The organism is Oscillospiraceae bacterium (assembly GCA_034925865.1).
Lineage (GTDB): Bacteria > Bacillota > Clostridia > Oscillospirales > SIG627 > SIG704.
The window spans coordinates 1-57,671 of the sequence record JAYFRN010000014.1; the positions used below are offsets into that span (position 1 = coordinate 1).

Annotated in this window: 53 protein-coding genes and 2 tRNA genes (1 of these 55 running past the window's edge); 27 read left to right on the forward strand and 28 right to left on the reverse strand. The window is 44.0% G+C overall.

What is annotated here, in order from left to right; translation table 11 throughout:
• The first annotated feature begins 318 nt into the window (after positions 1-318).
• Both VB118_06725 and VB118_06730 read left to right on the forward strand, forming a co-directional pair.
• On the forward strand, positions 319-1,017 hold the full coding sequence (locus tag VB118_06725) for a DUF421 domain-containing protein (protein ID MEA4832293.1): 699 nt from the start codon (positions 319-321) through the stop codon (positions 1,015-1,017).
• A 26-nt stretch (positions 1,018-1,043) separates the two neighbouring features.
• Positions 1,044-1,424 carry a DUF4363 family protein gene (locus tag VB118_06730; protein MEA4832294.1) on the forward strand — a complete coding sequence of 127 codons (381 nt, stop codon included), beginning with the start codon at positions 1,044-1,046 and terminating at the stop codon, positions 1,422-1,424.
• Here the strand turns inward: VB118_06730 and VB118_06735 are convergent.
• Positions 1,419-1,610 (reverse strand): hypothetical protein, encoded by a 192-nt coding sequence (locus tag VB118_06735; GenBank protein MEA4832295.1) that lies wholly within the window; start codon positions 1,608-1,610, stop codon positions 1,419-1,421. The genes VB118_06730 and VB118_06735 overlap by 6 nt on opposite strands.
• Positions 1,611-1,910: 300 nt before the next feature.
• Between VB118_06735 and VB118_06740 the strand changes: the two genes are divergently transcribed.
• A complete protein-coding gene (locus VB118_06740) occupies positions 1,911-3,206 on the forward strand; it encodes a hypothetical protein (GenBank protein ID MEA4832296.1) in 1,296 nt (431 codons plus the stop codon).
• Positions 3,207-3,471: 265 nt separating this feature from the next.
• Here VB118_06740 and VB118_06745 read toward each other — a convergent pair whose 3' ends face one another.
• The 15 genes from VB118_06745 to VB118_06815 all read right to left on the reverse strand — a co-directional run bounded on the left by VB118_06745 (position 3,472) and on the right by VB118_06815 (position 18,198).
• A complete protein-coding gene (locus VB118_06745) occupies positions 3,472-4,608 on the reverse strand; it encodes a hypothetical protein (protein MEA4832297.1) in 1,137 nt (378 codons plus the stop codon).
• 547 nt (positions 4,609-5,155) lie between these two features.
• On the reverse strand, positions 5,156-6,247 hold the full coding sequence (locus VB118_06750) for a hypothetical protein (GenBank protein MEA4832298.1): 1,092 nt from the start codon (positions 6,245-6,247) through the stop codon (positions 5,156-5,158).
• Positions 6,222-6,698, reverse strand: a complete 477-nt coding sequence (locus tag VB118_06755; GenBank protein MEA4832299.1) for a hypothetical protein — start codon at positions 6,696-6,698, stop codon at positions 6,222-6,224. The genes VB118_06750 and VB118_06755 overlap by 26 nt, the downstream gene beginning before the upstream one ends.
• Positions 6,699-6,985: 287 nt before the next feature.
• Entirely contained in the window at positions 6,986-8,959 is a 1,974-nt protein-coding gene (locus VB118_06760; protein MEA4832300.1) for a hypothetical protein, read from the reverse strand.
• Positions 8,956-9,819: an ATP-binding cassette domain-containing protein gene (locus tag VB118_06765; protein MEA4832301.1), complete on the reverse strand. Its 864-nt coding sequence runs from the start codon at positions 9,817-9,819 to the stop codon at positions 8,956-8,958. The genes VB118_06760 and VB118_06765 overlap by 4 nt, the downstream gene beginning before the upstream one ends.
• 115 nt (positions 9,820-9,934) lie before the next feature.
• On the reverse strand, positions 9,935-10,987 hold the full coding sequence (locus tag VB118_06770; protein MEA4832302.1) for a hypothetical protein: 1,053 nt from the start codon (positions 10,985-10,987) through the stop codon (positions 9,935-9,937).
• Between the two features lie 115 nt (positions 10,988-11,102).
• Positions 11,103-11,930 carry a hypothetical protein gene (locus tag VB118_06775; GenBank protein MEA4832303.1) on the reverse strand — a complete coding sequence of 276 codons (828 nt, stop codon included), beginning with the start codon at positions 11,928-11,930 and terminating at the stop codon, positions 11,103-11,105.
• Positions 11,893-12,213 (reverse strand): hypothetical protein, encoded by a 321-nt coding sequence (locus tag VB118_06780; protein MEA4832304.1) that lies wholly within the window; start codon positions 12,211-12,213, stop codon positions 11,893-11,895. Before VB118_06780 ends, VB118_06775 begins: the two co-directional genes overlap by 38 nt.
• A gap of 189 nt (positions 12,214-12,402) precedes the next feature.
• Positions 12,403-12,813: a hypothetical protein gene (locus tag VB118_06785; GenBank protein ID MEA4832305.1), complete on the reverse strand. Its 411-nt coding sequence runs from the start codon at positions 12,811-12,813 to the stop codon at positions 12,403-12,405.
• Positions 12,814-13,034: 221 nt separating this feature from the next.
• Positions 13,035-14,141 (reverse strand): hypothetical protein, encoded by a 1,107-nt coding sequence (locus VB118_06790; GenBank protein ID MEA4832306.1) that lies wholly within the window; start codon positions 14,139-14,141, stop codon positions 13,035-13,037.
• A gap of 49 nt (positions 14,142-14,190) precedes the next feature.
• Positions 14,191-15,294 (reverse strand): hypothetical protein, encoded by a 1,104-nt coding sequence (locus VB118_06795; protein MEA4832307.1) that lies wholly within the window; start codon positions 15,292-15,294, stop codon positions 14,191-14,193.
• A gap of 170 nt (positions 15,295-15,464) precedes the next feature.
• Complete coding sequence (locus tag VB118_06800; protein ID MEA4832308.1) at positions 15,465-15,875, reverse strand: hypothetical protein; 411 nt, start codon at positions 15,873-15,875, stop codon at positions 15,465-15,467.
• A 408-nt stretch (positions 15,876-16,283) separates the two neighbouring features.
• A complete protein-coding gene (locus VB118_06805; GenBank protein ID MEA4832309.1) occupies positions 16,284-17,234 on the reverse strand; it encodes a hypothetical protein in 951 nt (316 codons plus the stop codon).
• A 68-nt stretch (positions 17,235-17,302) separates the two neighbouring features.
• Complete coding sequence (locus tag VB118_06810) at positions 17,303-17,938, reverse strand: hypothetical protein (GenBank protein MEA4832310.1); 636 nt, start codon at positions 17,936-17,938, stop codon at positions 17,303-17,305.
• The gene (locus tag VB118_06815) at positions 17,935-18,198 is read right to left on the reverse strand and encodes a hypothetical protein (GenBank protein ID MEA4832311.1); all 264 of its coding nucleotides are present in this window, start codon (positions 18,196-18,198) and stop codon (positions 17,935-17,937) included. Before VB118_06815 ends, VB118_06810 begins: the two co-directional genes overlap by 4 nt.
• Positions 18,199-18,419: 221 nt before the next feature.
• On the opposite strand from VB118_06815, the gene VB118_06820 reads away from it, so the two are divergent.
• The 3 genes from VB118_06820 (at position 18,420) to VB118_06830 (ending at position 20,658) form a co-directional block, all read left to right on the forward strand.
• Positions 18,420-19,115 (forward strand): alpha/beta hydrolase, encoded by a 696-nt coding sequence (locus VB118_06820; GenBank protein MEA4832312.1) that lies wholly within the window; start codon positions 18,420-18,422, stop codon positions 19,113-19,115.
• 147 nt (positions 19,116-19,262) lie between these two features.
• Positions 19,263-19,904 (forward strand): CatB-related O-acetyltransferase, encoded by a 642-nt coding sequence (locus VB118_06825; protein ID MEA4832313.1) that lies wholly within the window; start codon positions 19,263-19,265, stop codon positions 19,902-19,904.
• Positions 19,905-20,028: 124 nt separating this feature from the next.
• Positions 20,029-20,658 carry a CatB-related O-acetyltransferase gene (locus VB118_06830; GenBank protein ID MEA4832314.1) on the forward strand — a complete coding sequence of 210 codons (630 nt, stop codon included), beginning with the start codon at positions 20,029-20,031 and terminating at the stop codon, positions 20,656-20,658.
• Between the two features lie 197 nt (positions 20,659-20,855).
• On the opposite strand, the gene ppdK is transcribed toward VB118_06830, so the two are convergent.
• The 7 genes from ppdK to pheS all read right to left on the reverse strand — a co-directional run bounded on the left by ppdK (position 20,856) and on the right by pheS (position 30,270).
• Entirely contained in the window at positions 20,856-23,486 is a 2,631-nt protein-coding gene (ppdK, locus tag VB118_06835; GenBank protein MEA4832315.1) for a pyruvate, phosphate dikinase, read from the reverse strand.
• Positions 23,487-24,047: 561 nt separating this feature from the next.
• The gene (locus VB118_06840) at positions 24,048-24,743 is read right to left on the reverse strand and encodes a DUF4956 domain-containing protein (protein ID MEA4832316.1); all 696 of its coding nucleotides are present in this window, start codon (positions 24,741-24,743) and stop codon (positions 24,048-24,050) included.
• The gene (locus VB118_06845; protein MEA4832317.1) at positions 24,736-25,494 is read right to left on the reverse strand and encodes a polyphosphate polymerase domain-containing protein; all 759 of its coding nucleotides are present in this window, start codon (positions 25,492-25,494) and stop codon (positions 24,736-24,738) included. Before VB118_06845 ends, VB118_06840 begins: the two co-directional genes overlap by 8 nt.
• Before the next feature lie 218 nt (positions 25,495-25,712).
• Positions 25,713-26,153: a GNAT family N-acetyltransferase gene (locus VB118_06850; protein ID MEA4832318.1), complete on the reverse strand. Its 441-nt coding sequence runs from the start codon at positions 26,151-26,153 to the stop codon at positions 25,713-25,715.
• A complete protein-coding gene (gene pyrE, locus VB118_06855; GenBank protein MEA4832319.1) occupies positions 26,150-26,686 on the reverse strand; it encodes an orotate phosphoribosyltransferase in 537 nt (178 codons plus the stop codon). Before pyrE ends, VB118_06850 begins: the two co-directional genes overlap by 4 nt.
• A 117-nt stretch (positions 26,687-26,803) precedes the next feature.
• On the reverse strand, positions 26,804-29,212 hold the full coding sequence (pheT, locus tag VB118_06860) for a phenylalanine--tRNA ligase subunit beta (protein ID MEA4832320.1): 2,409 nt from the start codon (positions 29,210-29,212) through the stop codon (positions 26,804-26,806).
• 29 nt (positions 29,213-29,241) lie between these two features.
• Positions 29,242-30,270 carry a phenylalanine--tRNA ligase subunit alpha gene (gene pheS / locus VB118_06865; GenBank protein MEA4832321.1) on the reverse strand — a complete coding sequence of 343 codons (1,029 nt, stop codon included), beginning with the start codon at positions 30,268-30,270 and terminating at the stop codon, positions 29,242-29,244.
• Positions 30,271-30,812: 542 nt separating this feature from the next.
• Between pheS and VB118_06870 the strand changes: the two genes are divergently transcribed.
• The 3 genes from VB118_06870 to VB118_06880 all read left to right on the forward strand — a co-directional run bounded on the left by VB118_06870 (position 30,813) and on the right by VB118_06880 (position 33,397).
• Positions 30,813-31,370 (forward strand): RNA polymerase sigma factor, encoded by a 558-nt coding sequence (locus VB118_06870; protein MEA4832322.1) that lies wholly within the window; start codon positions 30,813-30,815, stop codon positions 31,368-31,370.
• A complete protein-coding gene (locus VB118_06875; protein MEA4832323.1) occupies positions 31,367-31,939 on the forward strand; it encodes a hypothetical protein in 573 nt (190 codons plus the stop codon). Before VB118_06870 ends, VB118_06875 begins: the two co-directional genes overlap by 4 nt.
• Positions 31,940-32,128: 189 nt before the next feature.
• Positions 32,129-33,397 (forward strand): serpin family protein, encoded by a 1,269-nt coding sequence (locus VB118_06880; GenBank protein ID MEA4832324.1) that lies wholly within the window; start codon positions 32,129-32,131, stop codon positions 33,395-33,397.
• A gap of 178 nt (positions 33,398-33,575) precedes the next feature.
• Here VB118_06880 and VB118_06885 read toward each other — a convergent pair.
• Together VB118_06885 and VB118_06890 are read right to left on the reverse strand one after the other, a co-directional pair.
• Positions 33,576-33,652: transfer RNA gene (locus VB118_06885), tRNA-Val, on the reverse strand.
• A 40-nt stretch (positions 33,653-33,692) separates the two neighbouring features.
• Positions 33,693-33,776: transfer RNA gene (locus tag VB118_06890), tRNA-Leu, on the reverse strand.
• Between the two features lie 254 nt (positions 33,777-34,030).
• Between VB118_06890 and VB118_06895 the strand changes: the two genes are divergently transcribed.
• Positions 34,031-34,705 carry a hemolysin III family protein gene (locus VB118_06895; GenBank protein MEA4832325.1) on the forward strand — a complete coding sequence of 225 codons (675 nt, stop codon included), beginning with the start codon at positions 34,031-34,033 and terminating at the stop codon, positions 34,703-34,705.
• Positions 34,706-34,707: 2 nt separating this feature from the next.
• Here VB118_06895 and ybaK read toward each other — a convergent pair whose 3' ends face one another.
• Positions 34,708-35,193 carry a Cys-tRNA(Pro) deacylase gene (gene ybaK / locus VB118_06900; GenBank protein ID MEA4832326.1) on the reverse strand — a complete coding sequence of 162 codons (486 nt, stop codon included), beginning with the start codon at positions 35,191-35,193 and terminating at the stop codon, positions 34,708-34,710.
• Between the two features lie 225 nt (positions 35,194-35,418).
• Entirely contained in the window at positions 35,419-36,276 is an 858-nt protein-coding gene (locus VB118_06905) for a DUF4405 domain-containing protein (GenBank protein ID MEA4832327.1), read from the reverse strand.
• A 270-nt stretch (positions 36,277-36,546) separates the two neighbouring features.
• On the opposite strand from VB118_06905, the gene VB118_06910 reads away from it, so the two are divergent.
• The 14 genes from VB118_06910 to VB118_06975 all read left to right on the forward strand — a co-directional run bounded on the left by VB118_06910 (position 36,547) and on the right by VB118_06975 (position 52,312).
• Complete coding sequence (locus VB118_06910; protein ID MEA4832328.1) at positions 36,547-36,993, forward strand: Rrf2 family transcriptional regulator; 447 nt, start codon at positions 36,547-36,549, stop codon at positions 36,991-36,993.
• 42 nt (positions 36,994-37,035) lie between these two features.
• Complete coding sequence (locus VB118_06915) at positions 37,036-37,689, forward strand: cytochrome c biogenesis CcdA family protein (protein ID MEA4832329.1); 654 nt, start codon at positions 37,036-37,038, stop codon at positions 37,687-37,689.
• 69 nt (positions 37,690-37,758) lie between these two features.
• Entirely contained in the window at positions 37,759-38,343 is a 585-nt protein-coding gene (locus tag VB118_06920; GenBank protein ID MEA4832330.1) for a TlpA disulfide reductase family protein, read from the forward strand.
• Between the two features lie 424 nt (positions 38,344-38,767).
• Positions 38,768-40,150 (forward strand): family 10 glycosylhydrolase, encoded by a 1,383-nt coding sequence (locus VB118_06925; protein ID MEA4832331.1) that lies wholly within the window; start codon positions 38,768-38,770, stop codon positions 40,148-40,150.
• Between the two features lie 161 nt (positions 40,151-40,311).
• Positions 40,312-41,103: a P-loop NTPase gene (locus VB118_06930; GenBank protein ID MEA4832332.1), complete on the forward strand. Its 792-nt coding sequence runs from the start codon at positions 40,312-40,314 to the stop codon at positions 41,101-41,103.
• 21 nt (positions 41,104-41,124) lie between these two features.
• The gene (locus VB118_06935) at positions 41,125-41,541 is read left to right on the forward strand and encodes a methylglyoxal synthase (GenBank protein MEA4832333.1); all 417 of its coding nucleotides are present in this window, start codon (positions 41,125-41,127) and stop codon (positions 41,539-41,541) included.
• Between the two features lie 440 nt (positions 41,542-41,981).
• Positions 41,982-43,265: a histidine--tRNA ligase gene (hisS, locus tag VB118_06940; protein MEA4832334.1), complete on the forward strand. Its 1,284-nt coding sequence runs from the start codon at positions 41,982-41,984 to the stop codon at positions 43,263-43,265.
• A gap of 37 nt (positions 43,266-43,302) precedes the next feature.
• Positions 43,303-45,084: an aspartate--tRNA ligase gene (gene aspS / locus VB118_06945; protein ID MEA4832335.1), complete on the forward strand. Its 1,782-nt coding sequence runs from the start codon at positions 43,303-43,305 to the stop codon at positions 45,082-45,084.
• 386 nt (positions 45,085-45,470) lie between these two features.
• The gene (locus VB118_06950; GenBank protein ID MEA4832336.1) at positions 45,471-46,583 is read left to right on the forward strand and encodes an ATP-binding cassette domain-containing protein; all 1,113 of its coding nucleotides are present in this window, start codon (positions 45,471-45,473) and stop codon (positions 46,581-46,583) included.
• A complete protein-coding gene (locus VB118_06955) occupies positions 46,583-47,293 on the forward strand; it encodes an ABC transporter permease (GenBank protein ID MEA4832337.1) in 711 nt (236 codons plus the stop codon). Before VB118_06950 ends, VB118_06955 begins: the two co-directional genes overlap by 1 nt.
• A gap of 58 nt (positions 47,294-47,351) precedes the next feature.
• Positions 47,352-48,863, forward strand: coding sequence for a Gldg family protein (locus VB118_06960; GenBank protein MEA4832338.1), 1,512 nt, complete (start codon positions 47,352-47,354; stop codon positions 48,861-48,863).
• Positions 48,860-50,437, forward strand: a complete 1,578-nt coding sequence (locus tag VB118_06965) for a DUF4340 domain-containing protein (protein ID MEA4832339.1) — start codon at positions 48,860-48,862, stop codon at positions 50,435-50,437. Before VB118_06960 ends, VB118_06965 begins: the two co-directional genes overlap by 4 nt.
• Positions 50,438-50,601: 164 nt before the next feature.
• Complete coding sequence (locus VB118_06970) at positions 50,602-51,597, forward strand: hypothetical protein (protein MEA4832340.1); 996 nt, start codon at positions 50,602-50,604, stop codon at positions 51,595-51,597.
• Positions 51,598-51,751: 154 nt separating this feature from the next.
• Positions 51,752-52,312: a prolyl-tRNA synthetase associated domain-containing protein gene (locus VB118_06975; GenBank protein ID MEA4832341.1), complete on the forward strand. Its 561-nt coding sequence runs from the start codon at positions 51,752-51,754 to the stop codon at positions 52,310-52,312.
• A 168-nt stretch (positions 52,313-52,480) separates the two neighbouring features.
• Here VB118_06975 and VB118_06980 read toward each other — a convergent pair whose 3' ends face one another.
• Positions 52,481-53,632 carry a glycerate kinase gene (locus tag VB118_06980; GenBank protein MEA4832342.1) on the reverse strand — a complete coding sequence of 384 codons (1,152 nt, stop codon included), beginning with the start codon at positions 53,630-53,632 and terminating at the stop codon, positions 52,481-52,483.
• Between the two features lie 65 nt (positions 53,633-53,697).
• On the opposite strand from VB118_06980, the gene VB118_06985 reads away from it, so the two are divergent.
• The 3 genes from VB118_06985 to VB118_06995 all read left to right on the forward strand — a co-directional run.
• Positions 53,698-54,945, forward strand: coding sequence for an L-rhamnose isomerase (locus VB118_06985; protein MEA4832343.1), 1,248 nt, complete (start codon positions 53,698-53,700; stop codon positions 54,943-54,945).
• Positions 54,946-55,445: 500 nt separating this feature from the next.
• On the forward strand, positions 55,446-56,519 hold the full coding sequence (locus VB118_06990) for an SGNH/GDSL hydrolase family protein (protein ID MEA4832344.1): 1,074 nt from the start codon (positions 55,446-55,448) through the stop codon (positions 56,517-56,519).
• Positions 56,520-56,651: 132 nt separating this feature from the next.
• A protein-coding gene (locus VB118_06995) for a M20 family metallopeptidase (GenBank protein MEA4832345.1) crosses the window boundary here: on the forward strand, positions 56,652-57,671 show its 5' portion. It continues 153 nt past the right edge of the window; 1,020 of the gene's 1,173 nt are visible here — the first part of the coding sequence; its start codon is at positions 56,652-56,654; its stop codon lies beyond the right edge, outside the window.

Below are 57,671 nucleotides of genomic sequence, written 5' to 3' on the forward strand. Positions count from 1 at the left end.
TGTATCACTTCTGCTCCGCTTTGTCAAGCACTTTTTTAAGATTCTTTTCATCTTTTTTCGTGCCTATCAGCCCCTTGCTTCCGTGCGCCGCTCCGTTTTCGGCGGCTTTTGTATTGTAACATGCACGTATGCTTTTGTCAATATTAAAATTGATTTTATTTGCACAATTAACGCGCTATTATTATCCGCATTGTTGTACATATTATACATGGTTGTATATATTCATGCAGCATAGTACTACTTGTTGTATATGAATAACTGCTATTTTCACGGCAATAATACATATACTAATCAATCGACCTTATCGGAGGAATATTAATGACCACAATTCTGATAAGACTCGTCCTATCATACTTCATAACTCTTGCCGCAATGCGAGCAATGGGTAAACGTCAGATAGGACAAATGCAGACAGGCGAGCTTGTTATCGCCTTCTTCCTTTCAGAGCTTGCCGCCGCTCCGATAATCGACAGCTCTATCCCGATTATGTTTGGAATTCTACCCGCGCTGGCTCTTATTTCTCTTGAAGTCATATTTTCTTATCTTTCGGTCAAAATCCCTCTGTTTAAAGTCCTGTTTGATGTAAAGCCTTCTTTGCTGATATCAAAAGGTAAAATGTCAATAGACGAGCTCCAGAAAGCTCGCATGACTTCCGACGAACTTTTAAGCCGCCTCCGCCTGTGCGGAGTATTTAATCCGGCCGATGTATATTATGCCATTCTCGAACCAAACGGCGAACTCAGCGTTTTACTGCGAAGCTCAAAACTACCTCCTGTTTTCTCAGATTTTCCCCGCGAAGCAAGAATTTCAATACCTTCAGAAGAGCCCGGAATCGCTCATGCCATAATCGAGGACGGAAAGCCAAACAAAAAAGCTCTTTCCGAGCTTAGCATGGATTTAAATGATTTAAATAAATTATTAGAAGAGCGCGGTCTTCCTCCTCCGGATGATATATTTCTTCTTACCTCCGATGAAAACAGCACGCTTTATTTTACACAACGAAAACAACGTAAATAATACTGAAATTTACTATATGAGATTATATGAAAAATTTTATCTTTTCTCTATCGCTTGCGATAATACTTTGTTCTCTTGTGGCTCTGAACGCCGCTTCTATACGCTCCGCCTGCAGCGAGCTACTCGATGCCTCACGCTCTCTCCCTTCCGATCTTTCCGAATTTCAAGAAAAGAGCTCTGACGAATGCTTTAATAATATTGAAGATCTTTTAGAAAATTACAAATTTCTTTTCAATATCTCAATTTCAGAATCAACGCTGCTTTGTGTGCGTATATCTTTTAAAAAATGCCGCGAATATTATAAATCGGATGATTTTCCGCAATACATCGCCGAACGCGCCGCATTAATAGAAAATCTTATGGTTATATACGAATCAGATAATATTTCAATTAAAAACATTCTATGATCGCTTTTCGGTATCATCAATTTTATCTTCGCTTTTGCCTGTTTCGCCTCTTTTACCTTTTCGCTCTCTGATTTTATCGCATATGTTCACCACAAAATTAAACAGGCACAAAAGTACGCAGCTTATCCCCACCGAAGCAAAAAAGCACATCAGAATTTCTCCGAGTAAAACCATTTTTTCATTCATCCCTCTAATCTCCTCTTCTCCGTTTGGCGAGTCCGGTTCAAAAGCTTTCCGTATTATATTATATGCCGCCTTCAATATTATTGTCCCGCGATAAAAACAGCATTTAATGTTGTTTTATAATAGAAAGCCCATATGTCAAAGACTTCGATGATTATTTAAGTTGTCACTTGATAACGCAGCTCTGATATATGTGTTAAACTGACTGAAATATTAATATCAAAAACCCATCGGCTTTGCGCTTGCCAATATTATATGTAAGGTATATAATTATGGAAAATATGCTTTTTCGGAGGTTTTTATATGCTTTTCACAGGGTATTCCCGTTTGGACATCACCCCTCCGCTCGGAATCGGTCTGAACGGTTATTTTCATTACAGATTTTCGGACGGTGTGCTCGATCCGCTGTACGCAAACGCGCTTGCCGTTTCTGACGGCAACGGTCGCGCCGTCATAATCAGCGTCGATATAGTGGGAATTCCGCTTCTGATTGTGAAAGAAGCCGTCCGTCGCATCAGCGAACGCTGCCGCATTCCGGAAAATGCCGTGATTGTCGCATGTACACACATACATACCGGGCCGAGCATCGTCGGAGGCGATTCGGATTCAACATATAATGAAATCCTCCTCCGCAAGCTCGGTGACGCTGCCTTCATGGCTCTGTCCGCGCTGCTTCAGACCACTGTCTCCGTTTCACATTCCGAAGCTCGTAATGTATCCTTCATACGCCGGTTCCGCATGAAGGACGGAACCGTGCGAACCAATCCCGGCATCGACAATCCCGATGTTGCCGGAAAGCTCGGCGAAGAAGACAATGAGGTTCAGTCCGTGCTTCTCACCCGAACAGGCGGCAGAAATCTTCTTCTTGTTCATTTTCAGGTACATCCTGACGTAATCGGAGGAAATAAATATTCTGCCGATTTTCCCGGCTTCGTCCGTAAAACCGTCGAAAGCGTCCTTCCGGACACCGACTGCATATATTTCAACGGCGCTCAGGGCGACACCAACCATATAAATCCCAATCCGCCCGAGGGCCGGCCATGGGGAGGATACGAGCATGCAAAGAGCATGGGACGCGCCATTGCCCTTTCCGCCCTCGCCTCTCTGGACAAATCAAAGCAAGCCTCCGATGCTCCGGTCAGATTTTCGCGGATCGACACTCCGGTTCCGGTCCGCCGCTTCTCCGCGTCCGAAATTTCCGAAGCAGAGGCCGTTTGCGCAAATAGCCAAGCCGGAAATGTAAGGTCCTCCAGCATGGAAGAACTCGGACGCGTGGCCTGCGCACGAAAAATACTGAAATATTCTAAGTTCGCTTTCATTGAACTCCCGATTTTCGCAATCGCCTTTTCTGATGTGTTATTTGTTTCAATGCCGGGCGAACCCTTCACCGAAATAGGTCGTCAGATTAAAAACTCTTTCGGTTCATTCATCGCAACGCTCCCGCTTTGCTGCGCTAACGGTTATCAAGGCTATTTGCCCACCCGGGATGCCTTTGAGGGAGATGGCGGAGGATATGAAGCTCTTTCCTGTGTGTTTGAGCCCGGCGTGGCGGAAAAGCTTATCGAAAGCGGCATAAAGCTTAAGTCAAAGCTTTCCTGACAGTGGAACGGTCGGGCAAGAAAGAGGAACGGTTGCTTTTTGAAAAAAGCTCCGCAAAAACTTCAATATATAATATCTTCAGAAAGTTTTAGCAGGTATAAACCGATCAAAGCTCTATAGAATCAAGGGCTTTGAAATTCAATATAAATTGCTTGCCATTATTATTAACTTGGCATTTAAATGCAGAGTTAATAAAAGAGCCTTACGAAATGATTTAATTTAACCATTCGCAAAGCTCTTTTTTATTTCATTGCAGAGTTAATAATCAGTTAATTTTCTTTTTCTTTCCAATAATAACGCAGCAGGACAATACAGCCAATACGGCCAATACGGCAACGCCGCTTTCTCCGGTAACGGGAGACTCCTTAGTTCCGTCATCTTCTTCATCTGTGATGTTATCATCCGTTTCCTTTACTATGTCAAGGACGTTGGATTTTATAATTCTGTCGCCTTCGCCTCCAAAGCCCTGGTCAGAGACATATATTGTATTGTTGATCACAACAACACCGGAATAATTGCTGCTCTGACTGTCTTTAGCAAGCTCAGTTACTTCAGAAAGATCGGATTTGTTGAGAACCTTGACCACGGAGTTTGTTTTGTTATAAGTGGAAACAAGAACATAATCTTCAAAAAGCTCGACACCGTATGCTTCGGAGAGCGCGCATTTTGAAATAACGCTCTTTCCGTCTGCGGATATTTTGACAAGATGATCACCTTTGCTGCCGGTGCCGTCAACCTTTGCTCCGACGTAAATCGTTCCGTCGGAATCTATATCAAGGTAATTGGCTTCCGCGCTTTCTGTTCCGATAAGCTTTTTAAAATCAAGAACGCCATTATCAGCAAAAGAGGAATTCATAACAGGCGCCTTCGGATCGGTCACATCATAGCATTCTATTGCATTCGGTCCGTAGTTGAGAACTACATAAACATAATACTTGCCGTCCCGCTTTGTGACAGATACGCCGTTTATACCAAACACAGCTTCTCTTGTTATCTTGACGTCTGCAATCTCTTTAAATTCGGTATCAAGAACGACGATGTTTGCATATAAATCCTTGCCCGCGGAAGCGACCTCGCCTACATATATGTATCCTCTGTCATCGCAGGAGATTCCTTTAGGATAACCGTTGTCATCGTTGACATAGGAAGCAACTATCTTTCCTGCGGCAATGTCATACTTTTTCAATGAACGCGTGTTCTGCAAAAGACCGCAGTAGGCAAATTTTCCGTCGGGGGAAACCGTAAAGCCTCTCATTTCGTAAGTCCCAATGTCCGCATTCTTGAACACAACCAGATCGGAAAACGTGGCGCTTTTCATAACATCGTCATAAGAGCCCGCGGAAACAACGGTAAATGACATGGTCAACAGCACAGCAACCAGTAAGCAAACCATTTTTTTCATTACATTTTCCTTCATATTTGTCATTGTTAACAAGGTTATACACCCGAAAGCAATTCTTGTCTATACTGTTTCAAATGTTTTTTATTTTCTAAAATCAATACTATAAATAGTAAATATTTTTATTTGCGCCACAGTCTCATCGTCAGTGAATTGATTTTATATAAACAAAGCAGCTATAACAGCCAAAACACCGTTGATATACTTCCATATCCATACTTAATAAGCAGAAAACTTTTCTGAATATTTCCGTTATATGAGCTTTACACTGTCATTTTACATATAGGGCATTTTTCATTTAGATACCACCATAATTAGTCGTAAAATCTCTTTCCACATGCGCTTGATTCGTTCATGCCCACGAACTAACAGGTAGATTCATTTCGTGACCGTACGCTAACCGTGAAATATCCGCATATTCATGCTTAAACAATCAAGTTTTGTATGTGCTGGGCGAACAAGCAAAAGGCAGAGATTTTAACCATCTTCTCTGCCTTGCATATGTATTGTACCTTTTATAATATCATAATATTATAATATTTTTCTGAATTTAGTTTTGAGAAAAATAACTATATGATGATACATTGCTTCCTGATGTGAATACACCAATACTTTGAGTTCCAAAACAATAATTATATGCTGTTCGATGTAACGCATTGCGGGAAAAAACGCCCGCACCGCTATCACCATGTTTACATGTATAGCTCGCTAATATAAGATTATATATAGTTTTATTATAATCGGCAAGATAGACACTTTGATTAATAGCTAGAATACCTCCTTCTGAAATGTCCGAATACGCCCCATGCATTTCTATCAAAGCCCCGGTAACATAAACATTTATATAAGAATAAGTAGATTGACCTCCAAAAAAACTATTTGTACTCGGAAGTACCAGGCCGCTTTGTGGACTCATTTCTGCATTAAGTCTATCTCCGTTGTTGCCAAAAACATAAGAATGTTGAGATCCAATTATTCCCCCATTTGCCGCCGCAAAGAAATGAGTATCAGAGCTATCATAAGCAGCATGACCGGCTGTCAGAAATTCCCGGTCTGAATATCTCGGACCCGCTGTATAAGCATAACCACCTTTAATTATTCTTAAACCAGGATAAAGATAAGTTTCAAATAATGACGTTTCAAAAGAGCTTTCGGAATATTTTGCCATATAATTTCCTTCAGGTGGACAATTATCATTAGCATAACCGGGAGTTGTTTCGAAAGACATACCTTTTGGAAGCACAGAAATGTTAACATATCGCAAATCAATATATTGTGCTACGAGTTTTTCAATTTTATCATTATAACTATAAAGTACAATATCAATCATATTAGTTACGTCGTTAGCATCGAGTACAGCAATATTGTACTCTTTCATATATGGTACGAGCGAGAGTCGTACATTTTCAAGATAAGACAATGATTTATCAACAATGTTATATGTGACTTTTTGATCGTTGATTGTTTTACAGATGGAATTAATATTGCTTTTGTCAACATCAGTAACATTAACCACAAGATTGCCAGTTTCGTCCAAGTAAATTCCGCCAAAAACATCATCCGGTATTTCAGATATCAATTTGCCTGCTGCTGTAGGTGAAAAAGTATGTACCCCTTTATTTCGAAAAATATAGTCCTTCATTATTACCAGCTTTTAAAACTGTGAAAGTACTATTATCAGCTCCAAAATTAAGAGTAAGTGTGTCAGTAAGCAATTTTAATTGTTTACCTTTAAAATCGCTTCTTACAAAATAATAATAACGAAAATCCTGTAATTTCAGTTTAATATTCTCGAAGAAGCTTTTGGATGCATTAAAATCATATCCTTTACCCAAGGAAGCCATATCTTGATATGTGTTTCCATCAAATATAATATAACCTCTTGCTATTGTTGGTTTAAAGAATGATTTATAGATTTGGACGAAAATTAAAATTGGCATACTCTCTTCACTGTTTTGTTTGTAAACCACTGTGTCGATTGTTATATTTTCAGGAACATGATAATAGACCGAAACTGCCAAGAATAAGAGCAAAGCAGCACTGATAGAATAAATAAGTAATCGCTTCTTGTGCGTAATAATTATCCCCCCCAAAAATTATAATGACCGTGCTTTCTCTAGTAAAAGCAAAGCAACTGTACTTACATTTCGTTTATTACATCAATACATATGCTGTATATGATATATAAACAAAAAACTAATAATAAACCATTGTCATATCCCCTCCTCATATAAGCATCGCCATGTTCAAGTACAATACATTAATGAATTGCTTGCTATAATATATTATGCTCCTAATCTCATTTAATGTCAATAGTATTTTAATGCTATATTTTGATATATAAAGCAGTAGACAAAAGCCATTATTCAATAGACTTTATTTATTTGATTCCCGCGTTCATAATAAAATTTATATATAACAATACTGGCGGCAACGCAGATATAAATACCGTAAGTATCGTACTCTTTGTCAGACGTGATATCAAGCATACCACTATGGCATATAGTACTGATATAATATATACCGCGGCAAAAACAAGCATCGCGCATTGAATAATGCTTATGTCCATATAAGGCAAGTATGGCAGTTGCAGACTTGCCATCGGGAATCCGCCTCCGGGGAAGTCGTACCTTATCGCATTTAGAAATATTGTGAAAAAGATAAATATCAATGAAAAAGCAGTTGAAAGGATAATAGTTGCCTTAATTTTAGTTGAATATATACATCCCCGCCCGTTTTTTGCAGAGGTTAATATTGTTTCAAAACCGCTCTCGCGTTCGGCGGAAAACACTCGCGCAAAGCAAAATACCATCATCATAAATAACAATATATCAAATCCGTTTAAAAACAGAGAAAGCCAGCCGGTGTCATACAAAAAGCATACATCGATACCACGAGCTTCCATTTCTTTAATATATACGTATTTCGTTTGGACCTTTGCTTCAAGGACCGAACTTTTATATTCAGCAACATAACACGAATCTATATATTTGTTAAACTCCGTACTGGATATAACGCCTTTATTTAAGTCGGATCTCATTTGATCTTTCATATCCATTATACATTTCATATTCCAGAGTTCTTTGGGAATGAAGCTCTCTTTTTCATCTGTCAGCTCGCCCTGTAATACCGACATATAATCCTTATACGTTTTATCGTCAAGTGTTTTGCTATAATCGGTCGAAAAAGCAAAAATGATGATTTTCAATGACAGAAATAAAAGAAAAATATAAACAGCTTTATTCTTAATTAATTGCTTTTTTAATTCCCAAATTAAAAGATTGTGTTGTGACATAACAACTTTATGTCGCTGTAACGATGTTCTCTCTTTCACTATGCGGGGCGATTTTCTTCGATTACACAGATACAATATACGACAGAATAACACAAGTAGCAAAACGGCAATAGCTGTTACCGATATTATGCAAACGGGATAAGAAACCGAAAGCCCGAAAATATTTATTCCGTGATAACGAAGGAGCAATTCGCTTTTTGCGGAAAGCGTGTATAAATTACACAGCGGTAAAAAACTGTTGTTGCCGCCGATTCCCGAGAATAAATAATGACCGGCCGCATATAAAAACGACACGAGAATCGCAGGTATAAGCTTGCGTGTTATCATCGCAATCAGATAAATACTAAGCGCAAACATATAAAACGACGCCATGTTCATTAACATTTTCGCTGCTGTTGCCGACAGGAATGAAAACATATAAGGGCAATACTCAAATGCAGGTGATGTCTGAATAGGCAGCATTAAGGAATGTAGACCATACTTTATTAAGAAGCCCGCCGCGCTTGAAACAGTCATTGCGGCAACCGCGGAAACCGATATTATCAGAAGCGTCACAAGCTTTGTAGAAATGATAACGGTTTTACCGCGCTTTGCGCAGTTAAGAAGAGATATCATATTGCTTTCATGCTCTGTCAGGCTCAGCCTTACCGCCGAAAAAAGACAAATTACGCAGATAAATATAGCCTGCCAGTTGTATAAAAGAAGCTCTGTAACTCCGACAGTATCAGCGCTATCAGCAGTATCAGCAGTATCAACAGCAGCTTTTATATCAAGGCTTTTTGTTTCATTGTATTTTTTAATTATTTGTTTTTGATACTCAATCAGATAATTGTTGCTTCCGGTATCACTTAGGGATAAAAGATGCTTTTCCGCATTGCTAATAACTGCATTAATATCTTTGTTATAATTTGCCGCGTACTCATTTATTCCTATGTTATTATCGAGTTTTGGCGTTACAAGCAGGCATAAAATAAAATTGAGGATAAGACATCCGATAAACAAACAGACTGCCATTTTTTCTCGAAACAGCTTCTTAAGCTCGAATCCGACAATTCTCATACCGCACCGCCGAAAACGCTTAGATAATAATCTTCAAGAGTCGGCTCCGCCTCCTCCGCTTCGGCATCGGGCCTGATATCAGACAGCAATTTTATTTTTACGCCGTTACCGCTTTTTATTATATTTACAATCGGAAATTCAGACTTCATACGCTCAGCTTTTTCGGTATCGCATTCAATACTCCACACGCGTCCAGACATTTTTCCAGCCAGCGCGTCCGGATGACCATGATCGACTATTTCGCCTTTCTTGAGCAATATAGCCTCTTTCGCCGTATATTCAATATCAGAAACTATGTGAGTCGCGATAATAAGCGTAGAATCGAGTGCCGCAGAGGAAAGCACGTTTCTGATAACGATTCGCTGTTTTGGATCAAGTCCGGCGCTCGGTTCGTCAAGTAAAAGTATTTTCGGCTTCCCCAGCATAGCACATATTAATGATAAACGCTGTTTCATCCCGCCGGAAAAAGTTTTTATATATTGGTCTTTACATTCGGTAAGCTCGACCGCGGAAAGCAATTCAAACGCCTGTTTTTTTGCCTCATCACGTTTAACTCCCTTGAGTTCGGCTATGTAGTACAGCATTTCAATGGCTTTGAAATTTAGATATAAAGGGCAATACTGCGGCATATATCCGATTTGTTCAAAGTATCTGTCCTTCATCTCCGATATTCGCTCACCGTCAAGAGAAATATCTCCGCTGTCAGAAATAAGGTTATTGGTTAAAACATTCATCAAAGTGCTTTTTCCGCTTCCGTTCGGACCAAGCAGGGCATATATGCCTGATTCGAATGAAAAAGAAAATTTATTAAGCGCCTTGCATGATTTATAAGATTTACAAAGCTCGCTTATTTTTAACATAAATTCATCACCTTTATAGCGGCATGTCAAAACAAGCCGCCGCTTTATTTGTATATCTGATGTTCGTTTGCAGTTGTTTCCTCCTTTTAATTTTGGTTTGATTTCTATCGAAAAATTATTTTGTAATCACATAATCCCCAGTAACAGTATTTATTATGAGAATATTGTCTAAATCTTCAATGCCGCCGTTTTCATTGTTATACTTATATAATGTCGCGCCAATATAATTACCCACCGAACAAGAATTCACATCCAAACCGGCTAACATATATACATGACAATCAATTGGCAGAGTGCATAAAACGGTGTCTCTCTTGTCAGCCAGAGAAAGCAGGTGTAATTCATTCGATTTTGAATATGTGACTTCTTTATTTGTCATTGGGTCATGTCCCAGTAATATAGGGTTTGATGAGAGCGGCAAATATAATATGCCTTCGTCAAGAAGTCTAAAATCAACAACGTCGGTTACCAAATCTTCAATTTCTCCGGTTTTAATATTTTTGCGTGATACACTATATAATACCGATTCTGCGTTTTTATCATATTCTGTCTGGAATATGTATTTCCACCCCTCGTTTATCAAACTAGGCGGATCTTTTTCTTCTTTTCTGTTTTTAAAATCCAAATCGGTAGAAAAATATTTATAACTATTTTCGCCAAACCATATGACCCGTCCGTTGCTTAAAGAACGAAAAGAGACATTTTCATCAAGACTGTCATCATCGAGCTTTTCCACAGTGTTTGTGCCTTTATTATATCGAAAGAGTCTATATTCAATTTTAATGTCTTCTTCGTCATCTTTATTCTTTATATAAGTCATTGAATTGAAATATATATTTCCTTCTATCTCGTATATTCCTCTGACATCTGTATCTTTATCAAAAATCTTCTCTGCTTTCTCGCTTTCTATATCATAATACCACAGGCTGTTTTGTGTGAAACTTTTGTATTTCGTAAAATAAACGCGATCTGCGGTGACGGTTATCATATCATCAATACCGTAAAAAACGCATTTAGCATTATCATGAGTGCAAAGCGGATCAGGGCAGGCATACGATTTAGAACCGTCTTCAACATTATATTTGAGCAATGTCTTCGAATGTACGGCAAATATGTACTTTGAATTTATTTTTGTATCTGTGTTTTTTGTATTTGGGTTATCTTGCATATTATTGCATGAAAAAAGTGGCAGGCAAAATAGTACGCATAATATTAAAATTAATAAATGTTTCATGATTCCTTCTGTTATTTAATATCGGCGGCAGCAACGAAGATAATATCATTTACTTTGTAATCACATAATCCCCTGTAACAGTATTTATTATGAGAATGTTGTCTAAGTATTCGATGCCGCCGTTTTCATTATTGATTTTATATAATCTCACGCCTATATGATCACCAACAGAATAAGAATTCTCATTCCAACCGGATAATGAATTTATATAACAATCTTTTGGCAGGGTACATAGAATGGTATCACTTTTATCGGTCAGCGAAAGCAGGTGCAGCTCATTTGATTTTGAATATTTTATTTCTTTATTTGTCGTTACATCGTGACCAATTGATATCGGATTTGGTGAGAGCGGCAAATACAATATACCTTCGTCAAGCATTCTTATATCTGTCGCATTTTTAATCAGAGTTTCTATTTCACCGGTGCTAATATTTTTTCGCAAGGCGTCATATAGTAATGTATTGTTGTCATATCTCATTCTACATGTATATTCCCATTCCCCTTTTTTCAAACCATTATCGACTTTTTCGTCTTTCCTATTTTTAAAATTATAATCGGTCGAAAAACACTTATTGCTTTCGCTTCCCTTCCATATGATCCGTCCATTATTTATATAGTGGAATGTCACGTTTTCATCTAAAGCTCCATCGTCAAGCTTATCCACAGTATTTAAATCTTTATTATATCGAAAGAGGCTATATTCGATTTCAATGTCTTCTTCGTCATCTTTATCCTTTATATAAGTCATTGAATTGAAATATATGTTGCCTTCTATCTCATATATTCCCATGATATCCGTATCTTCATCAAAAATTTTTTCTGTTTTCTCACTGTTTATATCATAATACCAGAGGCTGGCTGCTGTGAAGCTTTTCATTTTTGTAATAAACGCGATCTGCGGTTACGGTTATAGCATCTTGAATGCCGTAAAAAACGCATTTAGCATTATCATGAGTGCAAAGCGGATCAGGGCAGGCATACGATTTAGAGCCGTCTTCAACATTATATTTGAGCAATGTCTTCGAATGTACGGCAAATATGTACTTTGAATTTATTTTTGTGTCTGTGTTTTTTGTATTTGGGTTATCTTGCGTATTATTGCATGAAAAAAGCGGCAGGCAAAATAGTACACATAATATTAAAATTAATAACTTTTTCATTATTCTTTCTATTCCTTGATAAAATATCATATCCATATATTGATATTGGCGTGGATAAAGATGCCCTATTTATCTTGCTCGTTATCAGCATTTTAACTAATGCAATATATAAATATTTATTAATACTTCGGTGAGTGCCTTGTAATTTTATTTATTGATTATTATAAAATAATTTTATAATTTTTTTATTTACCCATTATTCCAGGGATGACTATAATTCGCTGTATGTCCATTTATGCAAAACATTCCTTGAGCTTCTATAAGGCTTTTTGAGTCATCTGCTGAAAGTTGATTCATTATATACTTAGCACTTGATTTTTCTTTTGCTCTTGTCATCAAAGTTCCTCCTATCCATGTATTAGTATCGAAATAAGTATATCCAACCTTTATTGCTAAATACGATGAATTTATTGCGGTTATATCGCCGTATGCAATTTGATCGGTGCTTTGACTGTTGTTCCATAAGCAACCAGTTCCAAGTTGTTGTGCTCCGTCATATATACCAACTCCACCCATACCATACGCAGAAGCAGAAAATGTAAGCGCTGTTGCTATCAAGATCATTGTAATAACAGTAAACCCTAGTTTCTTTAATTTCATATTTTTCCTCCTACAATTTTAATTAACATTATAAGACACTCAGAGCAGTATATCATTATAATAAAGCTTTGGTTTATTATAATATCAAAATAAGATATAAATGGCAAGTTTGCATTTATAATATATTAATCAATGTCTGCCAAATAAATATCACACAGCAGTGAATATATTTTTGCTTATCCTCCAAAATATGAATGTCTTTATATCATTACTTTAACCATTTACTTTGTAATAACATAATCCCCAGTAATAATATTTATTATGAGAATATTGTCTTGATATTCGATGCCGCCGTTTTCATTATTGATTTTATATAATCTTAAACCTATATAATTACCCACCGAAAAAGAATTCACATTCCCACGAGCCAACGAACACACATAGCAATCTTTTGGCAGGGTACATAGAATGGTGTCACTTTTATCGGTCAGTGAAAGCAAATGCAATTCATTTGATTTTGTATATGTGATTTCTTTATTTGTCGTTACATCGTGACCAAGTGATATCGGATTTGATGAGAGCGGCAAATATAATATACCTTCGTCAAGCATTCTTATATCTGTCGCATTTTCAATCAGAGTTTCTATTTCACCTGTATTAATATTTTTTCGCGAGGCATCAAATAATAACGTGTTGTTATCATATCTCGTTTTACATATATATTCCCATCCCCATTTTTTCAAACCATCATCGACTTTATCGTCTTTCCAATTTTTAAAATTGTAATCGGTCGAAAAACATTTATGGCTTTCGTTTCCCTCCCATACGATCCGTCCATTACTTAAACATTGGAATGCCACGTTTTCATCTAAAGTTCCATCGTCAAGCTTATCCACAGTATTTGAGTCTTTATTATATCGAAATAAGTTGTATTCGATTTTAATGTCTTCTTCGTCATCTTTGTTTTCTTTATCCTTTATATAAAGCATTGAATTGAAATATATGTTGCCTTCTATCTCATATATTTCCATGATATCTGTATCTTCATCAAAAATTTTTTCTGTTTTCTCACTATTTATATCATAATACCAAAGACTTCTTGTTGTAAAACTTTTATACTTAGTAAAATAAACACGGTCTTCGGTTACGGTTATAATACCATCAATGCCGAAAAAAGCGCATTTAGCATTATCATGAGTGCAAAGCGGATCAGGACAGGCATACGATTTAGAGCCATCTTTAACATTATATTTAAGCAATGTCTTCGAATTTACGGCAAATATGTACTTTGAATTTATTTTTGTGTCTGTGTTTTCTTGCGTGTTATTGCATGAAAATAGCGGCAGGCAAAATAGTATGCATAATATTAAAATTATTAACTTTTTCATGATTCCTTCTGTTATTTAATATCGGCGGCTGCGACACAGATAATATCATTTACTTTGTAATAACATAATCCCCAGTAACAATATTTATTATGAGAATGTTGTCTAAGTATTCGATGCCGTCGCTTTCATTGTTATATTTGCGTAATCTCACGCCTATATAATCGCCCACTGAACCAGAAATCCCGAAAAGCCAATCAATATAACAATCTATTGGCAGGGTACATAGAACGGTATCACTTTTATCGGTCAGCGAAATCAAATGCAATTCATTTGATTTTGAATAAAAGACTTCTTTATTGGTAGCGGTGTCGTAGCCAAGTGATATTGGTTTTGACGAACGCGGCAAATATAATATACCTTTGTCAAGCATTCTTATATCTGTCGCATTTTCAATCAACGTTTCTATTTCACCGGTGCTAATATTTTTCCGCGAGGCATCAAATAATAACGTGTCGTTGTCATATCTCGTTTTACATATACATGCCCATTCCCCTTTTTTCAAACCATCATCAACTTTTTCGTCTTTCCTATTTTTAAAATTGTAATCGGTCGAAAAACACTTATTGCTTTCGTTTCCCTTCCATATGATCCGTCCATTATTTATACATCGGAATGCCACGTTTTCATCTAAAGTTCCATCGTCAAGCTTATCCACAGTATTTGAGTCTTTATTATATCGAAAGAGGCTATATTCGATTTTAATGTCTTCTTCGTCATCTTTATCCTTTATATAAAACATTGAATTGAAATATATGTTGCCTTCTATCTCATATATTCCCATGATATCCGTATCTTCATCATAAATTTTTTCCGTTTTCTCACTACTTATATCATAATACCAAATACTTCTTGTTGTAAAACTTTTGTACTTAGTAAAATAAACGCGATCTGCGGTTACGGTTATAGCATCTTGAATACCGTAAAAAACGCATTTATCATTATCATGAGTGCAAAGCGGATCAGGACAGGCATACGATTTAGAGCCGTCTTCAACATTATATTTGAGTAATGTATTCGAATTTACAGCAAATATATATTTTGAATTTATTTTTGTATCTGTGTTTTTTGTATTTGGGTTATCTTGCGTATTATTGCATGAAAAAAGCGGCAGGCAAAATAGTACACATAATATTAAAATCAATAACTTCTTCATAGGTTACTCCTGTTGTATAATATCAGCATAAATATTTTTTCTGATATTCATAAATACCCCGAAAGACTCATTAAAGGTCATGTATTACGTTTCAAATATAGTAAGCATTTATTATTACCGCGGAGAGTGTCTTATAATTTTATTTATATTTTACTTATGATTTGTTTCTTTTAACCATTATTCCAATCAGGATCATATGTTGCTGTATGTCCATTGATGCAAAACATTCCGTGAGCTTGTAATGGGGTTCTTGTGTTATCTACTGAAAGTTGCTGCATTATATACGTAGCACTTGATTTTTCTTTTGCTCCTGACATCACATCTATTGGTTTCCAAGCATCAACATCGAAATAAGTATATCCAACCCTTATTGCTAAATACGATGAATTTGTTGCGGTTATATCGCCGTATGCAATTTGATCAGTACTTTGACCGTTGTTCCATAAGCAACCAGTACCAATCTGTTGAGCACCATTATATATACCGGTACCACCCATACCATACGCAGAAGCAGAAAACGTAAGTGCTGTTGCTATCAGAATCATTGTAATAACAGTAAACCCAATTTTTTTAAATTTCATATTTTTCTCCTTTTTAAATCAATCGATATTATAAGACACTCGAAGCAGTATATTATTACAATAAAGTTTTGCTTTATTATAATATCAAAAAATGAATTTGCTTTGCGGAATGTTCTTTTTGCAATTAATTCTGCTTGCTGTAATATATTATACTCCTAATCTCATTTATTGTCAATAGTATATTAATAATATTTTTTTAATATATACAAATGTAAATAATAAACTTATTTTCACGCTTCTCACTCCTTCTGCAATATGAAAATTTGTGCAAAAAAGAGCCGCATCCTTACGTAAACAGCGTGAAGATACAGCTCTTTTCATGTACATTATATGAGTTTTAGGGGATTCTTAAGGGCCCTTTTTCAAAAGGGCCCTTAAGCGTAGTCAAACAATATTAATATATCAGCTTTAATTGCATTCCGCGCAAAGCGGACCCGCAAGCTCCTTTAAGAAGACGATTCTTCCGGGAAGGGTCGGCATGAATGAGGAGGGAATCCACATGCTCGGGCCATGGCGGAGCGTCGTCCAGAGAGACAGACCCTGCCACTGCATTCCTCTGCCGAGAGCGCCGTCGCATCCGCCGATCACTCTGTCGGAGGACAGGAAGAGACCCGGTCCTATGGTGTTAGCTCTGCAGGGAACGAGTGTCGTGCGGCTCTTAAAGCTGGTTATGGCGTTCTGTTCTATTGTATACGGATGGAGCTTTGCGCCGAGTCGATAGCACTGCTTCTTCCATTCTTCCTCGTTGGCGAAATCAGCTGCGAAATGCGGCTCCCAGAATGCGATGTGCATCATTCTGCCTATACCGAAAACGGTGACAAGCTTCGCGCCTTCCGCACGGAGAGCGGCGATTTTTTTCGGATATGTCGGAAGATTGTCGCGTGTGGCAAAATTGCGCTGTGAAGCGGGAACGGTAAGTTCGCCGAGCGGGCCGTAAAACGCATGCTCCATGGCGTATTGGAACGCGCCGGGATTTGAGCTTTCAAGAGTGTTGCCGTTGGCGTCACTCCATTCGTCCATATTGAAGCCGTATACATGAGAGCAGGAAACATTCCACGCTTTCAAGAAATATACCGCCCATTTATACATTCCCATCGGGCCGACGGGGAGAATCATAGCAAGCTTTCTGCCAATATCGCGGCAGCTCTTGATTTCAAGAGCGATCTCGTGTCCGAGAATCATATCGAAATCATATACGTTTTCACAGGGAATCAAGTCAAAATCCTTGTTCCAAAAAGACTGACGTTCGGTTATTTCCTCGGCCGCGTGAGAGCAGCATTCGTCGATCTTTTTCAGATCCCATCCGGCTGGGAAAAAGCCCTCCAGCAGGGAGCCTTTTTCGGTGGATAAAAAGTCCATAATATAACAACTCCTTTATTTTTGAGGTTTTATTAACATCATTAGATTTTATCACTTTCCGAATCGATTTACAAGGGCTTTTTTGAAAATAAGCGGTTTTCGCGGGATTTAAAGCCGTATGCCGCCTCGAAAACAATCGCCGAGGCGATAAGCACAAGTGATAAATTAAATCCGAAACGCACACAGGCAAAAACTGCCGCGCACAGAATGACTCCGGAAAAAGCGACCGAAACATAATCGCAGATTTTCTGCGCGAGGAAGCAATCTGTTTTCGAAGCAATAGCGGCATAAAGTGCGGCCCCGCCGTCAAAGCCGTTTACAGGCAAAAGATTTACAAAAGCCAGCGCGGCATTAGCCAGCACGAGGAAAAACAGATCGTCCGACGGATGCATTTTATAAAATAAATACGCTGTCGCTCCCGCGAAAATATTGGCAACCGATCCCGACACCGCGATCCAGATATCCGAATTATATCCCGAAAGCCGACCGTCAAGCGTTATCTGCGCGCCGAACGGTTTTATCTCAAAAGCTCCTATTCTCCGTCCGGCGAATGCGGCCGCGACAAAATGTCCGGCTTCATGCGCGGCGGCGGAAGCCAGCATTATCAATATATAAACGCCCGGATTGAGTATGTATAATATAAAGAAAGCAGCGAGAAAAAACACGCTGATACGTACCCGCCCCAACGTAATATACAAGCTCATGCGCCTTCGCTCCGCCCTTCTTCGTTTCCGTTTTCCCCTGCTCCGACAAACACCTCTTCCGCTCCGGCAATCGCCTCCCGTATCTCCGAAGCTACTGCAGGCAAAGCGTTTACGCGCACGAAATTTCCGCCTCCGCCTATCAGCAGCTTTACAGTATATGCCGCGCAGAAAAGCGCCAGGAGCGCCAGGAGCTTTATCAAAATTTCTGTTTTTATTATCACAGATTTTTTATTTGTGTTATTTTTATTTTTTCTTATCATTACTGCCCTTTCCCCTTTTCCACTATTATTAAACGGCATTAATAATGCCAGCCGCATTAAATATTCTATTCCGGGCAGAGCAGATATTTGCTTTAAGAAGCGTTATGTTAACAAATTGTTCATCATTATTGTATAAAATGAGGCAGAGAGCATCGTTGAATTGTCAAAAGCAGATAAAAAAGCTGCTCAAGAAGCAGCGAAAGGAATCACAGTTATCACAAATGGAGAACATTCATTTTCAAATTGAACATATACCCGCAATTCTATTGGGCGAAGCGGCAGATAAAATCTATCTGTTTGTTCACGGTAAATGCGGCAATAAAGAAGAAGCGGAGCACTTCGCAGAAATTGTCAGCCCCAAAGGCTGGCAGGTTCTGAGCATTGACCTGCCGGAGCATGGGGAGCGCGGCTTTGAAAAAGGCACATTTGATCCGTGGCATGTCGTGCCTGAGCTTCAAAGCATAATGCTGTACTTAAAGCCGAGATGGAAGAAAATCGGGCTGAGGGCAAACAGCATAGGCGCATGGTTTTGTATATTAGCTTACGATGATGAAGCTTTTGAGAATTGCTTATTTGTTTCTCCTATCCTAGATATGGAAAGACTAATTCGCGATATGATGAAGCAGGCTTGCGTATCGGAAGAGCTGCTTCAACAGAAGCAGGAAATCAAAACTGATTTCGGTGAAACGTTGTCATGGAAATATCTGACGTACGTTAAAGAGCATCCTATTATGAAATGGGATTCGCCGACAGAAATCCTATATGCCGGAAATGATAATCTGACAAAGCGGTGCGCTGTGGATGATTTTTGCGCGCGTTTTCATTCGAATTTATCTGTCATGGAAAACGGTGAGCACTGGTTTCATACGCAGGAACAACTGGCTTTTCTGGAAATGTGGACAAACAATCATACTTAACCCATTCGCTTACTATTAAAACGGCATTAAAATAAGTCTTGTTTTATTTGAGAGAAAAGCCCATTTACCAAAGCCTATTCTCTCTTTGAACAGTAATTATTTAATTTAATTGCCGAGTTAATAATCAAATACAAATGAGGTGGTAATATGCGAAACGGAATCCGTCCTGACCCGGACAAGATATTTCCCGTACCCGGATTTGAAACAGTTACTTACGTGAAACCAACAATTAGAAACCCGAATATAGTCGTAGGCGATTTCACATATTTTTCCGATGTGGATTTTGAACATCACATGACACATTACTATGATTTTTATAAGGATAAGTTGATTATCGGTAAGTTTTGTCAGATCGCATCTGGCGTCAACTTTGTCATGAACGGAGCGAATCATCAAATGAACGCCGTTTCAACCTTTCCGTTTTATATTTTTGAGGGCTGGGAGCAGGAAATGCCTCCGTCGCTATCCGAATTGCCGATCAAAGGAGATACCATTATCGGCAACGATGTATGGATCGGGCAGTATGCAACGGTTTTACCAGGAGTCCATATCGGTGACGGGGCAATTATCGGAATGAACAGTACGGTCGGCAGTAATGTCGAACCATATACGATTGTTGCCGGAAATCCGGCGAAATTCATCCGGAAACGCTTTGATGATGAGTTGATTGATTTGATGTTGAAATTCAAATGGTGGGATAAGGAAATAAAGGAAATCAATGCTTTGATTCCGCTTTTGACAGACAGCAATTTAGAAAAAGTAAAAGAAGCTTTAAAACATAAATTATAAGCGTTTTGCTATAATGCTTTTATTAATACCTAATATGAATTCAATCTATAAGGAGATGATACCGTGAAGAATTGCATTGCAGCTGCTGGAATAGTTCGATAAAAAATAAATTAAGGAGCTTGTTATGACTATTCCAGATAAAAAAATTTACCCCAGGACAAACGACCGCACAACAGTATACCTGAAAAGTGTAGTAAAAAATTCCAATATTATCATCGATGATTATACCATGTACAATGATTTTGTTTCAGACCCCACGCAATTTGAAACAAACAATGTACTGTATCACTATCCGGTCAATAACGACAGGCTGATCATCGGAAAATTCTGTTCCATCGCATGCGGAGCAAAATTCCTGTTCACCAGCGCCAATCATACACAAAATTCCCTCTCCACATATCCGTTTCCGATTTTCTTTGAAGAATGGGGGTCGGATAAAAAGCAGATTGCATCCGCGTGGGACAACAAGGGCGATATCGTCATCGGCAATGACGTTTGGATAGGTTATGAAGCGGTAATCCTCTCCGGCGTCCACATCGGCGACGGCGCAATTATCGGCACAAGAGCCGTGGTAACGAAGGATGTGCCGCCGTATACGGTCGTAGGCGGCGTTCCCGCGAAAGAAATCAAAAAGCGATTCAATGAAGAAACCGCCGATAAATTGCTGCGGCTTGCGTGGTGGAACTGGCCTTTCGAAAAGATACAAGAATCATTGCCATATATTATGAACGGTGAGGTTGACAGACTGTCGTAGGGACAACCCTTGCGGTTGTCCGCCGAATTACGGTTGTCCGTCGAATTGCGGTTGTCCGTCGAATTGCGGTTGTCTGCCGAATTGTCCCGATAATTCGATTATTCCCAAAGAAAGCACTTGATTGATTCAAGTTCAGACAAACAATTTAAAGGCATTGCAGCCTAAATAGCCGCAATGCCTTTTGTTGATCTTTTTATTTATTTACTTGCTTTGATAGCAGCCTGTGCGGCGGCAAGTCTTGCGATCGGCACTCTAAACGGCGAGCAGGAGACATAGTTCAGACCGACCTTATGGCAGAATTCGACGGAGGACGGGTCGCCGCCGTGTTCGCCGCAGATTCCGAGCTTTATATCGGGACGCGTCTTGCGTCCGAGCTCCACGGCCATCTTTATGAGCTTGCCCACGCCAACCTGGTCGAGATGAGCGAACGGGTCGTTTTCGTAAATCTTTCTGTCATAATATGAACCGAGGAATTTCCCGGCGTCGTCGCGGGAGAAGCCGAAGGTCATCTGAGTGAGATCGTTTGTTCCGAAGGAGAAGAATTCTGCTTCGGCGGCGATATCATCGGCAGTCAGAGCGGCGCGGGGAATTTCGATCATGGTTCCGACCTTGTATTTAAGCTTCGCTCCGGCGGCGGCGATTTCCTTATCGGCTGTCGCGGTGACAATGCTCTTTACATAAGCGAGCTCTTTTACCTCGCCTACGAGAGGAATCATGATTTCGGGGACTATATTCCAGTCGGGATGCTTCTTTTGAATGTTTATTGCTGCGCGTATGACGGCTCTGGTCTGCATAGCGGCGATTTCCGGATATGTGACGGCGAGACGGCATCCGCGGTGGCCCATCATCGGGTTAAACTCATGGAGAGAGGAGATGATGGCGTTGATATCTCCGACGCTCTTGTTCTGAGCCTTGGCGAGCTCGGCGATGTCATCGGCTTCAGTCGGGACAAATTCGTGAAGCGGCGGATCGAGGAAACGGATCGTGACGGGATATCCTTCGAGGGCTTCATAGAGCTGTTCAAAATCGCTCTGCTGCATCGGAAGGATTTTTGCCAGCGCGGTTTCTCTCTGTTCGACTGTGTCAGAGCAGATCATTTCGCGGAATGCGGCGATTCTGTCCGGCTCGAAGAACATGTGTTCCGTACGGCATAAACCGATTCCTTCCGCTCCGAACGCGCGCGCCTGCTTGGCGTCCTTAGGGGTGTCTGCGTTGGTTCTTACCTTAAGGGTTCTGTATTTGTCGGCCCATGCCATGATCCTGCCGAATTCGCCGGAAATAGAGGCGGCGGTGGTAGGAAGGGCTTCGCCGTAAATTTTACCCGTGGAGCCGTCGAGCGACATATAATCGCCTTCGACATATTTTCTTCCCGCAAGCGTGAAGCATTTGTTATCTTCATCCATTTTAATTTCACCGCAGCCGGAAACGCAGCAGGTGCCCATTCCTCTTGCGACAACGGCGGCGTGGCTGGTCATACCGCCGCGGACGGTCAGTATGCCCTGTGCGTAATGCATTCCCTCGATATCCTCGGGTGAGGTCTCGAGACGGACGAGAACGACCTTTTTGCCTGCCTTTGCCCATTTTGTGGCGTCTTCTGCCGTAAATACGATCTGTCCGCAGGCGGCTCCGGGAGAGGCGGCGAGCGCGGTGGCGACCGGCGTGGCCGCTTTGAGCGCCTTAGGTTCAAACTGCGGATGGAGAAGAGCATCGAGCTGCTTCGGGTCGATCATGCAGATGGCTTCTTTTTCTGTTATCATGCCTTCATCGACAAGATCGCATGCGATCTTAAGGGCGGCGGCGGCGGTACGTTTGCCGTTTCTCGTCTGCAGCATAAAGAGTTTTTTGTTTTCAATTGTGAATTCCATGTCCTGCATATCGCGATAGTGTTTTTCGAGCTTATCGCATATGACAACAAACTGGTCATAGGCTTCCTTGGATATATCGGCGAGCTGATCGATAGTCTGCGGGGTGCGCACGCCGGCGACGACGTCTTCGCCCTGAGCGTTCATAAGGAATTCGCCGAAGAGCTTCTTTTCGCCGGTAGCGGGGTTGCGTGTGAACGCGACGCCGGTTCCGGAGGTATCGCCCATATTGCCGAATACCATCATCTGCACGTTGACGGCGGTGCCCCAGCTGGAGGGGATGTCGTTCATTCTTCTGTAGTAGATTGCGCGCGGGTTATCCCAGGAACGGAAAACGGCGCGGATTGCGCCCATGAGCTGATCCTTGGGATCTTGCGGGAATTCGGTTCCGATTTTTAACTTATATTCTGCCTTGAACTGGTTGGCGAGCTCCTTGAGATCGGCGGCATCAAGCTGAGTATCGAGCTTGACACCCTTCTTTTCCTTCATTTCGTCAATCAGCTTTTCAAAATGTTTCTTTCCGACTTCCATAACGACGTCCGAATACATCTGTATGAATCTGCGGTAAGAGTCGTAGGCGAATCTGGGATTGTTCGTCTTTTTCGCGAAGCTCTCCACGACTATGTCGTTGAGACCGAGATTTAAAATTGTGTCCATCATTCCGGGCATGGAGGCTCTCGCGCCGGAACGAACTGAAACGAGCAGCGGGTTTTCAAGATTGCCGAATATTTTACCTGTTATTTTTTCAAGCTTTGCGACATAATCCATTATGTCGGCTTGAATTTCATCGTTGATTTTCTCGCCGTCTTCGTAATATTGAGTACAAGCTTCAGTCGTAATTGTGAAACCCTGCGGAACAGGCATGCCGAGGTTTGTCATTTCGGCTAGATTTGCTCCTTTTCCGCCAAGAAGCTCTCTCATTTTACCGTTTCCTTCGGTAAAGAGGTAAATATACTTTTTACCCATTTAAATTCCTCCGTAGAATTTTTATATATATTTGTCTGTCCGGATATTATAACATAAGCGAAAAAGATTTTCAATAAAAGTGTTAAAATTTACACAATGTTTATCAAAGCAAAAATCAAAGAATCATTGATTTTTGTGCCTACACGCTGTGCCTCACGCCGTGAGAGAAAAGTCTCTGTTATATGGTCTTTTCTCTTTTAAACAATATTATTTAATTATTTAATTGCTGTTTTGATAATTACCGCGTTAATAATTTATTCCAAACATTTTTGATAAACTATTTTATTGCCTCTTCACGAAAACCATGGAATAGCGGAAATAAACAATAGGGAAGGCATACATACTGTAAGTGCGACAAAATAAGTTCAGAGGACACAGGCTATGCTTTGACTGCGGATTTTGAAAATATTTGCAGATGTTCATTCCATAAGTTTTCATGAAGAACCTTTTTATTTTGAATATTATAGGCGAATAAACAGAAAATATTCGCTGATAATGACAGAAAATCCGGATATATATGAGAAAATATTACACGAAAAAGCCATGGCAGGTAACGTGGAATCAAAGCTCATCGTTTCCCGTTTTTGGTCTTGCGCACGAAATTTCAAGATTGCCGTTGCGGCATCTTATCGCATCTAAAAACTGCTTCTCTTCGCTTTCGCTGTGAAGCTTCACCGTATAATGCAGTTTAAACAAGCTGCCCATATTGGAGGTTTTCACTGATTCCAGAACATGCGAGGAGGTATATTTTTCGAAAAGATCGTCGAATATTCCGCTGTAATCCAGCCCCTCCGGAATGGTTATCCTGAGAGCTTTTTCACCGGGCTTCTGTTCACCGAGAGGAGAAACAGTATATATAACATACAAAACGCCGAGGATCAAAGTGAAAGCAACGGCGTATCCGAGATATCCCGTTCCGGTCGCAAGCCCGACAGCCATCGCAAGAAAGATCAGACAAATCTCCTTCGCGCTTCCCGGCGCCGAACGAAACTTGACAAGGCTGAACGCTCCCATTACGGCTACTCCCGTACCGAGATTGCCGTTGACGAGCATTATCACGGACTGGACTATTGCGGGTAAAAGCGCAAGCGTTATGAGAAAGCTTTTGGTATATGTGTTTTTGATCGTGAATAAAAACGCGATCGCGGCTCCAAGCAAAACAGAGCAAAGCGTACATAATAAAAATGTCTTGGAGTTTATGTTGGAGGTGACCGCCTCCGCGTTATCAAGCACGGATGAAAAAAATAAATCAAGCACAGAATGTCACTCCTTCGGCTTTTGCGGCCTGTATTTGAAAGAGCTGGTATGCTCTTCCGTATTTTGAGAGGGAAACGGGGTATATTTTATTTATATCAAGAGCGCGAGCCATCCATAGCGGCATTGCCTCCGGAAGCTTTATCTCCGCGAGCACTTCTCCTTCTCCGAGCAGCTGTGCGCCGAAGATGCCTGCGGAAAGCGCGAGCGAAACGGTCCGCCATTGAATATTTTTGTCAAACGTGATTCTCACGCGCTTGTCGTCCGAAGAAAAATACGCATTTCTTTCATATGAAATAAACATTTTCGGGCGTATTCCCGGATTAGATTTGATAAGCCATTCTATTTCGTTTAAAATCTGAAAATCTACGGTATTATCCGTGTCCGGACGAATTCCTTTGTTTAAAAATGCTATCGCTTGCGGATAAGTCATCGCGACTCGTCTTTTATAAACCATGTCGTCAAATTTCTTCTTTATCTCGACAAAGGCGGTCGTCCGCGCGGCCTGTACAGGATCGGAGGACGGCGTTTCATAGCATCTGAGCCTGAGCTTTTCTTTATATACCGGTTTTTCCAAAGACGCTCTTATCAGAGAGTCATTCGGGGTGTCGTAATAAATATTGGAAATCACAGACCGGCCGTAGCTGTCCGGAACGGTATACTGACGCATAACGGCAAAAAAGCTGTCATACTGCGATTCGGACATCAGATATTTCTCCTCTATCCTTTCGAAAATACTTGTGAAACAATCCATATATCAGGTTTCCCTCTGCTTTCAGTTGTATATGTCTTTTCTCTTCTGTTTCCATATTATATACTTTGTTTTTTATGAAAACCGGAAAAGCCGGTGATTGTTTTTTGAATAGCCAGGCAATTTTCTATGATAAAACCGTAAAACTCCTGCACACAAAAATGCCGCCGGCATCCGGCAGCAGAGTAAGAAACAACGTAGGCTTTTTGGCGATAAAGTTGTTAAAAAAGCTCGTAGACGTGTTCATTCAGGCTTAAGTTGCGGTATATTAAATCATCACGCGCTGTAAACCCGATTGATTGCCAGAACGCATTGCCAGCCTCATTGGTTTTAAAGGCGACCAAAGCCACCTTGTTGATACCTTCAGATTTCAAAGCGGCAAGGACATTGTCGACAAGCTGCCGCCCGATCCCTTGCTTGCGGCACTCCGGTTTGACGGCCGTATGATATATATACCCGCGTCTGCCGTCGTGCCCGCAGAGTATTACCCCTGCGATTACGCCTCCGGTTTCGGCAACGAAGCAAGTGGTCGGATTGCGCCGTAAAAACCGCATTATACCATCGCGTGAATCGTCGAGAGAACGCATCCCCATTCCGGCCGTTCCCGTCCAAACAGAGTATACCGCGTCGTAATCATTTATAGTCATCAGACGGATGTTCATAATTCTTCGTTCATTGCTTTCTTTATTTCTTCCATCGTGAACGCCGGTATCAGCTTTAATCCGTATTCAGCCAGAATGTCTGCCGCGTTCGCGTTACGCCGAATCACACACATAACCGTATCAATTACAGCTCCGAGCTTGCGAAGTTCACGCACACCGTCTATTATGGCGCCTCCGGTAGTTACCACATCCTCAATGATACATACGCGCTTTCCCGAAACATCAGTGCCTTCCGCAAGCTTGCATGTTCCATATTCCTTCGCTTTTTTGCGTACAAACGCGGCGGGAATGCCTGTTTCAAGCGACAGCGACGTTGCGATGGGAATGCCGCCCATTTCAAGCCCTGCAAGCACTTCAGTTCCTGCCGGAAGATTGTTTTTCATAATTATTGTGATTTCGGCAAGCAGAGAAGGATTCGCTTCAAATTTATATTTATCAAAATACTCATTCGAAATCTGCCCTGAACGAAGTTTAAATTCTCCTGTTATATAAGCTGTCTCATATATTTTTTTTGCGAGTTTCGATTTCAACAAACCCATTCCTCCAATTTAGCGTAGATCACATAAAATTATTTAAATTATTCACCAAATCAGCTTTTTAGGGTTCAGGGGAACTTTTCGCGAAAAAGTCCCCCTGCGTTTCCCTCATATTTATTTTCTTATTTCAGCCGACAGCTTTTCTTCTGCCGCGCGGATCACGCGGGCGGTAATTTTGTCGGCATCCTCGTCGGTCATCGTTTTTGCGGAGTCGCGGAGCGAAAGCGAGAATGCGACGCTCTTCTTGCCCTCGCCGAGCTGTTTTCCGGAATAAACATCGAACAGTTTCACATTTTCAAGCTTTGCTCCGGCCGCGTCGATTATCACGCGCTCGATCTGTCCGATTTCAATAGAAACATCGACGACAAAAGCAAGATCGCGTTCGACAGACGGGAATTTAGGCAGCGGCTTGTATTCGATTTTATCGTATTTTTCGGAATAAAGCGCTTCGGCATCGATAAAGGCGATATAGCACGGCTTGTCTATGCCGAAATTATCGCGCACATCGGGATGAACTTCACCCAGCGTCATAAGCGTCTTGCCGTTTTTGACAACGGCGGCGCAGCGCCCGGGATGGAAGAACGCGTCATTTGCTCTGACAAACGAGAATGAATTTTCAGCTGTATGCTCTCCGGTCTCGACCGTTTTTAAAGCGAGTGAAGCGCAATAGCCCTTCAGCTTGTAAAAATCGCCGGAACCGTAGAAGCCGATGACAAGCTGCAGCTTTTCTTCGGGCTGAATATCTGCGGAAGCTCCGGGTATATAAATTCTCGCGGCTTCATAGAGCGAGGCGGACGCGTTGCGGTAGCTTTGGTTATGTGCCATAACCTCGAGCATGGAGCCCACGGCGGTTGTGCGCATGACGCTCGTGTCCTCTCCGAGCGGATTTATAATTTTAACGCTGTTTCTTCGCGGATCATTCTCCGGAAGAGTGAGAAGATCATATTGCTTCGGACTGATGAACGAATAGGTCTGGACTTCGAAAAGCCCCATCGAAACACAGAGTGAATGAAGCCTGCGGACAAATTTCTGTTTTTCGGAATATCCTCCGACGCACGCGGAGCCTTTGAAGGCGGTGGCCTCTATTTTGTCATAGCCGTACATGCGCGCGATCTCTTCCGCGATGTCGGCAAATTCGAGCACGTCTGAGCGGTATGAAGGCGGGATGATCATGCCGCCGTCGAATTTAAATTCAAGCTTTTCGAGAATCCGGCGCATATCCGCGGCGGAAACGTCGATGCCGATAAAGCGGTTTATACGTTCCGGCTCGAATTTTATCCTGCGCACATCATGTCCTTCGGACGGATAAACGTCAATATAATCGTCGGTCACATCTCCGGCGCCTAAAAGCTCAACAAGCGAGCAAGCGCGTTCAAGCGCGTCAAGCGGCGTCTTTTCGTCAAGTCCCTTTTCAAAGCGAGAGGAGCTTTCGGTGCGGATGCCGAGCTTGCGCGCGGTGAGCCTTATGGATGTGCCGTCGAACAGGGCGCTTTCGAAAACGACGGTTTTTGTGTCGCCGGATATCTCGCTGTTCTGACCGCCCATTATCCCGGCAACTCCAACCGGCTTTTTGCCGTCGCATATCATCAGCATCGACTTATCGAGCTTGTGCTCAGCTCCGTCAAGAGTCGTTATTGACTCGCCTTCCTCTGCGCGGCGCACGATAATCCTGTTGTCTTCAAGTGTGCGGAGATCAAACGCGTGCATCGGCTGTCCGTATTCAAGCATAACGTAATTCGTGATATCCACTATATTGTTTATAGGACGGACGCCCATCATGCGCAGACGCGCGCGCAGCCACAGCGGTGATGGTGCGATTTTTACGTTTTTAACCGCTCTTGCCGTATATCTGGGACAGAGCGCGCTGTCCTTGACTTCGACGGAAACAAGCTCTGATATGGCACCCGCGCCGCCTTTTACGCTGATATCCGGAAGGTGAAGCGGAACGGAAAAGGTCGCGGCGGTCTCTCTGGCAAGCCCGATAACGGAAAGGCAGTCCGGACGGTTCGGAGTGATCTCAAATTCGACGACTGTGTCGCGCATTTTAAGCACGTCGCGGATATCGTCTCCCGGACGGCAATCCTCCCTGAGGATTAAAATTCCATGCTCGTCGGCGTAAGGAACGTCGTGCAGCGTCAGCCCCAGCTCTTCATATGAGCAGAACATACCTTCCGAAAGGACGCCGCGAAGCTTTCCTGCCTTGATCTTTGTTCCGTCCGCAAGCGTGGATTTATCCTTTGCGACGACAGTGAGATCGTCCTTTTTCATGTTGGTCGCGGCCGTAACTATCTGAAGCGGACGGTCAAGCCCGGCGTCGACCGAGCAGATCGAAAGCCTGTCGGCATCCGGATGCTTTTCAACAGACAGAATCCTGCACACCGCCACGTTTTCAATCTCGTCGCCCTTTATTTCATAGCCTTCTACCTTGCTTCCGCTCATCGTCATGGCATCGCAATATGCCTTTATATTTCCGGCCTTTGAATAATCCGTATAATCCGAAAGCCAGTTCATTGATAATTTCATATTATTTTCTTTTCTCCTTTCTCATCAGTTCAGTTGAACTGCGCAAGAAAACGCAGATCGTTTTCATAGAGAAGACGCATATCTGAAACGGCGAATTTTCGCATGACAATTCGCTCGATGCCCATTCCAAAAGCGAAGCCGGTATAGATCTCAGGATCTATATCACACCGGCGCAAAACATTAGGGTGAACCATTCCGGCGCCGAGTATTTCTATCCAGCCTTCATTTTTACACAGTCTGCAGCCGGCGCCGCCGCATACGAAGCAGGAGACGTCGACCTCCGCGCTCGGCTCTGTAAACGGAAAGTGGTGCGGGCGCAGGCGCGTTTTCGTCTCCGGTCCGAACATTTTCTTCGCGAAGAGATCGAGCGTGCCCTTAAGGTCGCCCATTGTGATTCCCCTGTCGACCACAAGCCCCTCGACCTGATGGAACATGGGAGAATGCGTGGCGTCGACCGCGTCGGAGCGGTATACGCGTCCGGGAGAGATTATGCGTATCGGAGGACGCTTTTTTTCCATGGTGCGAATCTGTACGGGAGAGGTCTGCGTGCGCAGAAGGATATCCGGTGTGACATAAAACGTATCGGTCATATCACGCGCCGGATGGTTGTCCGGCGTATTGAGCGCGGTGAAATTGTAATATTCGCGTTCGATCTCAGGGCCTTCGGCAATTTCGAAGCCCATTCCGACGAAAATTTCCTCGATCTTTTCCTGCACGACGGAGACAGGATGACGTCCGCCGAATGGGATCTCCGTTTCCGGCGCGGTTATGTCGATCCGTTCGGATTCGAGCTTAGCACGGCGGGCGCAAGACTTCATAAGAGCGCTTTTTTCTTCGATTTTTTCCTCTATCTCGGTACGGATTTTATTCGCGAGCTGTCCGATGACCGGACGCTCCTCAGCTGAAAGCGAACCCATAGAGCGAAGAATCGCGGTAAGCTCACCTTTTTTTCCGAGATATTTGATTCTCAGCGCTTCGAGCTTTTCCGGCGTATTGACATCGGTGCCTTCAAGCTCTTTAACGAGCGAATCCCTTATGTTTGCAAGCATTGTTTTCATGGGATTGTATTTCCTTTCATATATACATAAATAAACGCCCCCGCGCAAAATTGCGCAGGGGCGGAAAAACCGCGGTACCACCCTGATTTATAGCTTGTGTCAAAGGGCAAAAACCCTTTTGTCATGTAACGGTGACCCCGTGCGAGCCTTACAGCCCGCCCGCTCCAAAGCGAAACGCACGACCGACGCGTCAACGGCTTTTTTCAGCGGATAAAGCCTCTCTGCGGATGACATATATGCCGGCGGCAATCTTTTTCAACACGTTTATGTCAGTATACTTCATTTTGTTTAAAATGTCAATAGGTGTAAACCGAAAAAATGACAATCCGACGTTTTTTCCTGTCCTGACTGAAACTTCTATGAAAATAACTATTGTTTTCCGATTGCGTATTTATATAATTTTTATTATAATCTTAATAAGGATATTTTTGCCCGCGGTCGTATAATAGATAAAGGGAAGCGGAAGTTTTAAGCTGCGGGCTTTTATGTGTGAGAGTCCCGGGAACGCCTTCCCCGACCCGGCGCGCACGGAGGAATAAAACATGGACAACGGCGCAAGTAGCTACCGCCGTTTCCTTGACGGCGACGAAAGCGCGTTTGACGAAATACTTGATTTATACCGAGACAATCTGACCTTTTTCATCAACCGTTATGTACGTAACATTACGGTCGCGGAGGATCTTGCGATCGACTCGTTCGTAGAACTGATAGTACATAAAAACCGATACAATTTCACATCCTCGCTTAAAACATATCTTTTCACGATAGGCCGCAACCGGGCGCTCGATTATCTGAAGCATATCCGCAGAATAAAGACAGTCCCGCTTGACGATGCAGATACCTCGGAATACGAGCGGGAATATGCCTCGCTTGAGGAGTCCGTTATTGCGGAGGAACGCAAAAGGATCGTGAACAAAGCGCTTGAAACGCTGCCTTGTGAAATGAAAACGGCGGTGTATCTCGTGTATTTCGAAGGTATGTCATACGATCAGACCGCCGCGGTCATGAAAAAGAACAGGAAACAAGTTGACAATCTGCTGTATCGCGCCAAAAATGCGCTCCGTTCCGTTATGGGAAAGGAGGGTGAGCTTCTGCTATGAGAAAATCAAAAGAAGAATTCAAAGCGGAGATCATGCGCCGCCGCATAGAAACAGAAAAGCATGAAAAGAAAATCAAAGCCGCAAAACGCGCGCTTTTCGTGTATGTGCCTGCCGCCGCCTGCTTCGCCGCGGTTTTTATCGCCGCGTCCGTATGGCTTTCGGCTATGCTTAAAAACAAGGAAGGCGACGATCCCCAGATCCTCATAATACCCGAAATAAGCGAATTTACGGGAGTTGATAAAGCTCCGAAAATCGTGTCTGTTGTGGTTTCGTCCGGTGTTGACTCACAGGAAAGCGCGCGGCTCATTGACGATCCCGTCGAAATTGAAAAGCTCATGGCATTCCTGGAAGAGCTCTCCGTTTCCCCGGAAGAATGCATGATAGAAGCCGCTCCTGTCGTCCGCACGAGTATCACGGCAAACAGCAGCAAAGGCGTCTGGCGCACATACGTAATATATGAGCTTTTGCGTTCGGAATACCTCAGCATTGACGGCGCCGGATTACAGAAAATAAGCGATAACGACGCTTTAGAGCTTGAGGCGTTGCTAAACGGAATGGATACCAAGTAAATAGTGATTATATCAGAGAACTGACAAGCAAGCAGATCCATTTCCTAAAAAATTCAAAGCCATCCTTATTAAAACGGCAATAAGATAATTTTTGCTTTATAAGAGAAAAATCCATATACCAAAACATTTTCTCTCCAAGCGGCAATTATTTTTGCCGGGTTAATAAATAAAGAAAGGTAAGGTATTAAAATGACAGCAATCACAAATCGCAAAAGGATCCTCACCTCGGCAATGTGCGCGATCTTGCTCTTTTCCGCAACGCTCGGTTTTTCCGGGTGTGCGGTAAGCGCCAAAGCAGCCGACCTCATGGAAGGGATCGTACCGGACAGCGTTACAGGAAAGCCCGCCGACGACGCATTTATCTCCTCCTCGGCAGATTTTGCCATCAAGCTGTTTAAGCAAACGGCGGCGGCCGATAAAAGCTCAATGATATCTCCGCTTTCGGTCATGCTTGCGCTCGCAATGACCGCGAACGGCGCTTCCGCTCAGACTAAAGCCGAGATGGAAGCCACGCTCAGCGGCGTTTCGCTCGGAGACCTGAACAAATACCTTTATTCATATGTAAATTCGCTTCCCTCCGAAGAAAAATACCGTCTCAATATAGCAAATTCCATATGGTTCCGCGACAACCAAAGCATGATTAATGTCGAAAAGGACTTTTTACAGACAAACGCCGATTATTACGGCGCGTCCGCATATAAATCGCCTTTCAATAATCAGACTGTCGATGATATAAACGCGTGGGTAAAACGCAATACCGCGGAAATGATCGACAGTATAATTGATTCCATAAACGCGGACTCGGTCATGTATCTGATCAATGCGCTCGCCTTTGAAGCTGAATGGGATAAGGTTTATACGAAGGAGGATATCTCGGATGGTTCCTTCACCGCTTTCGACGGCACAAAGCGTTCCGTTAAGATGATGTACTCCGAAGAAAGCAAATATATCGAGACAAGCTCCGCGACCGGCTTTATCAAGAATTATAAGGACGGAAAATACAGCTTCGTCGCGCTTCTGCCAAATGAGGGCATAAATATAAGCGATTATATTTCCTCGCTTTCCGGTACCGATTTCCTCTCTGCGGTTAAAAACGCCAAAGACGAAAACGTCCTCGCCCATATGCCGAAATTCAGCTTTGATTATACGGTCGAAATGAACGAAGCTCTCAAAGCTCTCGGAATAAAGGACGCCTTTGACGGCGGCAAAGCCGATTTTTCAAAGCTCGGAAGCTCTCAGGCGGGAAATATTTTCATCGGTAATGTGCTTCATAAGACTTTCATTTCAGTCGACGAGCTCGGCACAAAGGCCGGAGCGGTAACAAAGGTCGAAATGTCAGTTGAATGTGCGCCTATGGGACATGAAATCTCTCTTGACCGATCCTTTGTTTACGCCATTGTGGACAACACGACAGGCCTTCCGCTCTTTATCGGCGCCGTGCTTGATATAGCAGATTAAGTTTGCGGCAGGCTCAAAGCGGTTTTGCTCTGAAAAAATAAAAAATTGCCGGAACAGGTTATAATTTAACCTGTTCCGGTGCGGCTTGCTAAAAAGTACGATTGCTTGTTAATTACGAAATTAATAATAATCTCACAAGCAATAAAAAATGTCGCTCTAGCAAGCGACTTTTTTTATTTGGTGGAGACAACAGAACTCGAATCTGTGACCTCTTGCATGTCAAGCAAGCGCTCTAACCAACTGAGCTATGCCTCCAAAAATATTAAATTTTCTTCTGAAAATCCATTTGTAATTATGGTACGGGTGACAGGACTTGAACCTGCATGTATAAAACACCGGATCCTAAGTCCGGCGCGTCTGCCAATTCCGCCACACCCGCATACGGCTTACGCTCCGGTAAAATTACCGTGCGGGCTGTATTATAACATTTTTATCGTTCTGTGTCAAGGGCTGCATATAAAGATTTATTAAAGTTTTATTAGTATTGTTGAACCTGCAATTTAAAACAGCAGAATATCAATATATGAATTAGGTGATACGTTTATTAATACTATTTCATATTGACATATTTACCGTTATATGTTATAATCGAATCATACTGATTAAATCAAAACAGAAACGGTAAATTAACAAATGGCAAGAACAAAATTATGCGACAGAGAGCTCCCTCCTTATACGAGGGGCGAAGAAATATTCAATATGGTTTCACACATTGTGGGCGGCGGCTTTGCCGTGATCGCGCTTGTGCTATGCGTGCTTCTGCCAGCGCTCAAGTCAAATACAGCCGGAGTGCTGTGCGGCGCGGTTTTCGGAATTTCGCTTGTGACGCTTTACACGATCTCAGGTATATATCACGGTCTTAAGGGCTGTACAACCGCAAAAAAGGTCATGCAGGTCATCGACCACTGCGCTATATTTTTACTGATAGCCGGAACCTACACGCCTATAACGCTGCTCGCCGTTGCCAAAGTATCTCCCACCGCGGCATGGATAATATTCGGAATCGTATGGGCATGCGCGGCGCTGGGGATAACGCTGAATGCTATTGATCTTAAAAAATACCGTGTCTTTTCAATGATCACATATATCGGAATGGGCTGGTGCATTTCCGCGGCGCTGCGTCCGTTCGCGGCATCCGTAGAGCCGGGAGCCGTTTGGCTTCTCGTTGCGGGAGGTATCTCATATACCGCCGGCGCGGTGTTCTACAGTTTCGGTAAGAAGAAAAGATATATGCACAGCATATTTCATCTTTTCGTGCTTGCCGGCAGCATTCTTCATTTCTTTTCGATCGCGCTTTATATACTCTGATCCTATCCAATATTTGCGGTTATGTCGGCGGAGGCGAGGCGGACGGCACGGAACAGATTTTCCGGCGTCATTTCGACCTGATACCCGACCTTTCCCGCGCTGAATGCTATTGTTTCAAAACCGGACACCGAAGAATCGATGACGGTGACAAATTCTTTTTTCATCCCGATCGGTGAGCATCCTCCGTGAATATATCCGGTCACAGGCAAAAGATCTTTCATTTTGATCATTTCTACCGATTTTTCACCGACCGACGCGGCTGCTTTTTTCAAGTCAAGCTCCGCGCCGGAAGGGATCATGAATACAAAATATCTCTGCGGCTTTGATTTTCCCTCCGTTACGAGCGTTTTAAAGACGCTTTCGGGCGGCTTTCCGATGATTCCGGCAACGGCAACGGCGTTCACGGCTAGCTCCGGCGGAAACGAATAGCTTTTATACGGTATTTTCATGCGGTCAAGAATTCGCATTACATTTGTCTTTTCTTCCATGAATTTTAAAATGCCTTTCTGCTTTCAAAACGATATATTATTGACGAAAAGGGGAACCAAGCGGTTCCCTTTTATTATACACATATTTTATTGAAATGCAAAGCCTGCTTACGTCGGGTGCTTTTCGCGAAAAGCCCCGAACCACCCAAAAGTTCATCGTTGAATTTCTGAAAATGAGTTTAGAGGATTCTTAAGGGCCCTTTTCCAAAAGGGCCCTTAAGCGTATTATTCTCCTCCGTACAGGCTGTAATATTCCTGTTTTGCTTCCTCTGCTTTTTGCATTCCCGTAGAGCACCGGGGGCTTGTCAGAGGGCATCTGCGACTGCAGCCCGTGCAAAACAGCTTGCTGAGATAAGCTTCAATAGTCGGGACATCGTTTTGTCCGGATGCGCCTGTGACAAAAGAGCTGCCGCTTTCCGTTATGTTTCCATTGTCTTCTGTTATAACCGGCTGTAATCCGCCGGTCGCGGATTCATCCGGTTGATTTACATCCGTTTCACCTGATACAGCCGATACAGGATAAACATCGGCTTCTTTGCCTCGAACCGAGATAAAAACAACGCCGTATATGCATACCGCGGCGGCAGCCGCTTTGAAAAACGAACCAGCAGCTCCGCGCAAGCTCTTTTTTGCTTCATCCGAACGCATTGATTTAGCTCCGAGAATGGCCGCGATATATTTTATATGAAGTAAAAGGTGGAACGTGAGAATACCAAGGCCGATATAAGACGCGAGCTTATGTACGGTGAAAACAATGAGTATATTAATCCCCGGGATTAAGAATAATTCCTTCGCTATTAGAATTCCCGTGAAGATGGTCGTCAGCATTCCGGTGGTCAGGATAATATCCGACCATAACAGCACCGTCTGCTTTAATCCGGCTTTTTTCCCTTTGAGCGCGGACAGCAGCATCGATTTAATTCTCTGATAATTAAGCGCAATATGCAACGCGAACAATATCCCGATGCTTATGCCGGCAACTTCGTGAAAAAGTGCTCCCGTCCCGAAATCGAACATAAGTATTATATATAAAACGGTCATCACTGCGTCGAGAATGAGTTTTTCATACGTGCGTTTTTTCATAATTAATATCTCCTTACCTATAAACAATATGGTTTTTTCTGCTATTCAATGGAATGATTTTTGCTTTTAAAGATGTGTATCTGATTATTGGTTCTGAAATAATAATATAAGATCTTTGTGTTGTCTTTCTGATGATAAAAGAACTAAATGCGTAAGTAATTGTGAATAATGCTTATAAAACTTCATTATTTACAGTTTGTTAATTGTTTGAGTCAACTGTAACGTATATAATTACAGTATAAGCTTGACAAGGAGGAAATAAGTTGAAAAATGAACGGTGATTTTGCGGCGGCGCTGTATATACTTCTGTTGCTTGGGTATATAAAAGAACCGAGAACCAGTGTACAGCTTTCCGAGAGCACATATATGAATCCCGCGAGGATAAGAAAGCTCTGTTCAATGCTGAAGTCAGCGGGATATATCGGCGCGAAGGAGGGCAGGGGCGGAGGGATATATCTTACCTGCAATATAAAAAAAATAACTCTTTGCGATGTTTGCCGCTCTGTCTGCGGCGAACCGTTCGGCGGGATATCAGCGTCGGAAAATGTTTCATCGGGAATGGAAGATGTGCTTGAAACGTTAAGCGCGGAACTCAACAAGGCATGTGCCGGAGTGCTTGGGCATATTACGGTATACGATATGGAAAAAACTCTTGCAAAAAAGCAAAAATCGGAATTATTTTCTCAAAATATTAAAAAACATACTGACAGAACATAGATTTTGCAGTATAATTAATTGACGAAAGGGTATGTTTTTGTTATGGATTATCTGATAACCTTTCTGGAAGGAATAATCAGTTTTATTTCTCCCTGCGTGTTGCCTATGCTGCCGGTATATCTTCTTTATTTTGCAGGAGACGGCGGAGGCGGAAGGAAAAAGACCATCGAAGGCGCAATAGGATTTGTATCCGGATTTACGGCGGTTTTCGTCGCGATGGGGGCATTTGCCTCGGCGGTAGGCGGATTTTTAACACAATACCGCTCATTGATTAACATAATTACCGGAGCTTTGGTGGTTCTGTTCGGAGTCGGATTCGCGGCAGGTTGGAACTGGGGCGGTTTATTTTCCCGAAGAGGGAGATTTGCCGCAATGAATACGAAACCGTACGGCTTTTTTCGCGCGGCTCTGTTCGGAGTTATATTTTCGGTGGGTTGGACGCCGTGTGTGGGCGCGTTTCTCGGCTCGGCGCTGTTATTGGCTTCTCAACAGGGAGTGGCTGTCAAGGGCGTAGCTCTGCTTTTCTGTTATTCTCTCGGACTTGGTCTTCCTTTTATTTTAAGCGCGATGATAATCGACCTGATGAAGTCGGCGTTTGGGTTTATCAAGCGCAATTATAAAGTCATAAATCTCATATGCGGGATATTACTCGTAATTGTCGGAGTTTTAATGATGACCGGAACAGTATCTATATAATAGCAATTACTGTCGCGTTGCCCTAGAAATATAATAAATATTCTCGCTGTCGAAAGGATTTATCGTAAAATGAAAAAACAAACTGTTATTCTTATAATCGCGCTCGTTTTAATAATCGCCGCCGCGGTTTTTTCATATAAACAACTAATTAAGCTGAACACGCCCTCGGATACAATACCGCTGTCTGTCCCAGAAAACGAAACAAGCACGGCGGAAACCACATCGGAAACTAAAAATACAGCCCCGGACTTTGCCGTAAAGGATTCGGACGGAAACACGGTAACGCTTTCTTCATTCTTCGGAAAACCGATCGTTTTGAATTTCTGGGCGAGCTGGTGCGGTCCGTGCCAGAGTGAAATGCCGGATATGCAAAAAGTTTACAAAAATTATTCGGATTCGGTTGTGTTTTTATTTGTCAACCTCACCGACGGCGTCAGAGAAACAGAAGAAACCGCCTCTTTGTTCATTACATCAAATGGATACACCTTCCCCGTTTTCTATGACGTTAATTCAGAGGCTTTAAACGCATATTATGTAAACTCAATACCGCGGACATATATAATCACAGCTGACGGAAATATCGCCGGACAGGTGACCGGAGTCGTTTCCGAAGAGGCGCTGTCCGCGGCGCTGGATGAGCTGATCGGGGGATAAAAGAGGAATTCGTAACGCAGAGATATTATAAGGTGACGACGTATTATGGAATTGCCGAGAAGAAAACCATTGCGTTTACAGGGTTATGATTATTCGTCATGTGGTGCATATTTTATTACAATTTACACTAAGGACAGATGTGAATCGTTGGGTCAGATCGTAGGGGACGATGCCCACATCGTCCCCTACACAATCGCAATCTGTTTCTAAATTGGTAAAATCATTCAAAACAATGATAACAAAAGAAATCGGTTTTTCATTATGGCAACGGTCATTTTATGACCATATCATCCGCAATGACAATGAATATAAAAAAATATGCCAATACATAGAAGAAAGCCCATTAAATGGGATGATGATGAGTTACATGTGGACGATTAGTTCCGTATATGCAATTAAATATAAATTTTTAGAGGATAAAAAAGTGCAAACAAAATCTGTCTTTATTCTATGCGTCTTTCTTGTGCTTACCATGATTCTCGGATCCTGCGTTCCCGTTTCAATGATAACAGAAACCGAAACGATTTCAGAAACCGAAACTGACACATTGGCAATAACCGATACCGAAGCTGAAACCGATACCACGGAAATTGTGGTAAAAACAACCGGGGAAAAGGAGAAAAACAGCATGTATGTATTCGAGACACCAAAATTTGAAAAAACAAGCTATTCCGCATCCACTCCCGAATATCTCAAGGCGCTTTGGCTCTCACAGTTCGATCTTGCGAGCGTATATAAAAACGGTTCGGCGCAAAGGTCATCCGACGACTTTGAAGCGTTGATGGGGATAATCCTCGACAATGCGGTCGAAAATGGCTTCAATGCCGTGATCATACAGGTCAGACCATATGCTGACAGCTTTTATCCCTCGGAGCTATATCCGATGTCGGATTTCATTTCGGGTATGTTCGGCAGAGAGATCAAATACGATCCTTTCGCCAGGATAGTCAAGCTTGCCAAGGCGCGCGGGCTGTCCGTCCATGCCTGGATAAACCCACTCAGGGGCATGACCGAGGAACAAATAAAGCTCGTGCCGAATTCATACCCGATTAAAAAGTGGTATAACGATCCTCAGAGAAAAGGAAAATACATAGTATATGTAAACGACAGGTGGTATCTAAACCCGGCATACGGCGAGGTACGCGGGCTGATAGCGGCAGGCGCCGCTGAGATCGTTTCAAAATACAACGTCGACGGCGTTCATATGGACGATTATTTTTACCCTACGACCTCGTCAGACTTTGATTACTCAGCATATGCCGCGTACAAATCCGAAAACGGCTATATCGCTCTCGATAATTACAGGCGCGAAATGCTATCACAGACGGTATCGGGAATATATAAAGCCGTTAAAGACATAAATCCCTCCGCTTTGTTCGGAATCAGTCCGGCGGGAGAAATCAATACGGTTTACAACTCTCATTATGCGGATGTATACCGTTGGTGCTCCGAGCCGGGCTTTGTCGATTACATATGTCCCCAGGTTTATTTCGGAATGGAGCATGATACATGCGATTTCGAAAAAGTAAGCAAAATATGGCTTGATACGGTAAAGCTCGATTCAATCAGGCTTTTTATAGGAATGTCGCTTGGGAAAGCGAAAAGCGAAGTGGATAATTATGCAGGCAGCGGAAAATATGAGTGGAGAGACAACAAGGATGTTCTGAAGCGATGCTTTGATTATATCTCCGGCGTAAAGCGTTGTTCAGGAGTAGTATATTTCTGTTATCAGTATTTTTACGACCCTCTTACCGGAGTTGAAGTGAGCGCCACAAAAACCGAAAGAGAAAATCTGTTTCCGATCTGAGTTTTTTGTGCAATACTCACAATATAAGGCCCCATCCTTTAACAAAAACATAAAATAATATCATTCCAAATAAAATCTATTGACTTTACATTACTATTTGTGATAATATATTATATAATATTCAGGTTTTGATAGACATGTATCCGTAGGAGAGAATTACAATGTCAAAAGCGATCCTTGTCACATCTCTGAAGGGTGGCGTCGGCAAGACGACGGTCTCTGCCGGGATCGCCTGCGGTCTCTCAATGACCGGAGCCCGGGTGCTTGCCGTTGATATGGATTTTGTGTCCGGCGGGCTTGACGTCGCGCTCGGATGTGAAAATCTGGTGGCTGTGCCTATCACGGATTATCTGTCCGGCGACGCGCCATGTGAGGACATTGCCAATCCCACCTCATTTCACGGGTTGTTTTTTGCCGCTTCTCCGATGCTTCGCCGCTCGTTTTTCGAGCTTGACGGCGACGGCGGAGCCGCAAAGGTAAGAAGAATCCTCTGCGAAATCAAAACCGGATTTGACTATACCGTATTCGATATGCCCGCCGGCGGGGGGGAGCTTTTCGACGCGCTCGCGTCCAGCCCGCTCTTCGATATGATCCTCGTCGTTGCCACCGACAGCGTAAACTCCATCCGCTCCGCGGAAAAAACAGCATATGAGCTCGCCGCTCTTTCACGCCGTCCGGTGAAGCTCGTGATAAACGGTTATGACCTCGTTTCCCATAAAAATAATACATCCGGGATCGTCGAGCTTATCTCGCGTACCGGCATACCGGTGATAGGAGTAGTGCCATATACTCAATTTGCCGAAAAAGCTCTTTCCGAAGGAAAGCCGCTGACCGCCGTGAAGAATAATCCTGCCGGTATTGCGCTCGCGAATATATCGAAAAGGATCGCGGGTTTACGCGTGCCGCTTTTGGATGGCATAGTTAAAAAAAGACGCCGTAAAAGCTTTTATTGAACCCTTAGAAAGGTGTAACAAATGACAATCGCATTACTCGCGAACGAAGAAAAGAAAGAGCTCCTGACTCAGTTCTGCATTGCTTACTGCGGTATTCTGAGCAAGCACACTCTGTTTTCAACCTCCGCGACCGGCAAAATGATATCAGATGCGACGGGGCTGACGATAGAACGCCTGTTGAACGAAGAACAGGGCGGCACCCAGCAAATTGCGTCGCGAATTTCATATAATGAGATCGATGTCCTCCTGTTTTTCCGCGGAACCGCTCCGCGAGCCGTCCATGATGAAACCGAGATAGATATACTCCGTTTATGTGATATATACAACATCCCGTTCGCGACCAACATCGCAACGGCGGAGGCTGTTATAATGGCGCTCGGCAGAGGCGACCTTGACTGGCGCGTGCTTGTAAACCCCAAAAACAAAAAGAATATCTGATTTTACTTGTCCGCTGCCCGCGGCCTTTGCCGCGGCGCGGTTCGGCTTCGCTCAGAGAGGCGCGTCCGGGTTTTCCCGGTGATGTAAGCGCGCCGCGAATGTCCTCCGCGCATGACGGGCGGCTGCGTTTTTTGCTTTCATAAAGCGCTAAAAGGACAGCCCAAAAAAGAGAGGGAGAATATTTTCTCCAAAAAGGGTGGCACCGCGGGTTATCCCCGTCCCTTTGCCGGGACAGGGATATTTTTGTTTTTTCATGAAATATTAATACGGCAATTAAATAATATTTGTCTTATATGCCTCACGTTGTACCTCACACTGTGCCTCACGTTGTGAGAGGAAAGCCCGTATACCAAAGTCTTTTTCTCATAAAACGCGAATGTTTATTACCCGTCAATAAATAACCACCGATTAATAATAATCAACCGAAAGGAATTGAATAAATGATACAGAGACCGAGAGGAACGATTGACATACTTCCCGGAAAGGCCGCGCTCTGGCAAAAAGTCGAGAACACGCTCCGCGACGCCGCGGCGCTTCACGGTTTTTCCGAGATAAGGATACCTACGTTCGAATCGAGCGAGCTTTATAAGCGCGGCGTCGGCGAGACGAGCGACGTCGTTCAAAAAGAGATGTATTCCTTTTACGATAACGACGGGAGGAATCTGACCCTGAGGCCGGAGGGAACGGCCGGAGTAGTTCGAAGCGTGATTGAAAATTCCCTCACGGCGGAGGCAATGCCGCTCGCGCTGTATTATCTGATTTCCTGCTTCCGTTACGAAAAGCCGGAGGCCGGACGCAGCCGTGAATTTTTCCAGTTCGGCGCGGAGCTTTTCGGCGCTGAATCGGCCGGAGCGGACGCCGATGTGATTCTGTTCGTCGCCGATATTTTTAAAAAGCTCGGCATACAGGATATATCGCTTGAAATAAACTCGATCGGCTGCAAGAGATGCCGCCCGCTTTATCACCGGGCGCTGCGCCAATACTTCGAGAAATACCGTGGCGACCTGTGCGACACCTGTCTTTCGCGCCTGGAGGTCAACCCTCTTCGCATCCTCGACTGCAAAAGCCCGGTATGTTCCGCGATAACGGCATCCGCGCCGAATGCGCCGGATTATCTTTGCGATGACTGCGCCGCCCATTTCGAGGAGCTGAAAGCGCTGCTTGATTCGGCGGGAGCGAAATACAAGGTCAACCCCCGGATTGTACGCGGCCTCGATTATTACCAGCGCACCGTTTTCGAATTTGTTTCGACAAAAATCGGTTCTCAGGGCACAATATGCGGCGGCGGAAGATATGACGGACTCGTTGAAGAGCTGGGAGGACCAAAGCTGCCCGGTATCGGCTTCGCAATGGGTCTGACAAGAATAATGCTCGCGCTTGAAGCTCAGGGAGCGGAATGCGGACGGCAATCAAGCGATATTTATCTCGCCTCCATGGGCGCCGACGCCGCGCGCGCATGCTTCAAACTCGCTCAGGAGCTTTATTCTCTCGGCATAAAAGCCGACTTCGACAAGGTCGGGCGCAGCCTTAAGGCTCAGATGAAATACGCCGACAAGAAAAACGCCTCTTTTGCTGTTGTTGTCGGAGCCGACGAGCTTTCCGCCGGAAGGGCGAAAATCAAAAACATGCTTGCCGCTTCTCAGTCCGACGGAGACGATGAAATATCTCTGAACGCCGCGTCAATAACCGGTTATATATCCGCATATAAAAGCAAACAGAACTGAAACCTTCGATACTGAAAGATATTAAGGAGACAAATATATGTACAGAACAAATTACTGCGGACAGCTTTCCGCCGCCGATATCGGCAAAACAGTGCAGGTATGCGGCTGGGTTCAAAAACAGCGTGACCTCGGAACTCTCATCTTCATTGACCTGCGCGACAGGACGGGCATTGTCCAGCTTGCGTTTAACTCTACGGAAACAGAAGCCAAAGACGGAACTTCGCTGTTTGACATGGCATTTTCCGCTCGCTCCGAATACGTGCTTTCGGCCGAGGGCGTCGTCCGTTCACGCGGAGAGGGAGCGATAAATAAAAATATCACGACCGGCGAAATCGAAATTGCCGTGACCAAGCTCGAAATACTGAGCACCTCACAGACTCCTCCGTTCGAAATAGTAGAAAACTCAAACGTAAAGGACGAGCTAAGGCTTAAATACCGCTATCTCGACCTGCGCCGTCCGGATGTGCAGCGCAATATCATCACACGTCATGAAATCGTCAAATGTGCGCGGGACTATTTTGACGAGAACGGCTTCCTCGAAATTGAGACGCCGATATTGATCAAATCCACGCCAGAGGGCGCGCGCGATTACCTTGTCCCAAGCAGAGTTCATCCCGGCTCGTTTTATGCCCTTCCTCAGTCGCCTCAGCTTTATAAGCAGCTTTTGATGCTCTCCGGCTTTGACCGCTATATGCAGATAGCCAAATGCTTCCGCGATGAAGACCTCAGAGCCGACAGACAGCCGGAATTCACACAGATTGACCTTGAGATGTCGTTTGTCGGTGAAGAAGACGTTATGGAAATCAATGAGCGCTTTTTAAAGCGCGTGTTTAAAAAATTCTGCAATTTTGATATACAGACTCCTATTCTCAGAATGCCTTATTCTGAGGCAATGAGCCGCTTCGGCAGCGACAAGCCCGATATGAGATTCGGCTTTGAGCTTACAGATATATCGGCACTCGTCAAAAACTGCGGATTTTCCGTCTTCTCTTCCGCCGTCGAAGCTGGCGGAAGCGTCAGAGCGATAAATATAAACGGATACGCCGATAAATTCTCGCGCAAGGAAATTGACAAGCTCACCGAGTTCATCAAGACCTTCGGAGCAAAAGGACTTGCCTGGGCAAAGCATGGCGCGGAAATCACAAGCTCATATTCCAAATTTCTTACCGCCGAAGAAAACAAATCAATATATGATGCGTGCGGCTTCGGTCCTAATGACCTGCTGCTTATAGTTGCGGATAAAAAGAACAAAGTCGTGTTCGATTCCCTGGGCGCGCTCCGCCTAAAAGCCGGAAAGGATCTCGGGCTGATGAAAAAAGGCGACTTTAAATTCCTTTGGGTCACCATGTTCCCGATGTTCGAATACGACGAAGAAGAACAGAGATTCTGCGCGGTTCATCACCCGTTCACCGCGCCGCGCGACGAGGATCTTCAATACCTTGAATCAGACCCGGCAAGAGTCTGCGCGAAAGCGTATGATATCGTGCTCAACGGCACGGAAATGGGCGGAGGCAGCGTCAGAATTCACCGCCGCGACGTACAAAGCCGCGTGTTTGCCGCGCTCGGATTCACCGAGGAAGAGGCCGAAATGAAATTCGGCTTTCTGCTGGACGCGTTTAAATACGGCGCGCCTCCTCACGCCGGCCTGGCCTTCGGACTCGACAGGCTCGTCTCTCTCGTACTGGGACTCGACGCGATCCGCGACGTGATCGCATTCCCGAAGGTTCAGAACGCCTCTGAGCTGATGAGCGGTTGCCCGGCGACCGTACCTCAAAAGGCGCTTGACGAGCTTTTTATTGATATAAAACCGCAGGCTTAAGAACCCTTTTGGAAAAGGGTCCTTAAGAATCCCCTAAAACTCTGTTTGGCAACTTCCTTCAAATACTCTTTTGTATGTGTGTCGGGCTTAAGGGCTCTTTTGGAAAAGGGTCCATAAGATCCCCTAAAACTCAGTTTGGTGACTTCCTTCAAATACTTTTTTGTATGTGTGTCTGGCTTAAGAGCTCCTTTGGAAAAGAGTCCATAAGAATCCCGTAAACTCAGAAGCGAGTTTCTTGCCAGGCTTCTTTTCAAAGAAGCCGCGTTGCCAAATATATTTTCTTTACCCACCCAATATTCAGCGTTAGTTCAAAAATTGTTTAAATTTTAATGATAAACTTGTAAAAAGACGGACTCAGGCCAAAGATTAAGGAGAAAACCGTAAACATGATTGAAATCAACGGCTTAACTAAAAAATACGGCGACAAAGTTGTTGTCAACAACATCACCTTCGACGTAAGCGCCGGCGAGGTCGTCGGATTTCTCGGGCCAAACGGCGCGGGTAAATCCACGACAATGAATATTCTCACCGGATATATATCATCCACCTTCGGAACGGCGCGTATCGACGGTATCGATATACTTGAAAATCCGATGGAAGCCAAAAGAAAAATCGGATTTTTACCGGAACAGCCTCCGCTTTATCTAGAAATGACCGTCAAGGAGTATTTAAACTTCGTATACGATCTTAAAGGAACGACGCTGAACCGCAAAAAGCACATTTCCGAAATATGCGAGGTCGTTAAGATAACCGACGTATACAACCGGACGCTTAAAAACCTGTCCAAGGGGTATCGCCAAAGAGTCGGAATCGCTCAGGCACTCGTCGGCAACCCGCCTGTGCTTATTTTCGACGAACCTACCGTAGGTCTCGACCCGAAGCAGATAATCGACATCAGAAACCTTATAAAAGCACTCGGAAAGGATCACACCATCATTCTTTCCACCCACATCCTTCCGGAGGTGCAGGCCGTCTGCGACAGGATCATAATTCTCAACAGGGGCAGCATAATAGCCAACGAAAAGACCGAAGAAATATCAAAACTCACCGTCGGTCCCCGCCGTCTCGTCGCCAAAATCGCCGGGCCGCAGAACGAGGTGCTTAAAATGCTCAAGACCGGTCAGGGCATCGTATTTGTCGACGTGCTGGCCGAGAGGGACGGCGACGCCGTATCATACATGATTGAGTCACAGCCGAGCATCGATATCAGAAAGCCACTGTTCTATGCCCTTGCCGACCGCGGATGGCCGTTGATCGGTCTCGAAGCAATGGGTCTCAATCTTGAGGATATATTCATTTCTCTGGTCGCCAACGACCGCGGCACAAAAAATAAGCTCAACCCCGGAAAGTCAAAAAAGGTCGCCGGTCAGACAATTCACGAGGCATCGGCGCGCGACATCTCATCCTCTGATGCCGACAGCGGCGTGAACGCGGATAAAGCGTCCGCCTCCGAAAAAGACGAAACAAAAAGCGCATCCGGAACGGAGGAAAATAAATAATGCTTGCTATTTATAAAAGAGAGCTCAGATCCTATTTCATAACTCCGATAGGATATGTGTTCACAACGGTTTTCCTGATCATGTCAGGACTTGCTTTTTCGTTCATGACGCTGCAGTCCAGCACGACGAACGTATCCAACTATTATGTGCTTGTTATGTTCTTCTTTATAATCCTCATTCCTCTCCTGACGATGAAGATGTTCAGCGAGGAAAAGAAGACAAAGACCGAGCAGATCCTGCTCACCTCTCCTATAAGCATAACTGACATGGTTCTCGCCAAATTCCTGGCGGCATATACGCTGTTTGCCGCCACGCTTCTGGCTTCCTGCGTATTTTTTATCTCGCTATATGTTTACGGAACGCCGAATACCGCAGTGCTTATCGCCACGACGCTCGGCATCCTTTTAATTGGCGGCGCCTTCATCGCGCTCGGGCTGTTCATCTCGTCCCTGACCGAAAACCAGCTGATCGCCGCGCTCATCACAATTGTTTCAATATTCGCGATGCTCGGCCTTGGTCTTATTACGTCTTCGATACCGGACAACATGACGGCGCTGCGCGTCGTGCTGAAGTGGGTCTCCGTTTTTGACAGGTATTACGCCTTTACTTTCGGTATTTTTGATTTCAACGCGCTGCTTTATTACATTTCAATAATCGGCGTGTTCATCTTCCTGACCGTAAGAGTATACGAAAAGCGCAGATGGGAATGAGCCCCTTTTTCAAGCCCGTAATGCCACCAAGATCAAATAACGGAGGAAAACACATAATATGAAAGAAAACGGAAAAGGGTTTGTCGGCGCGCTTTCGTCACGTAAATTCAAATACGGCTCCGCCGCCCTGACCCTGACGGTAGTATTCGTCGCCGTCGTAATAATTCTAAACGTCGTCTTTACGGCGCTTTCAGGTAAATACGGTTTTTACCTCGACCTGACCGAAAAGCAGATATTCGGGATTTCAGATTCGACGAGAGAGCTTTTAAAGGACATCGACACCGATGTCACAATAAAGTTTCTTATCCCGCTCGATCAGCTTAAAGCCAACTCTGTATATAATTCAATTTATACCTGCGCTCTCGAATACGAACACGAATTCAGCTTCGTGCATGTCGAATACGACGACATAATCGCCGATCCGATAAAGCTGATCGAGTATCAGAATCAGGGCTTTTCGATAAAAACATATTCGGTAATAGTCGAGAGCAAATACCGCAAGAAAGTATATCAAATGTATAAGACGCTCTCCGACGGCCAGACGCCGGGAAGCGATTTTTACAACGTGGCGCAAAGCACAAAAAAATTCTACGGCTTTTTCGGAGAAAAGACCTTCACCTCCGCCATTCTCTCCGTCACCAATAAAACCATGCCCGTCGTGACCTTCACGCAGGGGCACGGCGAAACAATCCCCGCACAGCTTGAAAATATGTTCGTCACGAGCGGCTATATCGTCGAAAAAATAGACCTTTTGACCGATAACATAAATCCGGACACAAAGGTGCTTGTCATAAGCGGTCCTAAAAAGGATTTTGCCGGTATAAAGGACGTAACCTCCGGCGCCAAATCCGAAATGGACAAGATATCGGAATATCTGAATACACGGCGCCACCTTATGGTGTTCGTCGATCCGTTTACCCCGCCGCTTAATAACATTTCCGAGCTTCTCACCGAATGGGGCATTCAGATACAGTACAACCAGCTGATTAAAGACGACTCCAAGAGCGTCCCTGGCAATACGCAATACTTGATCTGTCAGTACGCGACAGACAGCTACGCGAAGGATCTCCACGAGTCCGTCAGTAAAATGGACAACCCGCCCAATACGATTTCACCGATCACCGTTCCGCTTAAGCTTTTATTCGGCGAAAGCGAAGACAGCATCCACGCCGCCGGAGCGATTCTAAAAAGCTATCCGACCTCCTATGTCGAAATTGACGGCAAAAACGTCGCCGGAGAACGGGTTCTGATGGCTGTCGGCACAAAATCTGAAATCATTGACAACGTCACCGTGAACACGAACGTTTTCGTTTGCGGCTCCACATACTTCACGGAGCTTGTCAGCGGAGATATTTACGGCAACAATGAAATCATCTATAACTTTATCCGCGGCATGGGCTTTGAAAAGCAGCTTGTCAATATCAGCTTCAAAAAGCTCGATGACGAAACGCTTGATATCGATGGTACGATCGCAAAGAGCCTCATGATAACCTATGCCGCCGTAATTCCCATGTTTGTGATCATTGCGGGCATTGTTATCCTCGTTGTTAGAAGGAGAAATCACAGATGAAGACAAAGGGCGGAACGACCGTTCTGTCGCGCCAGAAAAAAGCCATACTCCTGTCTGTATGCGCCATTGCCGTTCTCGGCATCGCATATCTGATTCTGAGCATGACGCTTTTAAAGGACACTTCGACGCCGGCAGAAACTGTCGATAAATTCGGAGAAACCATCGGCGCCGGCGGCAAGCACACTATGTTTCAGCAGATAGAAAGAAAAAATATAAAGGAAATAATCGTAACAAACTCCAAGGGTAAATACCGTTATTACCGCGGCGACGACGGAAAGCTATATATCGACGGCGCAGAAGCAGTTTCTTACGATCCGGAGCTGATCTCGAATCTCGTCGTCAGCTGCGGATATCCGCTTTCTCTGAAGCTTTTAGACGATCCGAAGCCGTACGAGGATTACAAGCTCACCGCCGATACCTGTCTCGCGACGTTTGAAATAACGGCTCTTGATACCGGCAAGCATTATAAGGTCTATATTGGCATGAAGCTATTAACCGAGGGCGGATATTATGCCCGCCTTGATGGAAGAGACGCGGTCTATGTGCTCGACACCACGCTTGAAAAAAGCGTTTTTGCAGACATAAAAGACTATTTCGTCGCACAGCTCGCGCCCAATATCGATCAGAACTACTACTATAATATCACCGACTTCCTGCTTAAGAAAAACGGAGAAGAATTTGTCAATATCATACACATCTCCGATGAAGAAAAGGAAGCGGAGGCGCTGACCACCGGTCAGAAGATGATCTATCCCGGAAATTTCGTGCCCAGCAGCTATAATTATTCCACCGTAATTCTTCAGCATTTCATCACGCTTGTAGGAGAAAGTGTCGAGGAATACGGCATCAATAAATACCTCACCGCTCAGACAAGCGACGAAAAAACAAAGTTTATTGAAATTCTCAATAAATACGGCTTCCTTGACGAAAACGGCAAATTCTTATATGAACTGAGCTATTCCTATGACAACGTCTCCACGACGCTTTACGTGAGCAAGCTCGACGAGAATAATTATTATCACATTTATTCACCCAGATATGATATAATCGCGTCTATGCCAAAGGATAGCTTTTCCTGGATAGAATGGGATCTGATCAAATATGTCGACAGCGGCATATTCTCAATGAACATCAACAACGTAAAGCGCATTGAATTCACTTCTCCGTCCGCAAACGCCTCCTTTGACCTTTCATATATAAACGAAGGCAAAAAGGACGACCTTACGGTTATGTGCGAACAAAGCGGAAAGCGCGTCACAACGACGAATTTCCGCGAATTCTACAAACAGATGCTGTATGTTGCAAACGCCGGATACGCCGACAGCGACAACGGCGAGGCAGCCAGCGCACAGCTTAAGATAATAACCGTAGACGACATTGTGAGGACATATACCTTCTATGACATATCGTCGCTGCGCAGTTATTACACCGTTGACGGCAACGGCAACTTTTATGTCAGCCGAAGCTATGTCAAAAAGCTGATCGAGGATATATCTCTTCTGCTCAAGGACGATTTTGATGTCCCTGCCGGCAGCCCGGATAAAATCGTAGTGGCTTCCAGAAACGATTTCTGAAATAAAAAATTTACTGCGGCAACTGTTTAATCAGGCTGCCGCAGTAATGCGTTCCGAAATAATGTCTGTCAGCTTATATAATCCTTGTTTATAATAGGGAAAGGCTCATATATCAGAACTTTTCTCTCTTCAAGCGGTAATAAAACAAAAAGAAAGGCGTTTTTATGACAAACGGCAGAGAATCAGACAATGGATATATGACCTCCCGCGGCACAGCAGAACAATATCTGCCTGCGGAACGGAATGAAAAATATTACAAGCTGATCGAAAGACTCGATTTTAATTATCTGTATGTCAACTGCCCTCTTGAAATAACCGACGCTCTCAGCGTATACGATATCGACACATACGATTATTATCTGCACTTTATATTCAGAAGCATGTCCGAAACGCCGGTTGACAGCGTCGATATAATTATTTTGTTATATGACAACGCAAATGTTCCGTCTGAAAAGATTCCTTATACTTATTCGTTTGAAGCCATGCGTATGAACTCGACGAAGCGCAAGAATAAGGGCGTTTCTTCTATTGCCTGCGGCGCTGAATTCGGCAGAGGGTTTTACATCCCGATACCGCAGTCGTATTTTAAAAAGCTCAATGTCGTTATAAAACGCATTTCATATTCGGATCAGACGGCCGTCGAATATGAAGAAGCGGCCAAATACTCACCCGAGCACCTTTCAAGCTTGTCTCTCGAAAAGAAGAACGCGTTCGACCAGATCAATATATATGAAGCTCTCGAAGACGAATTCCCAACGAAATTTGTCGCGGCCGAGGGACAGTTTTCATGGATGTGCTGCTGCGGAAATAAGAATCCCAACAATATTGCGCGCTGTTCCCGCTGCGGAAGGGCAAAAGACTGGCAGCTGTGCGTAATGAGCGACAAGGCGCTTGACGAGGAGCATGAAAAGTATATAAAAGAACATTCTGCTCTGTTCGCGAATTACGCAAAAGCCGAATTCATGATAAAGCATAACTATATCAGCAAACAGGATCGGCTTGATATGGCCGAAAAGCAGGAGATTGCGTTAAACCGCGTTGAGAAGCAGGAAAAGCGCCGCGAAAGACTCATGAAGCAGATAATTCCGAGATTTGTTCTCTATTTTGCCATAATGACGCTGATTTACCTTTTCTTCCGCTGGCTTTCAATGTACACCTGAACATAATATTATTTTAAAAACAGAGACTGAAAGGTTAAATCTTTCAATCAACAATTTTTGCCCATATTGCGGTTTTTAACTGCAATATCAGCAAGCAGAACCGACAGAAAAGCTTGCGGTTCTGCGGAAAGGCATAGACAAAAAAATGGAGAATATAGAGGTCTTTTCCGGCCGACCCGCCGATCTTTCCGGAAGATCCGTAAAAGAAATCCGTACATATGATCTCCTTGATTCAGCCGGGATTGAATACACCCGGGCAGATCACTCAGCCGCCGACACTATGGACGACTGCGTCCTGATCGGCATTTCTCTGGATACTCACGTATGTAAAAATCTCTTTTTACGTAACCGACAGGCAACAAAATTTTATCTTCTCATGATGCCCGCCGACAAGCCGTTTAAAACGAAGCATATATCAGCTCAGCTTGGCTGTGCGCGCCTCTCCTTTGCCGAACCTGAATATATGGAGACTTTCCTCGGTATATCGCCTGGCTCTGTCAGCGTCATGGGACTGATGAATGACATCAACTGTCGGGTCAATCTTGTCGTCGACAGAGAGCTTCTGAAAGAAGACACGATCGGCTGCCATCCATGCGTAAACACGTCAACCTTGAAAATCACAACGGGCGAACTGTTCGGAAAATTCCTTTCTGCGCTCCACCGCGAAAGCAGAGGATACATAACGGTCGATCTTCCGAGGGAGGAGAACGCTTAAGGACCCTTTTGGAAAAGGGTCCTTAAGAATCCCATAAAACTCCTTTAGGGACTTTATACAATGGCTTCATAAAAATCCTAAAACAATTTAAACACATTTAAAACTATTAAAATGAGCTTTTTCGGGTCCCGGGGACTTTTTCGCGAAAAAGTCCCCGGGTGTTATCCTCTATTTTGAAAATTTCTTCATTACGGTACAGATATTCATGACCGTGTCGTTTATATTATCCGCAGTTTGATCGATCACCTCGGAAAACGGCTTTGCCGCGTGAGAGACGGAAAACGCTGCTGTAATTCCAAGCTTTTCCGCGGCGCGTGTATATCCCGTCGCAAGCTCTCCGGCCACGACAATAACCGGGACGCGCGCATTCCGCGCATAGTCACAAATACCGCAGACGGCCTTTCCGTTTACGCTCTGATCGTCAAAACGGCCCTCTCCGGTGATGATGAAATCGGCGCCATTGATCATTTTATCGAATCCGGCATGATCAAGTAAAAGCTTTATTCCCGAGCTTACCTTAACATCGAAAAAGCCCATCAATCCCGCGGCTATGCCGCCTGCCGCTCCGCCGCTCTGACGCGTCATTACGTCGCGTCCGGTAACGGACTCAATAAGCCGTGCGAATTGCGCCAGGTTATTGTCAAGCCTTTTCACGTCTTCGGGTGTCGCGCCCTTTTGCGGTCCGTATACGAACGACGCTCCGTTATAACCGCACAATGTATTCGTAACGTCACACGCCAGCACGATTTCGCATTGTCTGATCTTTTCGCTTACATGTGATGTATCAATATCAGTGATTTCGGAAAGAGAATCTCCGCACGGACGCACCTGAGCGCCGTTTTTATCTGTAAAGCGTATTCCCATCGCGGTAAGCGCGCCTATTCCGCCGTCGTTTGTGGCGCTTCCGCCTAGCCCGAGGATGATCTTTTTGCATCCGTGGTTGACCGCGTCCGCAATGAGTTCTCCCGTTCCGAGCGTTGTGGCCTGTCCTACGATCCGGTTTTTCGACAGGTAAAGCCCGGATGCCTGCGCAAGCTCTATTATCGCCGTCGTCTTATCGGCAAGGATATAGTATTTTGCGGTAACCGGAGTAAATTCAGGACCTGTGACATCCTTTCTCACATATTCGCCCTTTGCGTTTCCGCCCTCATATGCAGTCACGAACGCATCCACGGTGCCCTCGCCGCCGTCCGCAATGGGGACGCAGACAACCTTCGCCTCCGGATAGACCTCCAATACGCCGCGACATGCAGCCAATGACGCGATCATGCTTGTCGCGCTTCCTTTAAAGGAAGCTATTGCAATGACTATTTTTTTCATTTGAATCACCTCAAAAGACATATTATATATATTATACATCCAAAACTCAAAAAGGAGAAGACATAATGTACAAATTCGCGAAAAACAAATACGCAAACTCCGGAATTGATACGGAAAAAGCAATTGAAACTCTTTCTCATATACCGATAAGCCTTCATTGCTGGCAGGGAGACGACGTGACCGGCTTTGAAAACGCCGGCGCGACTCTTTCTGGCGGTATACAGGCTACCGGCAATTATCCCGGAAAAGCGCGCACTCCGGATGAGCTTATGTCCGACTTTGACGAGGCTTTTTCACTCATTCCGGGGAAAAAACGCATCAATCTGCATGCTTCATACGCGATAAAAAGCTCCGGTGCTGATGGTGCGGGCATAGACAGAGATTCGTACAAGCCATATCATTTTGAACCCTGGATCGGATACGCGAAGAAAAACGGATACGGCTTTGATTTCAATCCGACCTTTTTTTCACACAAGCTCGCCTCCGGCGGTATGACGCTTTCCAGTCCCGATGAAAATATCAGACGCTTCTGGATTGCCCACGCGAAGGCTTGCCGCGCGATATCCGAATATGCCGCCCAAGAGCTGAACGACCATGTTTTGTGCAATATATGGATACCTGATGGATTAAAGGATATACCCGCCGACAGGTTTTCCCCGCGTGAACGGCTTGCGGACAGCCTTGATAAGATTTTCGCGGAAAAGCGTGCAGGTGTAATAGACAGCCTTGAAAGCAAGGTTTTCGGCATAGGTCTGGAAAGTTATACGGTCGGAAGCTCCGAATTTTATATCGGATATGCCGCTTCGCATAAGGATGTATATGTCCTCCTCGACAACGGGCATTATCATCCGACGGAATCGACGAGTGACAAGATATCTTCGCTGCTGCAGTTTTTCAAATATGTGCCGCTCCATGTCACCCGTCACGTCAGATGGGATTCTGATCATGTCGTGCTTTTCGACGATGAAATACGCGATATAGCCGCCGAAATAGTCCGCTGCGGTGCGGTCGACAGGGTTCTGATCGGACTGGATTTTTTCGACGCGTCGATCAACCGGATCGCGGCCTGGGTCATAGGCGCGCGCGCCATGCAGAAGGCGCTGCTTTCTGCGCTGCTCACCCCGCACGAACGCATGAAAAAGCTCCAGGACGAAGGTGCCTTCACGGAAAAGCTCATGCTTGGCGAAGAAATAAAGACATATCCTTTTTCTGCCGTATGGGACGAATACTGCTCAAGGCAGAACGTTCCGGCGGGAGAAGAATGGTTTGACAAAGTTAAAAAATATGAAAAGGATGTCCTTTCTCTGAGATAGAAATGCGCTTAAGGACCCTTTTGGAAAAGGGTCCTTAAGAATCCCCTAAAACTCATTTATAAAATTTGTCTCTGAATGAGATCTTTGCTTCCGGGAGCTTTTTGTAAAGGATCCTTAAGAATTCCCTAAAATTCATTTATGAAATTTGTCTCTGAATGAGATCTTTGCTTCCGGGAGCTTTTTGTAAAGGATCCTTAAGAATCCCCTAAAACTCATTTATGAAATTTGTCTCTGAATGGATCTTAAAGGAATCCCCTAAAACTCATTAAATGACTCCTTTCCAAAGTGAGCTTTTAAGGGGTTCGGATACATTTCCGCGAAAAATCTTAGATAACTCTTGAACAGTGTTTCCGATTTTTATTAAAAACAGCATTTAAATAAGCTTTGTTTAACTAGTGAGAAAAGCTCATTTACCAGTGCTTTTTCTCTTTAAACGGTAACTATTATGATGCCGAGTTAATAATAAATATAAAAATAAATATATTTTCGAGGTTATAATCATGAACGACAATAATCAAGCTGTCGACCAGAATCTTGTGGTAAAATCCTCGACAGGATTGACCGACGCTGTATTTTACAATGTAAAAGCACAACCCTTCGGACTGTACGGGCTTTACGAGCCTTATTCTGAAGGCTCTTTCACACGCATGCCGCAAAGCGTTTCCTCCACCGTAAACCCCGGCGTCGAATGGGGCGCGCACTTTACCGCCGGCGGCAGAGTGAGGTTTTCGACAGATTCTCCGTATATCGCGATAAAAGCCGTTATAAAAAGTGTCAGCCGCTTCCCTCATATGCCCATGACCAACTCGGCCGGCTTCGATATGTATGTTGACAAAGGTGGAGACAGCCGATATGTGCATACATTTGTTCCTCCGATGGATATGACCGACGGATTCGAATCCGCATACAATTTCCCGGAGTCCGGTACTCACAGCGTTACTGTTAATTTCCCGCTTTACGGCACAGTCGACCTTCTCTATATCGGGATTAAAGAAAACACCTCCGTATTTAAAGAAGCCGATTATATTCCCGTCAAGCCAATTTTATATTATGGCTCGTCGATCACCCAAGGGGGCTGCGCTTCACGCCCAGGCACCAGCTATCAGGCGATTATCTCCCGGAAATTTAATATTGATTATATAAATCTCGGATTTTCAGGGGCGGCGCGCGGAGAAGACACTATGACTGATTATCTTGCCGGCATAGACGCGTCCGTATTTGTCTGCGATTACGATTACAACGCGCCGGATGTGGATCACCTTGAAAAAACACATTCGAGACTTTACCGCAGATACCGCGCCGTACGTCCGAATGTTCCAATTATTTTTGTTTCAAATCCCGATTATATCGATAACGATGACAATATTCGCCGCCGTGAAATAATTTTCAGAACCTATTCGGAGGCATATCGCGGCGGAGATAAAGACGTATATTTTATCGACGGCGTAAACCTGTTCGGTACATACGGCCATGATTCCTGCACCGTCGACGGATGCCATCCGAATGACCTCGGCTTTTGGCGCATGGCTGATGTCATCGGAGAAACGATCGGAAATATTTTAAGAAAGAAATAAGCCTTAAGGACACTTTTGGAAAAGAGACCTTAAGAATCCCCTAAACTCATTCTAAATCCATTCCTGTATGAGCTTTTTGGGGGTCCGGGGACTTTTTCGCTAAAAAGTCCCCGGCAGTAATAAAAGGGTTTTATGATGAATTTATCAGAAAAATTAATTTCGCTCCGCCGCGAGCTTCATATGTATCCGGAGATCGGCTTTGATCTGCCGCGCACTCACGCGCTAGTCCGACGCGAGCTGGACGATATCGGAATCGGCGGAGAAAATGCGCGTGAATGCGGAAAAAGTAGTCTTTACGTTTATATCAATCCGGAAAAAGCCTCTCGATATACCATAGCGCTCAGAGCCGATATGGATGCGCTTCCCATTACGGAGAGAAGCAGCCGTGAATACGCTTCACGCATACCTGGGGCGATGCATGCCTGCGGGCATGACGCGCATACCGCGATAATGCTCGGCGCGGCACGTTTGCTTTTTGAACGTAAAGATAAACTTGCCTGCGCAGTAAAGCTTTTATTTCAGGCAAACGAAGAAGGATATGACACCGGGGCGAAATATGTGGCCGAGGCGGGCTTTACAGACGATGTCGATATAATCGCCGGGCTTCATGTCGGCAACGATGTGCCCTCCGGATATATCGGGCTTTGTCCCGGCGCGGCAATGGCCGGCAGCCATACCGTAAAGGTTGATTTTTTCGGAAAACCGGCGCACGCCACCCAAATGCAGCTGGGAGCAGATTCTATTGCAATGGCGGTTGAGGCTTACCAGAGAATAAACGCAATGAATTCGCGTTTTTTCAGCGCCGATGACAAACGTGTTGTTTTCGTCGGAGTATTGCGCGGCGGAGAAGCGCCGAATATCGTCTGCGCAAAATCGCACATGGAGCTGACTGTCCGCGCCTTCGATATCGCGCTGGATAAAAAAATAATTGATATGATTTACTCCGCCTGCCGCGGCGCCGCGTCAGATTTCCGCGGAAGCTGTGAAATTGATTCTGCGCATTATACGTTTCCGGTGATAAACGACGCTTTTCTCTGTGCTTCGGTGGAGCGCACGGCAAGAGCCGTCGTGGGAAAAGATCGATTTGTCGTCATTCCTCCGCAGATGGGCAGCGAGGACTTTTCGTTCTATCAGCAAAAAATACCGGGCATT

What these genes read in the sequence shown, in the direction of transcription:
- VB118_06725 (MEA4832293.1), top strand. Translation starts at nt 319, where the DNA reads ATGACCACAATTCTGATAAGACTCGTCCTATCATACTTCATAACTCTT.
- VB118_06730 (MEA4832294.1), top strand. Translation starts at nt 1,044, where the DNA reads ATGAAAAATTTTATCTTTTCTCTATCGCTTGCGATAATACTTTGTTCT.
- VB118_06735 (MEA4832295.1), bottom strand. Translation starts at nt 1,610, where the DNA reads ATGAATGAAAAAATGGTTTTACTCGGAGAAATTCTGATGTGCTTTTTT.
- VB118_06740 (MEA4832296.1), top strand. Translation starts at nt 1,911, where the DNA reads ATGCTTTTCACAGGGTATTCCCGTTTGGACATCACCCCTCCGCTCGGA.
- VB118_06745 (MEA4832297.1), bottom strand. Translation starts at nt 4,608, where the DNA reads ATGAAAAAAATGGTTTGCTTACTGGTTGCTGTGCTGTTGACCATGTCA.
- VB118_06750 (MEA4832298.1), bottom strand. Translation starts at nt 6,247, where the DNA reads ATGAAGGACTATATTTTTCGAAATAAAGGGGTACATACTTTTTCACCT.
- VB118_06760 (MEA4832300.1), bottom strand. Translation starts at nt 8,959, where the DNA reads ATGAGAATTGTCGGATTCGAGCTTAAGAAGCTGTTTCGAGAAAAAATG.
- VB118_06765 (MEA4832301.1), bottom strand. Translation starts at nt 9,819, where the DNA reads ATGTTAAAAATAAGCGAGCTTTGTAAATCTTATAAATCATGCAAGGCG.
- VB118_06770 (MEA4832302.1), bottom strand. Translation starts at nt 10,987, where the DNA reads ATGCAAGATAACCCAAATACAAAAAACACAGATACAAAAATAAATTCA.
- VB118_06775 (MEA4832303.1), bottom strand. Translation starts at nt 11,930, where the DNA reads ATGAAAAGCTTCACAGCAGCCAGCCTCTGGTATTATGATATAAACAGT.
- VB118_06780 (MEA4832304.1), bottom strand. Translation starts at nt 12,213, where the DNA reads ATGAAAAAGTTATTAATTTTAATATTATGTGTACTATTTTGCCTGCCG.
- VB118_06785 (MEA4832305.1), bottom strand. Translation starts at nt 12,813, where the DNA reads ATGAAATTAAAGAAACTAGGGTTTACTGTTATTACAATGATCTTGATA.
- VB118_06790 (MEA4832306.1), bottom strand. Translation starts at nt 14,141, where the DNA reads ATGAAAAAGTTAATAATTTTAATATTATGCATACTATTTTGCCTGCCG.
- VB118_06795 (MEA4832307.1), bottom strand. Translation starts at nt 15,294, where the DNA reads ATGAAGAAGTTATTGATTTTAATATTATGTGTACTATTTTGCCTGCCG.
- VB118_06800 (MEA4832308.1), bottom strand. Translation starts at nt 15,875, where the DNA reads ATGAAATTTAAAAAAATTGGGTTTACTGTTATTACAATGATTCTGATA.
- VB118_06805 (MEA4832309.1), bottom strand. Translation starts at nt 17,234, where the DNA reads ATGGACTTTTTATCCACCGAAAAAGGCTCCCTGCTGGAGGGCTTTTTC.
- VB118_06810 (MEA4832310.1), bottom strand. Translation starts at nt 17,938, where the DNA reads ATGAGCTTGTATATTACGTTGGGGCGGGTACGTATCAGCGTGTTTTTT.
- VB118_06815 (MEA4832311.1), bottom strand. Translation starts at nt 18,198, where the DNA reads ATGATAAGAAAAAATAAAAATAACACAAATAAAAAATCTGTGATAATA.
- VB118_06820 (MEA4832312.1), top strand. Translation starts at nt 18,420, where the DNA reads ATGGAGAACATTCATTTTCAAATTGAACATATACCCGCAATTCTATTG.
- VB118_06825 (MEA4832313.1), top strand. Translation starts at nt 19,263, where the DNA reads ATGCGAAACGGAATCCGTCCTGACCCGGACAAGATATTTCCCGTACCC.
- VB118_06830 (MEA4832314.1), top strand. Translation starts at nt 20,029, where the DNA reads ATGACTATTCCAGATAAAAAAATTTACCCCAGGACAAACGACCGCACA.
- ppdK (MEA4832315.1), bottom strand. Translation starts at nt 23,486, where the DNA reads ATGGGTAAAAAGTATATTTACCTCTTTACCGAAGGAAACGGTAAAATG.
- VB118_06845 (MEA4832317.1), bottom strand. Translation starts at nt 25,494, where the DNA reads ATGGATTGTTTCACAAGTATTTTCGAAAGGATAGAGGAGAAATATCTG.
- VB118_06850 (MEA4832318.1), bottom strand. Translation starts at nt 26,153, where the DNA reads ATGAACATCCGTCTGATGACTATAAATGATTACGACGCGGTATACTCT.
- pheT (MEA4832320.1), bottom strand. Translation starts at nt 29,212, where the DNA reads ATGAAATTATCAATGAACTGGCTTTCGGATTATACGGATTATTCAAAG.
- pheS (MEA4832321.1), bottom strand. Translation starts at nt 30,270, where the DNA reads ATGAAAACAATGCTTGCAAACATAAGGGATTCGCTCGTTAAAGAGCTT.
- VB118_06870 (MEA4832322.1), top strand. Translation starts at nt 30,813, where the DNA reads ATGGACAACGGCGCAAGTAGCTACCGCCGTTTCCTTGACGGCGACGAA.
- VB118_06875 (MEA4832323.1), top strand. Translation starts at nt 31,367, where the DNA reads ATGAGAAAATCAAAAGAAGAATTCAAAGCGGAGATCATGCGCCGCCGC.
- VB118_06880 (MEA4832324.1), top strand. Translation starts at nt 32,129, where the DNA reads ATGACAGCAATCACAAATCGCAAAAGGATCCTCACCTCGGCAATGTGC.
- VB118_06895 (MEA4832325.1), top strand. Translation starts at nt 34,031, where the DNA reads ATGGCAAGAACAAAATTATGCGACAGAGAGCTCCCTCCTTATACGAGG.
- ybaK (MEA4832326.1), bottom strand. Translation starts at nt 35,193, where the DNA reads ATGGAAGAAAAGACAAATGTAATGCGAATTCTTGACCGCATGAAAATA.
- VB118_06905 (MEA4832327.1), bottom strand. Translation starts at nt 36,276, where the DNA reads ATGAAAAAACGCACGTATGAAAAACTCATTCTCGACGCAGTGATGACC.
- VB118_06910 (MEA4832328.1), top strand. Translation starts at nt 36,547, where the DNA reads ATGAACGGTGATTTTGCGGCGGCGCTGTATATACTTCTGTTGCTTGGG.
- VB118_06915 (MEA4832329.1), top strand. Translation starts at nt 37,036, where the DNA reads ATGGATTATCTGATAACCTTTCTGGAAGGAATAATCAGTTTTATTTCT.
- VB118_06920 (MEA4832330.1), top strand. Translation starts at nt 37,759, where the DNA reads ATGAAAAAACAAACTGTTATTCTTATAATCGCGCTCGTTTTAATAATC.
- VB118_06930 (MEA4832332.1), top strand. Translation starts at nt 40,312, where the DNA reads ATGTCAAAAGCGATCCTTGTCACATCTCTGAAGGGTGGCGTCGGCAAG.
- VB118_06935 (MEA4832333.1), top strand. Translation starts at nt 41,125, where the DNA reads ATGACAATCGCATTACTCGCGAACGAAGAAAAGAAAGAGCTCCTGACT.
- hisS (MEA4832334.1), top strand. Translation starts at nt 41,982, where the DNA reads ATGATACAGAGACCGAGAGGAACGATTGACATACTTCCCGGAAAGGCC.
- aspS (MEA4832335.1), top strand. Translation starts at nt 43,303, where the DNA reads ATGTACAGAACAAATTACTGCGGACAGCTTTCCGCCGCCGATATCGGC.
- VB118_06950 (MEA4832336.1), top strand. Translation starts at nt 45,471, where the DNA reads ATGATTGAAATCAACGGCTTAACTAAAAAATACGGCGACAAAGTTGTT.
- VB118_06955 (MEA4832337.1), top strand. Translation starts at nt 46,583, where the DNA reads ATGCTTGCTATTTATAAAAGAGAGCTCAGATCCTATTTCATAACTCCG.
- VB118_06960 (MEA4832338.1), top strand. Translation starts at nt 47,352, where the DNA reads ATGAAAGAAAACGGAAAAGGGTTTGTCGGCGCGCTTTCGTCACGTAAA.
- VB118_06965 (MEA4832339.1), top strand. Translation starts at nt 48,860, where the DNA reads ATGAAGACAAAGGGCGGAACGACCGTTCTGTCGCGCCAGAAAAAAGCC.
- VB118_06970 (MEA4832340.1), top strand. Translation starts at nt 50,602, where the DNA reads ATGACAAACGGCAGAGAATCAGACAATGGATATATGACCTCCCGCGGC.
- VB118_06980 (MEA4832342.1), bottom strand. Translation starts at nt 53,632, where the DNA reads ATGAAAAAAATAGTCATTGCAATAGCTTCCTTTAAAGGAAGCGCGACA.
- VB118_06985 (MEA4832343.1), top strand. Translation starts at nt 53,698, where the DNA reads ATGTACAAATTCGCGAAAAACAAATACGCAAACTCCGGAATTGATACG.
- VB118_06990 (MEA4832344.1), top strand. Translation starts at nt 55,446, where the DNA reads ATGAACGACAATAATCAAGCTGTCGACCAGAATCTTGTGGTAAAATCC.